The 57,671-nt window shown below is 31.6% G+C and carries 56 protein-coding genes and 1 pseudogene (1 of these 57 running past the window's edge); 20 read left to right on the top strand and 37 right to left on the bottom strand.

Annotated elements, in window-relative coordinates:
* The 6 genes from CHRY9293_RS07210 to CHRY9293_RS07185 all read right to left on the bottom strand — a co-directional run.
* Positions 1–75, bottom strand: the 5' portion of a protein-coding gene (locus tag CHRY9293_RS07210) for a hypothetical protein (RefSeq protein ID WP_162032390.1). It extends 300 nt beyond the left edge of the window; only the first 75 of its 375 coding nucleotides appear in the window; it begins with the start codon at positions 73–75; the stop codon falls past the left edge of the window.
* 5 nt (positions 76–80) lie between these two features.
* The gene (locus CHRY9293_RS07205; RefSeq protein WP_162032389.1) at positions 81–3,443 is read right to left on the bottom strand and encodes a DUF6443 domain-containing protein; all 3,363 of its coding nucleotides are present in this window, start codon (positions 3,441–3,443) and stop codon (positions 81–83) included.
* A gap of 2 nt (positions 3,444–3,445) precedes the next feature.
* Positions 3,446–6,892, bottom strand: coding sequence for a hypothetical protein (locus tag CHRY9293_RS07200; RefSeq protein ID WP_162032388.1), 3,447 nt, complete (start codon positions 6,890–6,892; stop codon positions 3,446–3,448).
* Positions 6,893–6,901: 9 nt separating this feature from the next.
* Complete coding sequence (locus CHRY9293_RS07195) at positions 6,902–8,440, bottom strand: T9SS type A sorting domain-containing protein (protein WP_162032387.1); 1,539 nt, start codon at positions 8,438–8,440, stop codon at positions 6,902–6,904.
* Positions 8,441–8,641: 201 nt separating this feature from the next.
* Positions 8,642–9,199 carry a DUF2652 domain-containing protein gene (locus CHRY9293_RS07190; RefSeq protein ID WP_162032386.1) on the bottom strand — a complete coding sequence of 186 codons (558 nt, stop codon included), beginning with the start codon at positions 9,197–9,199 and terminating at the stop codon, positions 8,642–8,644.
* Positions 9,200–9,343: 144 nt separating this feature from the next.
* Positions 9,344–10,090, bottom strand: coding sequence for a metallophosphoesterase (locus CHRY9293_RS07185; RefSeq protein WP_162032385.1), 747 nt, complete (start codon positions 10,088–10,090; stop codon positions 9,344–9,346).
* A gap of 93 nt (positions 10,091–10,183) precedes the next feature.
* On the opposite strand from CHRY9293_RS07185, the gene CHRY9293_RS07180 reads away from it, so the two are divergent.
* The 3 genes from CHRY9293_RS07180 (at position 10,184) to CHRY9293_RS07170 (ending at position 13,077) form a co-directional block, all read left to right on the top strand.
* On the top strand, positions 10,184–10,966 hold the full coding sequence (locus CHRY9293_RS07180; RefSeq protein ID WP_162032384.1) for a methyltransferase domain-containing protein: 783 nt from the start codon (positions 10,184–10,186) through the stop codon (positions 10,964–10,966).
* A gap of 688 nt (positions 10,967–11,654) precedes the next feature.
* The gene (locus CHRY9293_RS07175) at positions 11,655–12,392 is read left to right on the top strand and encodes a sensor histidine kinase (RefSeq protein WP_162032383.1); all 738 of its coding nucleotides are present in this window, start codon (positions 11,655–11,657) and stop codon (positions 12,390–12,392) included.
* A 4-nt stretch (positions 12,393–12,396) separates the two neighbouring features.
* Positions 12,397–13,077: a response regulator transcription factor gene (locus CHRY9293_RS07170; protein ID WP_162032382.1), complete on the top strand. Its 681-nt coding sequence runs from the start codon at positions 12,397–12,399 to the stop codon at positions 13,075–13,077.
* A gap of 4 nt (positions 13,078–13,081) precedes the next feature.
* Here the strand turns inward: CHRY9293_RS07170 and CHRY9293_RS07165 are convergent, their stop codons facing one another.
* The 13 genes from CHRY9293_RS07165 to CHRY9293_RS07110 form a co-directional block, all read right to left on the bottom strand.
* Positions 13,082–13,648: a hypothetical protein gene (locus CHRY9293_RS07165; protein ID WP_162032381.1), complete on the bottom strand. Its 567-nt coding sequence runs from the start codon at positions 13,646–13,648 to the stop codon at positions 13,082–13,084.
* Positions 13,649–13,754: 106 nt separating this feature from the next.
* Positions 13,755–14,021 carry a RebB family R body protein gene (locus CHRY9293_RS07160; protein WP_122546744.1) on the bottom strand — a complete coding sequence of 89 codons (267 nt, stop codon included), beginning with the start codon at positions 14,019–14,021 and terminating at the stop codon, positions 13,755–13,757.
* A gap of 88 nt (positions 14,022–14,109) precedes the next feature.
* Positions 14,110–14,376: a RebB family R body protein gene (locus CHRY9293_RS07155; protein WP_122546743.1), complete on the bottom strand. Its 267-nt coding sequence runs from the start codon at positions 14,374–14,376 to the stop codon at positions 14,110–14,112.
* Between the two features lie 96 nt (positions 14,377–14,472).
* Positions 14,473–14,739, bottom strand: coding sequence for a RebB family R body protein (locus tag CHRY9293_RS07150; protein ID WP_122546742.1), 267 nt, complete (start codon positions 14,737–14,739; stop codon positions 14,473–14,475).
* An 85-nt stretch (positions 14,740–14,824) separates the two neighbouring features.
* Entirely contained in the window at positions 14,825–15,091 is a 267-nt protein-coding gene (locus tag CHRY9293_RS07145) for a RebB family R body protein (protein ID WP_122546741.1), read from the bottom strand.
* 323 nt (positions 15,092–15,414) lie between these two features.
* Positions 15,415–15,660, bottom strand: a complete 246-nt coding sequence (locus CHRY9293_RS07140; protein ID WP_122546740.1) for a hypothetical protein — start codon at positions 15,658–15,660, stop codon at positions 15,415–15,417.
* 23 nt (positions 15,661–15,683) lie between these two features.
* Positions 15,684–16,106: a hypothetical protein gene (locus CHRY9293_RS07135; RefSeq protein WP_162032380.1), complete on the bottom strand. Its 423-nt coding sequence runs from the start codon at positions 16,104–16,106 to the stop codon at positions 15,684–15,686.
* A gap of 10 nt (positions 16,107–16,116) precedes the next feature.
* Positions 16,117–16,932: a hypothetical protein gene (locus CHRY9293_RS07130; RefSeq protein WP_162032379.1), complete on the bottom strand. Its 816-nt coding sequence runs from the start codon at positions 16,930–16,932 to the stop codon at positions 16,117–16,119.
* Positions 16,910–17,701 carry a hypothetical protein gene (locus tag CHRY9293_RS07125; RefSeq protein WP_162032378.1) on the bottom strand — a complete coding sequence of 264 codons (792 nt, stop codon included), beginning with the start codon at positions 17,699–17,701 and terminating at the stop codon, positions 16,910–16,912. Before CHRY9293_RS07125 ends, CHRY9293_RS07130 begins: the two co-directional genes overlap by 23 nt.
* 17 nt (positions 17,702–17,718) lie before the next feature.
* A complete protein-coding gene (locus CHRY9293_RS07120) occupies positions 17,719–17,934 on the bottom strand; it encodes a RebB family R body protein (protein ID WP_122546736.1) in 216 nt (71 codons plus the stop codon).
* A gap of 486 nt (positions 17,935–18,420) precedes the next feature.
* Positions 18,421–19,125, bottom strand: a complete 705-nt coding sequence (locus CHRY9293_RS07115) for an aldo/keto reductase (protein ID WP_262887692.1) — start codon at positions 19,123–19,125, stop codon at positions 18,421–18,423.
* 2 nt (positions 19,126–19,127) lie between these two features.
* The gene (locus CHRY9293_RS18870) at positions 19,128–19,403 is read right to left on the bottom strand and encodes an aldo/keto reductase (protein ID WP_262887691.1); all 276 of its coding nucleotides are present in this window, start codon (positions 19,401–19,403) and stop codon (positions 19,128–19,130) included.
* A gap of 200 nt (positions 19,404–19,603) precedes the next feature.
* Entirely contained in the window at positions 19,604–20,497 is an 894-nt protein-coding gene (locus tag CHRY9293_RS07110) for a GLPGLI family protein (protein WP_162032377.1), read from the bottom strand.
* Between the two features lie 367 nt (positions 20,498–20,864).
* Here CHRY9293_RS07110 and CHRY9293_RS07105 point away from each other — a divergent pair, with 367 nt between their 5' ends.
* The 15 genes from CHRY9293_RS07105 (at position 20,865) to CHRY9293_RS07035 (ending at position 41,819) form a co-directional block, all read left to right on the top strand.
* Positions 20,865–22,226 (top strand): sigma-54-dependent transcriptional regulator, encoded by a 1,362-nt coding sequence (locus CHRY9293_RS07105; protein WP_162032376.1) that lies wholly within the window; start codon positions 20,865–20,867, stop codon positions 22,224–22,226.
* Positions 22,223–23,365: an FIST signal transduction protein gene (locus CHRY9293_RS07100; RefSeq protein WP_162032375.1), complete on the top strand. Its 1,143-nt coding sequence runs from the start codon at positions 22,223–22,225 to the stop codon at positions 23,363–23,365. The genes CHRY9293_RS07105 and CHRY9293_RS07100 overlap by 4 nt, the downstream gene beginning before the upstream one ends.
* Before the next feature lies 1 nt (position 23,366).
* Positions 23,367–26,888 carry a PAS domain S-box protein gene (locus CHRY9293_RS07095; protein ID WP_162032374.1) on the top strand — a complete coding sequence of 1,174 codons (3,522 nt, stop codon included), beginning with the start codon at positions 23,367–23,369 and terminating at the stop codon, positions 26,886–26,888.
* Positions 26,889–27,012: 124 nt separating this feature from the next.
* Entirely contained in the window at positions 27,013–27,450 is a 438-nt protein-coding gene (locus CHRY9293_RS07090) for a response regulator (RefSeq protein WP_162032373.1), read from the top strand.
* A gap of 6 nt (positions 27,451–27,456) precedes the next feature.
* Positions 27,457–28,188, top strand: a complete 732-nt coding sequence (locus CHRY9293_RS07085) for a polysaccharide biosynthesis/export family protein (RefSeq protein WP_162032372.1) — start codon at positions 27,457–27,459, stop codon at positions 28,186–28,188.
* Between the two features lie 11 nt (positions 28,189–28,199).
* The gene (locus tag CHRY9293_RS07080; RefSeq protein WP_162032371.1) at positions 28,200–30,341 is read left to right on the top strand and encodes a GumC family protein; all 2,142 of its coding nucleotides are present in this window, start codon (positions 28,200–28,202) and stop codon (positions 30,339–30,341) included.
* Positions 30,338–31,564 carry a lipopolysaccharide biosynthesis protein gene (locus CHRY9293_RS07075; protein WP_162032370.1) on the top strand — a complete coding sequence of 409 codons (1,227 nt, stop codon included), beginning with the start codon at positions 30,338–30,340 and terminating at the stop codon, positions 31,562–31,564. Before CHRY9293_RS07080 ends, CHRY9293_RS07075 begins: the two co-directional genes overlap by 4 nt.
* On the top strand, positions 31,555–32,670 hold the full coding sequence (locus CHRY9293_RS07070; RefSeq protein ID WP_162032369.1) for a glycosyltransferase family 4 protein: 1,116 nt from the start codon (positions 31,555–31,557) through the stop codon (positions 32,668–32,670). The genes CHRY9293_RS07075 and CHRY9293_RS07070 overlap by 10 nt, the downstream gene beginning before the upstream one ends.
* Before the next feature lies 1 nt (position 32,671).
* Entirely contained in the window at positions 32,672–33,961 is a 1,290-nt protein-coding gene (locus CHRY9293_RS07065) for an O-antigen ligase family protein (RefSeq protein ID WP_162032368.1), read from the top strand.
* Between the two features lie 134 nt (positions 33,962–34,095).
* Entirely contained in the window at positions 34,096–36,399 is a 2,304-nt protein-coding gene (locus CHRY9293_RS07060; RefSeq protein ID WP_162032367.1) for a nucleoside/nucleotide kinase family protein, read from the top strand.
* Positions 36,396–37,136 (top strand): acyltransferase, encoded by a 741-nt coding sequence (locus CHRY9293_RS07055; RefSeq protein ID WP_162032366.1) that lies wholly within the window; start codon positions 36,396–36,398, stop codon positions 37,134–37,136. Before CHRY9293_RS07060 ends, CHRY9293_RS07055 begins: the two co-directional genes overlap by 4 nt.
* Positions 37,084–38,316, top strand: coding sequence for a glycosyltransferase family 4 protein (locus CHRY9293_RS07050; protein ID WP_162032365.1), 1,233 nt, complete (start codon positions 37,084–37,086; stop codon positions 38,314–38,316). The genes CHRY9293_RS07055 and CHRY9293_RS07050 overlap by 53 nt, the downstream gene beginning before the upstream one ends.
* Before the next feature lies 1 nt (position 38,317).
* Complete coding sequence (locus CHRY9293_RS07045; protein WP_162032364.1) at positions 38,318–39,394, top strand: glycosyltransferase family 4 protein; 1,077 nt, start codon at positions 38,318–38,320, stop codon at positions 39,392–39,394.
* A 118-nt stretch (positions 39,395–39,512) separates the two neighbouring features.
* Complete coding sequence (locus CHRY9293_RS07040) at positions 39,513–40,736, top strand: DUF1972 domain-containing protein (RefSeq protein ID WP_162032363.1); 1,224 nt, start codon at positions 39,513–39,515, stop codon at positions 40,734–40,736.
* Positions 40,737–40,748: 12 nt separating this feature from the next.
* A complete protein-coding gene (locus tag CHRY9293_RS07035) occupies positions 40,749–41,819 on the top strand; it encodes a glycosyltransferase family 4 protein (protein ID WP_162032362.1) in 1,071 nt (356 codons plus the stop codon).
* A gap of 216 nt (positions 41,820–42,035) precedes the next feature.
* Here CHRY9293_RS07035 and CHRY9293_RS07030 read toward each other — a convergent pair whose 3' ends face one another.
* The 5 genes from CHRY9293_RS07030 to CHRY9293_RS07010 all read right to left on the bottom strand — a co-directional run bounded on the left by CHRY9293_RS07030 (position 42,036) and on the right by CHRY9293_RS07010 (position 47,013).
* Positions 42,036–43,085, bottom strand: a complete 1,050-nt coding sequence (locus CHRY9293_RS07030) for an SH3 domain-containing protein (protein WP_162032361.1) — start codon at positions 43,083–43,085, stop codon at positions 42,036–42,038.
* 109 nt (positions 43,086–43,194) lie between these two features.
* Positions 43,195–44,121, bottom strand: a complete 927-nt coding sequence (locus CHRY9293_RS07025; protein WP_162032360.1) for a hypothetical protein — start codon at positions 44,119–44,121, stop codon at positions 43,195–43,197.
* Between the two features lie 165 nt (positions 44,122–44,286).
* Positions 44,287–45,369, bottom strand: a complete 1,083-nt coding sequence (locus CHRY9293_RS07020) for an SH3 domain-containing protein (protein WP_162032359.1) — start codon at positions 45,367–45,369, stop codon at positions 44,287–44,289.
* Positions 45,370–45,388: 19 nt separating this feature from the next.
* On the bottom strand, positions 45,389–46,378 hold the full coding sequence (locus tag CHRY9293_RS07015) for a hypothetical protein (RefSeq protein ID WP_162032358.1): 990 nt from the start codon (positions 46,376–46,378) through the stop codon (positions 45,389–45,391).
* A gap of 320 nt (positions 46,379–46,698) precedes the next feature.
* On the bottom strand, positions 46,699–47,013 hold the full coding sequence (locus CHRY9293_RS07010) for a hypothetical protein (RefSeq protein WP_162032357.1): 315 nt from the start codon (positions 47,011–47,013) through the stop codon (positions 46,699–46,701).
* A gap of 315 nt (positions 47,014–47,328) precedes the next feature.
* On the opposite strand from CHRY9293_RS07010, the gene CHRY9293_RS07005 reads away from it, so the two are divergent.
* Together CHRY9293_RS07005 and CHRY9293_RS07000 are read left to right on the top strand one after the other, a co-directional pair.
* On the top strand, positions 47,329–48,255 hold the full coding sequence (locus CHRY9293_RS07005; protein WP_162032356.1) for an IS1595 family transposase: 927 nt from the start codon (positions 47,329–47,331) through the stop codon (positions 48,253–48,255).
* Positions 48,256–48,436: 181 nt separating this feature from the next.
* Entirely contained in the window at positions 48,437–48,655 is a 219-nt protein-coding gene (locus tag CHRY9293_RS07000) for a hypothetical protein (RefSeq protein WP_228455489.1), read from the top strand.
* 310 nt (positions 48,656–48,965) lie between these two features.
* Here the strand turns inward: CHRY9293_RS07000 and CHRY9293_RS06995 are convergent, their stop codons facing one another.
* The 13 genes and pseudogenes from CHRY9293_RS06995 to CHRY9293_RS18680 all read right to left on the bottom strand — a co-directional run.
* Positions 48,966–50,618 carry a hypothetical protein gene (locus tag CHRY9293_RS06995; protein WP_162032354.1) on the bottom strand — a complete coding sequence of 551 codons (1,653 nt, stop codon included), beginning with the start codon at positions 50,616–50,618 and terminating at the stop codon, positions 48,966–48,968.
* Between the two features lie 11 nt (positions 50,619–50,629).
* Positions 50,630–51,160, bottom strand: coding sequence for a DUF4280 domain-containing protein (locus CHRY9293_RS06990; protein WP_228455488.1), 531 nt, complete (start codon positions 51,158–51,160; stop codon positions 50,630–50,632).
* Positions 51,161–51,162: 2 nt separating this feature from the next.
* Entirely contained in the window at positions 51,163–52,236 is a 1,074-nt protein-coding gene (locus CHRY9293_RS06985; RefSeq protein WP_162032353.1) for a hypothetical protein, read from the bottom strand.
* A gap of 254 nt (positions 52,237–52,490) precedes the next feature.
* Positions 52,491–52,679 carry a hypothetical protein gene (locus CHRY9293_RS06980; protein WP_162032352.1) on the bottom strand — a complete coding sequence of 63 codons (189 nt, stop codon included), beginning with the start codon at positions 52,677–52,679 and terminating at the stop codon, positions 52,491–52,493.
* A 72-nt stretch (positions 52,680–52,751) separates the two neighbouring features.
* The gene (locus CHRY9293_RS06975) at positions 52,752–53,012 is read right to left on the bottom strand and encodes a CPCC family cysteine-rich protein (protein WP_162032351.1); all 261 of its coding nucleotides are present in this window, start codon (positions 53,010–53,012) and stop codon (positions 52,752–52,754) included.
* Complete coding sequence (locus tag CHRY9293_RS06970) at positions 53,002–53,328, bottom strand: hypothetical protein (protein WP_162032350.1); 327 nt, start codon at positions 53,326–53,328, stop codon at positions 53,002–53,004. Before CHRY9293_RS06970 ends, CHRY9293_RS06975 begins: the two co-directional genes overlap by 11 nt.
* Before the next feature lie 348 nt (positions 53,329–53,676).
* Positions 53,677–53,979: a hypothetical protein gene (locus tag CHRY9293_RS06965; RefSeq protein ID WP_162032349.1), complete on the bottom strand. Its 303-nt coding sequence runs from the start codon at positions 53,977–53,979 to the stop codon at positions 53,677–53,679.
* Between the two features lie 147 nt (positions 53,980–54,126).
* Positions 54,127–55,005: an IS982 family transposase gene (locus CHRY9293_RS06960; RefSeq protein WP_162032348.1), complete on the bottom strand. Its 879-nt coding sequence runs from the start codon at positions 55,003–55,005 to the stop codon at positions 54,127–54,129.
* 167 nt (positions 55,006–55,172) lie between these two features.
* Positions 55,173–55,718, bottom strand: a complete 546-nt coding sequence (locus CHRY9293_RS06955) for an STM3941 family protein (RefSeq protein ID WP_162032347.1) — start codon at positions 55,716–55,718, stop codon at positions 55,173–55,175.
* Positions 55,711–56,088, bottom strand: coding sequence for an RHS repeat domain-containing protein (locus CHRY9293_RS06950; protein ID WP_162032346.1), 378 nt, complete (start codon positions 56,086–56,088; stop codon positions 55,711–55,713). The genes CHRY9293_RS06955 and CHRY9293_RS06950 overlap by 8 nt, the downstream gene beginning before the upstream one ends.
* Positions 56,089–56,168: 80 nt before the next feature.
* A complete protein-coding gene (locus CHRY9293_RS06945; RefSeq protein ID WP_162032345.1) occupies positions 56,169–56,582 on the bottom strand; it encodes an RHS repeat domain-containing protein in 414 nt (137 codons plus the stop codon).
* A gap of 441 nt (positions 56,583–57,023) precedes the next feature.
* A pseudogene (locus CHRY9293_RS06940) lies at positions 57,024–57,341 on the bottom strand (transposase); the annotation flags it as partial.
* Between the two features lie 130 nt (positions 57,342–57,471).
* Positions 57,472–57,671, bottom strand: a 200-nt coding sequence (locus CHRY9293_RS18680) for a hypothetical protein (RefSeq protein ID WP_228455487.1), incomplete at its 5' end; no start/stop codon positions are given.

Below are 57,671 nucleotides of genomic sequence, written 5' to 3'. Positions count from 1 at the left end.
TACTTCTTCAATAGATGTACTAATTAATGAGTTTTCACTCATAAAAATCTCTACGGCATTCTTTGTTATATCCATAATTATTATTGTCTTATTCCAAAATCTCTTAAAAGTTCTCCTTTTTTAGGTGCTCTGCCTGGTTGTCTCACTCCTCGCCCTGTAGGGTTATGAGGATTAGGTTTATAATCATGAATATGATCATCTTGTTCATTTTTAGGATAATTAGGTCCATGTCCTTTATTATATTCCTTTTGTACATTTCCATCTGGACCATATTTTTTTGATGTAGTCTTAGGGTCATTAATTTCAACCGTATTAGGTTCCCCTTTATCAGGTATTCTATTTTTTCTTCTCTTTCCTTCTTCAGGTACTTGAACATTATTAACATCAGTAGTATCTTCCTCAGCTTCATCTTGGCCTTGTGCAAAATGCGCAGGAAGTGCTTTCGGAGATAAATCGATTGTCATTTGCTCAACTCTATAGCCTGATATAGCCTGATATATTTCAGGAGTTTTCGGTAAAATGATTGCTGCTATTCCTGTCAAAGCAAGACCTGCAAAATTAAACCGTCCAAGCATCATGGCACCAGCTGCATAAGTGGAAGATGATGAAAAATCAAGTCCTTTTGGCTGTATGTTTATAGGTCTGTGAATAGTAATAGTTACTCCTTCTATTTTACCTCCATCGTAGATTTTTTTCAAATCAGGTTTAGGACAACCTTCACATGGCTCACCTGTCATTCCTGTTGGATCATTAAAAGATATGGGATTGTTCCAAACATAACTGTAAGCTTCATGAGTGTATTGACTTCTAGGATCAACCACACCCCATCTTCCGATATCCGGCATATACATTCTTGCGCCGTAGTCGTACATTCCTGTCTCCTGCAACTCCTTTCCGTTGTACTTATACTGATAGCTCGAATTTCCACTCAGTATATTATACCCTTGGTGCTTTAATCCAAAGGGATAATAGTTATTTTCTTCAAGAACTTCTACGCTCGCTCCATTGTTAAAATAGCTTAAACGCACATTTCCCAAATGGTCTGTATAATTGTAAATATACTTATTTTTTATAAAATCGAAGTATCCTTCGGCTGTAGGAACAAACTTTAATGAGGAAGATGAAGCCAATACATTAGAAGTTCCACTATTATCATATTGAAACCCATCTAGATATTGTGTTTCTTTTGTAGTCCCTCCAAGAATATAATTTTTTGCAACCTTCACTCCATCTGCTCGATATATATAACGAGTAATAGCAGCATTTGTATTCCCGGAATTCTCTTTAATTTCTGCCGGAAGATTCAAGAAATTATAGCTGATACTATTAATTCCTTTATCAGGATGACTGATCATATTTCCATTATTGTCATAACCTATAGGATTTCCTGTTCCGGAATATCCATAAGAGTTTTGAGTGGCGTCAGCTACCTTAGTCAATCTATTTCCTAAGTAGGTATAAGTAAGATTATCAATCTGCATCGCTAAGCCATTCGGATTTTTAGCATTTCGATACAAATGAGTAATATTTCCATTTAAATCATACTCTGCAGTTTCTCCAAAATGATCTTCCTGCGGAATTGTACTATTAGGTTCAGAATAGTGCCCGAATGAAAGTCTGTTTAAAGAATCATAACTGTAAGAATATCTTTTCAGTATATTATCATTCGAAGTCTTCCAATCAATCTCTGTGATATTTCCATTATATTGAGAATGAGAAAAAGAAGTATTGATTGGATTATGATATTTGATCTCATATCCAAACAACTTTCCATTCAAATTAGAAGGATCATTGATCTTAGTCATCCATCCTCTGATGTTATATTTATAATCTATGGTTTGAATCGGGCTGGTTGGGCTTACTCCTCCTACTTTCTTAATTTGTAATTGAGAAAGTTCATTATAACTATTCTGAGCTAAGATTTCCTCAGGATTATCATTTACTTGATGAAAATGTTGTAAAAGTCTATTTTGACTGTCATACACAAACCTTTCTTTTATGGTGACTTCAATATCTCCTCGCTTTCTTAAATGATAGGTGTTTTTTCTTAAGGGTACTCCTCCAAAATCAAGCTCGGTTTCAATTCGTGTATATCCTCCCAATTGATCAATCTTATTCGTTGAGATCAAAATCCCTTTTGAATCATAATAATGATAGGTTCTCTCCCAAAGATCATTTTCAATATATTTAACATATGATGCAACTAAAAAGCCATTCGTAGAAGTAATATCATTACCTACTCCTATTTGAGATAAGGTATGTTGACCCAAGATAATTGGAGGAATAGCAGGAGCTTCAATCGGATAAGTATCATAATAGTTCACTGATAATACAGTTTCAAGATAAGGAAAATGATTATTGGTATATTGAATCGACATTCCATTCTTGGTAAATCCTGGAGGATTTCGGTTTTCAACAATCACATTGTTAGCAATCATATTCTGCATATCTGTTCGAGAAGTTCCTCCTACGATTCCAGTGATAATCACTCTTCCAAATAAATCATATTTATTGAAAAACCATTTATTTTGTGCTCTCATGAGTTCATCCTGAGTAAAGACAAGGCGGTCTGCTTTATCATACACCATATGTTCCCAACCTTTACCGGGAAGTTTCTTCTCAACCAATCTGCTTCTTCCATCATAACGGTATTCATAAGCCAAAGCGTGTTGATCTGCTAAATCCCAGGTCTTCTTTTTGGAAAGAAGTGGTGGAATTACCCATGCCAATTGATTATATTCATTATAAACATAATAAGTATCTGCATTTTCAGTAGTACTTAATACTTTTCTTACCAAAAGCAATTGCCCTATACCATTTTTAAATTCAATGGTTTTATTCCCATCTTCATCAGTAACCGTATTCTTGTAAAGTTGGTTAGCTCCATAAGTTCCTTTATATTCTATGGAGGATTTTGTAGCATTATTCTCCCAAGTGGTAGTGGTGGTATATTTTATGACTTCATCCGCTATATTAGCACTATAATCAAACTTTACAGGCTTATTGGTCCAATCGTTTCCTACCTGAATTTGTTGTTGTAATCTATCTAATGGAGATTTTTCCAATACTTTTTCGGAATAGATCTTTTCAGCTCCATAAATAGAAGAGGCATTTCCTAAGGGATTGGAAACTATCGCTCCGTTTCCGGTTGATGACTGAGGGACTGGCAAATAGTCTTTGGATTGTCTTCCAAATGCATCATATTCAATATGGGTGACCACATCCTTACCCGATGGAGAAGCTTTAACATTAACTACCTGTTTAGGTCTTCCTAATCCATCAAAATACTGAACCGTTTCTGAAGCTTTCACATTGGGTTGGGTTGGGTCTGAAAGATACGTTTTTGAAGACACATAGTTTTCAGTAGGACTTAATTGGGCAGGGAGTAATCCTGCCACCAAAAAAGCACTGACAGATATAATTGTTTTTAATTTTCTGTTCATTATTAGTTCTTGTAATTGTATTTATATTCTTTCAACACTTTACCATTCACATCAACTACTTTTTCAAGTCTATTAGCCGAATCATAGATATAGTTTTCTCTGACTCCTGATGTTGGGGTAATACTTGTCACTCCGATCAGAGGATTATATGTATAAGTGGTAATTTTTTTGCCTACTAATAATGATTGTGTTCTGAAATTATTTAATGCATTAAGAAGGAAACTTTCTTTCATAGGATCAGAAACATTTTCATTAGAAACTGCAATGATAGAAGATATCGCACCAGTAGACACAAGTTGGTCATAATTCATCCCTTCTATTTTTGCAATGGGAAAGGTCTTATTGTAGCCAAAAATAATACTTACCGGATTTCCATCTTTTGCTGTATATTGAATAATATTCCCTGTATCATCATATCTATCATAAGTTATTGCATCTAAAAATAAATTACTATTTAACTTATCATAAGACTTTATAGATAGTGGTAACACTAAATTTCCTGTTTGAGATGTTGGTAAAGACAGCGGATAAACTGTTTCAGTTTTATCAAGGTTTATAGTTGCATTTCCATTTGTTTGTGTATAAGTAGTTTCCAAGGGAATCCCAATCATGTTTCTATTCATCATTAATTGATTTCCTTTTTCATGTGCATACTTATAACCAGATTCATTAATCACTAAATCCGGGGTAATTGTTTTTTTGTTGGTAAGCTGATGATGAAAAAAATTATTATAAAAATATTCTGTTTCTGTTTTCATCGCTACCCCCTCTAAATATTCTGTTATTTTTTGTGACTTTAGATAATCAAAATGGGAAATATTTTTATACTGTACTACATCAAGATTATCCAACCTATCATCTATAATTACCACATCACCAACATTTTTACCAAAACAAATACCTTTATGTGTTTGGGTGATATTTTGAGCACCAAAGGAATGACAGTTTTTGTACCAATCCGTAGTAGAATATGTATGTGAGTGTTTTGTAATACAATAGGTAACATCCAATGTTGAATTTAAATCTTCCGCTTTACATCTTTGAACAACATCATGTACTACTGGATCCTCATAATTTTTTCTAATTGCTAAACCATCAATCTGAATTTTACGCTTTTTATCTTCTTCATAATTCATCTCTACTGTTTTTATCAGATTATTATTACTATCCAAATATTTTGTAAGAATCTCTCGGCCATTATTCCATCCAAAATTCGTCCAAGGCGCAGACTTTATGTCTCCTCCATAAATCATCTTCCCAAAATAATCGGTATCAATAGAATAATTATGGACAATCGTAGATTTACCCTCAACTATTTCCTGAACTGTTTTATAAAATACATTGGGATGTAGAGCATTCAGCTGATTAATATTTGATGAAGTTAAAACATTATATATAAACCTTTCTAATCCATATGCAATTGGTCCTGTTGTGGTTGACCCTGCGGGAGGATTCCGAACACAAGTTTTTGTTTTATATAATCCTTGTGTAAAAATAGGTTCCCTAGTGACTACTGCATTGGAAAATTGATCATTAAGATCTTTATAAATAAACTTTCTCGTAGTAGCAATACCATTTTCAGAATTGTCTATAATTTTATTTATTCTCAAACCAGCAATATCTACTTGAACGTTTCCATATATTGGTTCAGCAACCGTATAACTAGTTGCTACGGACGATCTAGTACATTCAAAAGCTGTCGAAATTGTCAGTTTCAACATTTCATCCTTAGAAATTTTAGCATAAAAAACATTTCCATTAACAGGTAACATAAAAGTGGTTCCTACCACAACTTCAACTCCATTTGGGGATTTGGTATAAAAAGGTATTAGCGTTCCATTTGGCCGCTTAAGTGTCACCAAAGCTCTATGTTTACCTTGAACATTTAGATTAGGGTCACATTTGGTTGAATTAAAAGATGCCGATCCACCTAATTTTATTTCTTCATCACGAATAGAGTTAATAGTTTCTGATTTTGTCTGCTGAGGACTTCCAAAATCAATATCTACACTTTGAGCTCCAATCGAAAATCCTTTCGATTCACCAGGAAAAATAATTTTATTTTTCACCGAAGTGTGGTTTTCATAAAAAAACATGGAATTTCCTTTCGTAGGGTATGTGATTTTCGCTAACATTCCCACCTGAGATTTTAAAGGAGATACTTCCTGAGAAGCACCTGTATAGACGAAAGATTCGGAAGGAAGTTTGGGAATGAGACTACTATTGTTTAAGGCACCATTATAATAGCCTCCACTATCTCTCGCGAATGAGAGCCTTACAGGAAGTTCTTCAGGGTTTATATATTCAAAAGAATGTACTGCTTTAGAAATTTTATCATTAACACTACTTAAAAATAATCTTTTGTTAGCAGTTAATATATAATCAAAATTAATTTCATTTAACAGTATTGTATTTATCTTTTTTACAACTTTAGTAAGTTTTTGATAATCTTCTGATCCTATATATGAAGTATATTCAAAAATAATTTCTCCAAAAGTGGGATTATTACTGTAAATCTTTTTGATCTGCCTTCCATTTACAGACTGTAAATGGCCGATCAAACCTCCCATTATTGGTGGAATATAAAAGTCTATATTTCCGCATTCAGATTTCTGTGGTGGTCCTGAAGTATACTTCATTACTTGAGAATTACTTAATATAGTCGAATACCCAGCATTTTGGTTTTCAATAATAATTTCTTCACCCGTTGATGGATTTAGAATTTTAGTAAGATACCAGGCTGTCGTACTCATTGATGGAATAGAGTGTCCTTCTCCTGCAGTACGATTCGTTGTTATTTCTTTATCTGCAAAATAATATTTAATACCATCTTCCATGGTTATTGTAAATGAATCTCCTCCACTTTGCCCTTCAATAATAATATCTCTTTGAGAATATATGATAGGCATCCCTCTTCTATCAAAAACAAAACGAAAATTATTACCATTAAAATTGGCCATATACATATCTTGTTCGGAATCTACCAAATCATTAGAAGCATCTTGCAAATATTGCATAACAATAGGATGACGAACTCCTAAACTATCAATATTGGCAGGGAAAGATATATTTGTATTATCTTCATCTGGCAAATCTCTAATTGTTCTGGTAATAATACCCCCCGTTATTAGGCTCCATCCAAGTCCCGTAGAACCATTCATATCATCAATCTTTATCCCATTTGAAGCATAGCTAAGAGAAAGAGGAAGACTTAAACTTTTAGTTTTATATTCCGTTAAAGGAATATTGATATTGGCAGTACCTGTAAAAAGACTTACCGGAATATTTCCATAGCTTCCCAATTTATAGGCTTCGGCGGATGGTGGAAGTATATTTGACAAGACTGATGGGTCAGTCCCAGTAATTTGCGGGCCAGAGGGTCCTCCTCCCTGTCCAAAAATAAAAATTGTAGTCGAAAATAAAATAAAACTAATAATTTTTTTACTCATATGTGTATGTTATTTCTTAATCAATTTCGCGTTCGCCGCTTTATCCGTATCTGTTTTAATGGTAATCAAATAAGCTCCCTGAATGAGAGGTTGAGTATTGATCTTAGTCACCTTATTCTTTGTCTTTTGACTTTGCAATTGCCTTCCACCCATATCATATAAGATAATGTCTGCTTCTTTGAAATCAAAACCTATCTCTACGTAAGCATAGTCTGATACAGGATTCGGATAAATCTTAATATCTTGCTTTTCTATTAATTGATCGATTTGTTTATCTCCTAACTTGATAATTTTCCAGTTTTCCTTTCCTAATTCCTCACCACTTGTTCCTGCTAATACAATAGAACCATCTTTGTTAAGTGTAATATCAGAGAGTTTTTCCTCCTTTTTCTTTGAATCTCCCTTTACATATTTTCTCCATTGTTCATTACCATTTGGGTCAAGGTATAGCATCCAAAATGTACCATCATTAGCTTCAATTTTACCCTCTGCCTGAGTATAGCCTCCTAATAATATTCCTTTTGAAGATTTATTATCTGATGCATGAAGTACACTCATCCCTCTTAGCACATCTCTGTTTTTAAAATTGTAAGATTTTTGCCAGATTTCATCGCCTCTTTCATCCAGTGAGATCAGCCACACATCTGTTCCTTCTTCAAGCCCTACACTTTTATTGCCTGACTTTTCAGATCGAGACTCACCACCAATGAGATAGCCTGATGAAGTTAAAGCCAATGTTCTAAGATGGTCATCATCTCTCCCTCCAAAATTCTTTTCCCATTCTACTTTATTTTCTTTATTCAATTTGACAATCCAATAATCTCCTTCGCCATAATTATCAGTTTTCTTTGATCCACTGGCCTTACTTCTAGAATATATCCCTAATAAAGCTCCACCGTCCCGCGTTGGAATGATCTTTTCAACTTCATCAATTCCGTTACCCCCTAAAATAAGTTGGGATAATTCTTTCCCGTTTTTATCCAATCTTACAATAAGAACATCTTTTGATCCATATCCTTTATCAGAGTTTTGGATATTCCCAGCCACAAAAAATCCTAAATCGGTAGTTTGAATAACAGCTCTCGCTTCTTCCTCAGCAGCTGAACCTACTGTTTTTTGCCAAAGTTCATCTCCAAATTCATTAATTCTAATGACCCAAATATCCGAACCTCCTTTAGAGTCTTCTTTTTTATCCAATCCTTTGGTGGAATAAGAAGTTCCGGCAAGAAGAAACCCTCCATCTTGAGTAGCAACAGTAGCCGATAAAAAGTCGTGTTGATTTCCTGAGAAATATTTTTCCCAAGCTTGTTCACCTTGCTGACTAAGCTTGACCAGATGAAAATCGTAGCCATTGTTTTGAGTCTGGCCTACATTTTGTTGATTGTGAATAGAACTACCTGTAATTAGATATTGTCTGTCAAGAGTAGTGGTAATATGGCTTAAAAAATCCTGAGTGGAAGACTTAATATCTTTTTGCCAGATAATCTCTTGTGAATACAATGTAAAAATAGCGCACAGGGTAAGCGCTCCCGTGTAGAGTTTTTTCATTCAAGTGTGTTTTAATTTTAAAATTCGTGCAAAAGTACTAAAAATCAACAAACTAGGATTTAAGTATAATAAATACCATTATCCTTATTTTTAGCAAAGATATTATAGGCCAACGTCAAAAATCGACGTATTATAAATCAAAAGTAAAAATTTTAAAAAAAAATTAAGCCCTGATATAGAAAAAGATACTTGAATAAAAATTTAAATGGGCTGATTGGCCTTTTCAAAATACTGAATTCCTCCCACTTCTGAAAGATAAAGCTCGTCTGCATTGACTTTGAAATCGACATTTCTATCCAAAAATGAATGGCTAAACAAGGCATACGACGGTTGCTCTGCATAATTATTTTTAAGAAATTGATGAGCTTCTACAATGGTTGTTCCATACAATTTTTTAAAATTTCCGATATGATATTGTGAAAACTTCCCATAATGTATAATAAATTTCAAGGAAAGGTTAATCGTAATGCTTAATTCTCTACTCAGTTCTCCTATCCTTTTATTAAAAGATTCTCTCATCTTTTGGAGGATTTTGTTCATTTTAATATAAGATGGATTTTTATCATATTTATAGAATAAAATAGCATCACCTTCAATTTCTGAAATACTAAAATATTGATTGTTAGACTCCATCAATGTAGAGAGTAATTGTGTGATAACATATTCTCCTATATATAATTTAGTATTGAATACAAATTCGGTAAATCCATTGAAGTCCGGAATAAGTATGATACCCTCTTGTATATTTGTATTCTTCATAATAAAGTAATTTAGTCCTTCTCCTTAATAGACGAAACGAATTCTAATTTACTTTTAGGATTATCCCTATATTCCAAAAAAGTTTTATACAGTACTATTATTATTAAAATAGGTCATTTTCTCGTTGAAATGATTTTTCTCAATTTATACCTCAATAATTAACTCTTTTTCAAAACCATTATATTTTTCATCCATATAGCCATAAGGATTACAAATGATTTCCGTTTCCTCTATTTTGTACCTGCAAGGAGTATGAATATGACCATGAATCCAATATAAGGGTTGATATGTTAGAATTAAATCTTCAAGATTTGAAGCATATGCAGATGTCAAAGGATCATTCTTGTAGTGTTCAGGTAGCGATTGAATACTTGGAGCATGATGAGTAATGACGATATTTTTCATTTCTTTTGAGTCTTCAAGACTTTCCTGTAGCCAAAGTTTTGAAAGCTGATGTATTGTAAAAGTATCTATTGTTCTCAATTTAGAATAGGAAGGATCACGTCTAATCTTTTTATAGTCATTCATTTGCGATTGACAAATCATTCCATATTTCATAGGGTTACCAAACATAGAAAAATCTGTCCATAATGTAGTTCCATGAAAACGAATATTTCCAATATCAATGTAATCGTTTTCAAGAACCGCAATATTTGAGTTTTGAACCGCATCTTTTATTTTATGTAAAGTTTTAGGATATGAGCCTTTATAATATTCATGATTTCCCAAAACGTAAACAATTGGTTTATTTGGAATTACAGATTTAATCCACTCTACTCCTTTAGTTCCTAAATTAATATCTCCTGCAAGAATAATAAGGTCTGCATTATTAAATGATAAATCAACATATCCAAATTCTTGATGCAAATCACTAATCACTTGTATTTTCATTATGTAGTGGATTTAATTATTCCCGTTTTTCCTTTAATAATAGTACAATAATACCAAAATTAATGTCTAACTTTAATCATCAAACAACAAATTATGACTTGGAATCCTGATATCTATAATCAATTTAAAAATATACGTTTTAAGCCTTTTTATGATCTTTCTGACCTCATTGTTCACGAAACTTCAATGAAGGCTATTGATTTAGGCTGTGGTACCGGAGAACAAACCTATCTTCTTGCCCAAAAATTTCCTGACGCGGAATTTATCGGTATCGATTCTTCTCCTGAAATGCTGGAAAAATCTAAAACATGGGAACATAAAAACCTTCGTTTTCAACTCGGTACCACCGAAGAAGTATTGAAAGGCAAAAAACATTGGGACCTTATTTTCAGCAATGCGGCTTTACAATGGTCGGATGACCATGAAAGCTTATTTCCTAAACTCATTTCAAAACTTTCTCCTAATGGCCAATTAGCAGTACAAATGCCTTACCAACCTGGGAATATTTTGAATGTTATTTTATCATCTATGGCGGAAGAAGAACCATTTAAAACCCAGTTAAAGGGCTGGAATCGTCCTTCTTCTGTTCTTAGTCTTGATGAATATGCCCAAATTTTATTTGACAATGGATTGACTGATCTGCATATTTCTCAAAAGGTATATCCTATCATTGCCGAGAATCACGAAACATTATTTAATTTCATTTCTGGTTCAGCACTCATTCCTTATTTGGAAAGGCTTAATAAAAAACAGAAAGAAGTATTTATTACTGCATTCAAAGAATGTATTGTTGAATTTTTTCCAAAACTCCCGGCCATATATGCATTTAAAAGAATTCTTCTCTATGGAAGAAAAACCACAAATTCATCTCAATAGTAGTAAATATTTATACATACAGACATCTAAATCCGAAGAAAAATATTCTTCGGATTTTTTATGCAATACATTAAGATTATCAATTCCATAAAATTATAATAATATTATTAAAAAAGGCTCTATCCCTTCTGCTTAAAGTCTTGAAATCAATAGGTTTTATCAAACAACTGCCTTCCATTTGTAGGGAAAGGAAAATGGATATTCTTTAAAATATTTCTTCAATAATATTTCAAAACTTAGTGACTAATTTATTTTTTGTAAATTTCGGAATAAAAATTATTATCATTAACAAAAATATAAAATGAATATGATTAAAATCTACTATGCTACCAAACTATGGAAAATCCAACACCACCTTCATCAACATCTATATTTTGTTATAAAGCGGTATGAGATCATTCTATAACATAGCCTTTATACACCCTATACAATCCCTTTCACTTACTTTTTACCTTTTCACCATACTCATTATAATGATCTGTAGCCCTACAGCTGTTTATTTTTTAAATATTACACAAAAAATAAAAATTGCTCCACCTCCATTCTTATTTTCATTTTTTTCTATTGAAATTATAATTTCGAAAAAATATAACCTATTAACCCACAATAACTCAGAATGTATCATGCTACTTACCCTCATGAGTAGCTTATTCTTTTTGATTTTTTATATTGTTTTTATTAATCTAAAATGTCACGTTGGGAAAATCAGGATGTAGTAGTATGTATATGGATAGGTATTGGAATATTAGTATTTATTACATCATTGATTATTAATCACTTGAATAGCTTAAAAACGAATAAACAAAAAGTAATGCAGCTCGTGCGTAATACACAATCAGAATGTTGGGAAAATACAATTTATTTGCAGGAAAAAGATCGAGAACGCTTGGCTGAAGAGCTTCATGATAATATTATTTCCCGTCTCAATCTTATCCGATTGAATACCAATCAAAAAAATGTAAATGAAATTAACATGGACCTAAAAAAATCCATGCAGCTTATTCGTGAACTTTCTCACAATCTAACTCCTCCTGATCTTGGAGAAGTTGAATTGATGGACCTTATTGCTGATTATCTGGATCAAGTCAATAAAACCATTAATGTGGTTTATCATCATCATGTAGAGCATGAAGCTGTTATCAACAGCCATATTAAATTAAATGTATTTAGAATTTTACAGGAACTCATCAATAATATACTAAAGCATGCCAAAGCCAAAAAAGTGGAAGTTTTACTCAGGATTTCATTCCACTATCTCATACTAATAGTGGAAGATAATGGTTGCGGATTTACTGCGGGTAAAAATTATGGTGGAATTGGTATTCGAAGTATTCAGTCCAGAGCTAAACAAATTAAAGCAATTTATAAATTAAAAACAAAGCCACAAAAAGGTACCAAATGTATTGTCTGTGTAGCTGTTAAATAAAAAAATGGAAAATATAAAAATTAAAATCGGAATTGTAGATGATGATTTACTATTTGTTCAACTTCTAAAAAACTATATTGAGCAGAATGATCGTTATGAAGTGGTAAAAACCTCAAAAAGTGGTAATGCTTTCCTTAATGAAACGGAATCAGAAAATATTGACATTCTTATATTAGACCTAAGAATGAGTGACGGAGATGGGCTTGAGGTAATGGCTGCATTATCTCAAAAAACCGCCGAAACTAAAATTATTGTGTTATCAAGTTTTTACCGGCGGTCTTTTATGGGGCAAATGTTAAAAATGGGAGCCCATGCTTTTTTACCTAAAGAAATTGATCTAGATGAAATGTCTAATGCGATTAATGCCGTATATACCAATGGGCATTATTTTTCTCAAGAGCAAGTCACTGTTTTACGAGGTCAATTATCCAATAAGCTTCCTCAATTTCATTCGTATTCTAAAGATGATCTTACAGAAAGAGAACTGGATGTACTCAAATTAATTTGTCAACAGCTCAGTACAAAAGAAATTGCTGAAAGCCTTTTTATATCCTCTAAAACGGTAGAGACTCATAAAACCAATCTTATGATCAAAGCTTGTGTAAAAAATATGGCAGGACTGGTAATTTATGCTGTACAAAACAACATCGTGAATGTCAATGAAATTGTTTTATTTGATAAATAAATTTTTATCTGTTGCGATAGCCACGTATATTATTTCGCATTACAGCCTGAAAAGTTAAGTTTCCAAATACTTCATTGAGCCATGCAAAATTACCATTTCCTTGACCGACGAAGCGAGTACGCACTCTATCCCCATCTCTAAAAACCGTTATTGTCACAGTGCCCGGATTAAGAAAATGTCCGGGCATTGCTACATTTTGTATTACGGCGGTGCTATCAAAATTTAATGTTTGTACCGGCCCGAGTCCTCCTGCTGTTGCTCTTCCATCATTAATTCGATCACCGAAATAGCCATTATTTCCTCCTATAATAGAATAAGGAACAGTTCGATAAATAGGTCCATACGCCATATAATTATAGAATCCCTCTACGCTTGCTCCCTCTGAAATGAGTCCAACATCGGTCGTATATTCATAGTAATGATAACGATTGAAAATATTGAAACCTCTAGCTGCCCAAGTTTGACGTATCCATTGCATTACAGGGCTTCCTCTTCGTCCACTTGTATAATAATTTTCATAAATACGACGGGCGTACGGATTGTTCTGTAGTCTCAAGAAATATTCATACATGATTATTTTTTTTAATTTAATTGTTATACTTTGACTTCATCATTAAAAAAATCAGGGAGGATCTTAAAGAACACTCCCCGACATATAAAACTCTAAAAACACACTATTAAGAAGCGCTCAACATTTTTGCAATAGAAATTGCATCAGCTACTGTGTCTATGCTATAAATTTGCATAACACCTTGTGTTGTAGCTGCCTGTCCTAAAATGTTTTGCTGATTTTGAGCATTTACTGCGTTTTCAAACATCAAACCTGTTGAATGAGCTGCTGATTGATAAACATTCCCTAAAGCCATTGCAGGAGCTTCACCTACAACTTTTACATTAGATTGCGTAACTGCATCTGTGATTTGTGGATTAACTGTTTGTGACATGATTTTAATTTTTTGTGAGATCTATTATCTCGGTTAATAAATTTTTTAAAAGACGATTAAAAATTGGTGTTTGGAAAAATGCTGACTATTAAGAAGCGTTTAGCATCGTAGCAATGGATATAGCATCAGCTATGGTATCTAAGCTATAGATCTGCATAATTCCTTGTGTAGTAGCTGCTTGTCCTAAAATGTTTTGTTGATTTTGAGCATTTACTGCATTTTCAAACATAATTCCTGTTGAATGTGCTGCTGCTTGATACACATTTCCCAAAGCCATTGCAGGAGCCTCTCCTACTACTTTTACATTTGATTGAGTAACTGCGTCTGTAATTTGTTCATTGACTGTTTGTGCCATAATTTAATTTTTAAAAAAGTTGATTGTGATTATTTAAGAGCAATCGGGTTTTCCGATTCCCTATATTTTTGATTGAATTGATAAAATAATTTACTATTAAGAAGCGCTGAGCATGGTAGCAATAGAGATAGCGTCTGCTATTGTATCAAAACTGTAGATCTGCATCACCCCTTGTGTAGTAGCTGTCTGACCTAAAATATTTTGTTGATTTTGATTATTTACTGCATTTTCAAACATAATTCCTGTTGAATGTGCCGCTGATTGATAAACATTTCCCAAAGCTACTGCAGGAGCTTCTCCTACTACCTTTACATTGGCTTGGGTCACTGCATCTGTAATCTGTTCGTTTACTGTTAGTGCCATAATTTAATTTTTTTAAGTTACACAACAATCGGATTTTCCGACTGTTCGGATGAATGTTTTTTCTTCCTAGTTAGAAAGTTGTCTACTAAGAAGCACTTAGCATTTTAGCAATAGAAATTGCATCAGCTACTGTATCTATGCTGTAAATTTGCATGATACCTTGTGTAGTCGCTGCTTGTCCTAAGATATTTTGTTGATTTTGAGCATTTACTGCATTTTCAAACATAATACCTGTTGAATGTGCTGCTGACTGATACACATTACCTAATGCTACTGCAGGAGCTTCTCCTACGACTTTTACATTCGCTTGCGTTACTGCGTCTGTGATTTGTGGGTTAACTGTTTGTGCCATAATTGTTTTTTTTATGATTAATCTCTGGTTAATAAATTAGATTGTCTTTGTATTGTTTTAAAAAAGGATGCGGTTATTCTACTTCTCCTCACTGCCTATCGATAATGATTCTCTGCTATGTAAAATACTATTTTATTAGTCCTAACTATTTTAAAATATGCATTTAATAAAAAACCAAATAATGTTGAATATATTGACTAAAACTATTGGTATTATCGTGAAGTTTAGACTTTTAAAAAGAGAAGAAAACCGCATCCATCCATAACCTATCTACTTATGGTTTTCGTCGTTTTGTACGATCTATAAATACAAACTCATGAAAATTAAATATCAAAACGACTTTTCCTAATTCCTACTGCCCCCTTAATTCTTACTTTTTTTGCTACCAGTTTTTTAGCACTCATTACAGAGTTTCCTATTGCCAACTGATAATCTCTTTGTTGATTTAAAATAGATTGCTCAAACATTAACCCTACTGAATGGGAATTGGTTTGCATAGCAATTGCTGCTGGTACAGTTGAAGACATGGCTACAACTCCAGTATTGATTACTTCATTAGTATTTTCCATGAAACTTAGTTTTTAATTATATATTATTTACGAATACTTGCAATTCTGGCTTGTAACTTATTGAGTCTTTCTGCTACTTTTAATTCCTTTGCCTTGATCTTTTCTTTCGAAATTTCCTGAAGATTTTTTAATTGATCTTCATAATTTAACACAGCCGTGTTGAGAACATTGGCAGAAGGTGCCGATATAGTAGCTTGTTGTTGTTTAACAGCTTCCTCCAGTTTTTCAAGCAAAGGCGCTAAAGACTTCAATGTTTCTTTGGTCGCTTTATCTTTAATGTATTGAATAATCTCATCCTCTCTTGTCAAGATGGTCGAATACATTGCATCATTGTCTATACTCTCTATATTGGTATCATTTGGTATAGGAGTAGGTGTATTATCTGGTGTATCGATATCCATAATGGGACCTGATTTATTGGTTAAGTTGTACGCCAATACGCTCATAATTGGCTAATTAAAGTAGGTAGCTTATAAAAGCTCCGGCGGTTGTCCAGTCTCTATTCAAGTCTAGTATCACATTACTTCCTATAATCTCGGTAGAAAGATTACCTGCAATTACATTCGCTGAAAGCAATTCTTTTAATTTATCGGTAGGAAGTTGTAAAATATAATCTTCAATGAACATAGGCATCGTAGTGCTGTTAACAGCTGCATTTTCATTAACAATAATATCTAAGATCTCTTGACTATAATGAGCAATCAACTTAGCTCCTTGGAATTCCAACTCTCGTTTTAATTCTGTAATTTCATTACTTGTGACAAGATCGGATATCGCATTTACATCCACATCATGCGTACTATATAATGCCTCACCTGTATTTGATGGAGTAATAGTGACATCCGTTTTTAATACATAATTTGCTTTATCCAAATTGACCGTCAATAATTTTGAATCGGCTTCTGGTTCTGCTATATCACTTAATGTATTAAGGGGCATCATTCTTACATTACAAAAAAAGTTTTTGGGATCATCAAGCTTCATCATAACCACTGTGATTCCTGTAGCTTTATCTTTAGGTTCTACTACAAATGACTGATAAGAACTGTATTTTTTATTTTTGCTCGTACAACTTACCAACCTTATTATAGGGCAGATATTAACATCTGAAGTTTGCAGATCAAATACAATACGATTTACATTATTCTCCGGTTTTTTCATACTATAATACGTAGTATCATTATCCCTTGTTAGAAAAAAGCCTTCATTGAGTTCCTGTAAAGAAGGTAGGTTTAAAATTTTTGCTGGTTTAGTCTCGTTTGAATAGTTCATGTTTTATTTTTTTTAGTTGGTCAAATAATTTTCCTATTATACTTTTATTGATGCTTTCTGTTTTGGTTGTTTTGTCCACAGAGACATTTACATCCTCAGATGATAGATTTTCGCTCACTAATGGTTGTGGTATGGTATTGGTCTCTTTTACCTTTTCCACATCATGGATAGGTACAATCTCTTCTACTATTTTTTCTACCTTGTCTGACTTGTCCACTTTTTCTACCTTTTCTGGTTTATCTTCCGGCTCAGGTTCAGGAGTTTTCTCTTTCAGTGTCAGCTTGAGGAATTTTTTTTTTTCCGGGTCATCATCATTAGAAGCCCCAGCAGAATCAACATCTGATTTCTTTTCCTGAGTCTCCGTGACAGTTGATGGAGATGTTATTTTTGTCTTAACCTCTGCATAATCACCTATAATCTTAAATAAATCCCGCATGACTTCATTTCCTTTTGCTACATCCATCACCTGAGCACTATCACCTTTGGAGGCACTTACTCCTCCCGTAGCAGAAGGATCGTGAAAATAAGTTCCATACGTTAGAATATTATTAGCTAATCTACTCACAGCAATCAGACCGATTTGTTCAAAGCCCTTTAAAAAAGATTGTAAATCTTGAACCATCATCCCCGCTGCTTGATCAGTCATTATTTTTGCAGCTCCGGTCATTGGTGAAGCTTTAGGAGGAGCCAATACTTCACTATTGACAAATACTACTGCCTCTTCTGTGGGGGTTGTTGCCTGAACTTCTGTACTTGTATTCGTATCCATATTGTTAAGGCTTTAGATTATCCCTTTAAAATTTTAATTGCATCTGCTACAATTACTGGGTTAAGCTGATTCATATTCTGTTGATTGGTAACTGAATTCTGTATTGAAATTCCGCTTGCATGAGTGGCCATCTGGTATAGCATGCTCATGGCTTGTGCAGGTGATTCACCAAGTACGGTAACATTCGTCTGGGTAACTGCATCTGTAGTCTGGCTATTTACTTTATCTGACATATTCTTTATTTAAATGGTTGTTAAAATTCAGTTTTCTACTTTTACTATTTCTTAAAAATTGTTCTTTCTTGACCCTTTCTTTTTGTATATTGTGACCTGGATCCATTTTCATTCTTATTTCCTTTGTTATCTGTGACAAATTTCTGAAAGTTTATTAAATCATTATTCAGGGAATTACCTTGTTTTTAAAAAATAAGGTTTTTCACCATTATGGGAAATAATATATTCAACCGCTCAAATCCTTTGATTTATCTGGAATATCATTCCACTTTTATTCATAAAAAAACCTCCTAAAATGGATTTAGGAGGAAATCTTGATTATATGAAGATGATCAGATTATCAATATGGGTATCTATAGAATATTTTTTAATCTCAAAATTCTTCTATAAAAAATATTCCATTGAAATGATTAACAATATTGAATACTTTCAATGTGTAAGTATGGTATGAGATCGTCTTAGAAACAGTCATTATAAAACTATCGTTTACTTTCCTACTCTTTGTTGAAGATGTTCCGGATATCTTGCCCCCAAGATATTTATTTGAGAAGCTGCCATTTCAATACGGTGAAGATCTTCAGCAGTTAGCTCAATAGAAGTCGCTTTGATATTTTCATATAACCTAGGAATTTTTGTTGTTCCCGGAATGGGTACAATCCAAGGTTTTTGAGCCAATAACCAGGCCAACGCAATTTGCGCCGGTGTGGATTCTTTTTCTTCCGCCATTGATTGAAGCAACTCTACAAGCCTTTGGTTTGCTTTTCTATTCTCTTCTGAGAAACGAGGTACGATATTTCTAAAATCTGTAGTATCAAACTGCGTATTTTCATTAATAGTCCCCGTTAAAAAACCCCTTCCTAAAGGACTGAATGGGACAAAACCAATACCTAATTCTTCCAATAAAGGAAATATTTCCTGTTCCGGTTCCCGCCACCACAATGAATATTCACTTTGTAAAGCTGTCACAGGCTGAATAGCATGTGCTCTACGGATGGATTCCGCTCCAGCTTCAGACATGCCAAAATGTTTTACCTTCCCTTGCTCAATTAGTTGCTTTACAGTTCCGGCCACTTCTTCAATAGGAATATCAGGGTCAACTCTATGCTGATATAATACATCTATAACTTCTGTTCTTAACCTTTTTAAAGAGTTTTCAACAAATGAAATAATATTTTCCGGGCGGCTATCCATTCCTAATCAGCTTTTCCTTCTTTAAATCCAAATTTGGTTGCAATTACGACCTCTTTTCTAAAGGGTTGTAAGGCTTCACCCAATAGTTCTTCATTCATATAAGGTCCATAAGCTTCAGCGGTATCAAAGAATGTCACACCCGCTTCAAAAGCTGCATGTAATAATTTCACAGCCGCATTTTTATCGGTTGCAGGACCATAGCCAAAACTCAATCCCATACATCCTAATCCCAATTCCGAAACTTCTAATCCACTTTTCCCTAAGATTCTCGTTTTCATATTCTATTTTATTTTTTTATCTATGAGTATAAATTTCACAAATAAAAGTAAAGTATCTCTTATATAAGTTACGGTATTTACTACCAAAATTACTGATGGAAGATTCAATATTTTAGAATAGATAATTTTATAAGAATAAAACCATATAAGCAGAAGTAGCCACTGTTATAATTATAAAGCTTAAGGTACTTCAGTTGTTGTTAATGCAAAATTTTATTTTGTACTTTACATTTTCTTGAATCTTTTTCTATACAATTATTTTCTTTAGATAAACGAGAATAAATCTCTTTCTTCTCATTTTCTATTTCCGATTTGCTAAATCCTTCTGCCATTACAAACTTTGTTCCGTCATCAGTTATAATAACTCCTTGCTTCATTTTCCTTACTGGATCTTTTACATAAGAATCATACTGATTGATATATTTATCTTCACTAATATTAATATATTTTGAAAAATTAAATTTTACTTCCTCTTTAATTTTGGTAACTCCAATTAGATTAAATTCAAATTCATTTTCGGTGTCATAGACTTTCGTAATTAATCCAGGAAGCTCTCCAAACTTATAAGGTCCAATATGAAAAGGGATCTCACTTGTAAAATAGGCTTTCCAATTTCTCCCTCCCCATAAAATATCAGCAGATTTGCAATTATATTCTAACACGGTTAAGTTTTCAGCACCCAATTTCCATTTACCCTCTATTTCTTGTTTATATTCATAAAATTCTCCATCAATAGTAGAATATATACTATATACATTATTATTCTTAACTATAATATCTTTAATAAAAGAGCTTTTAAAATCATTAAGATTCACGGTTATATTGGAAACATTCATTAATGAATTTATTTTTTTATTAATAGAATCATTCTTAATATAATTACTACTATAAAAAAATGATTCATTACTTTTAATATCATAATCAAGAATGTAAAAATCTGTTTTCTTTATTTCTTTTTGAGAAGAGTCAGGAGTAAACTTGAGTTGATAATAGAATCTGAACTTTTGAGCATAGAAAAAACTTCCACTTAAGATGCTTATTAAAAATATGATATTCTTAAATAAAACATTCGATATAACTACTTTTGTCTTCATTGATTCATAAAATAAGATGATATTTATAAAAGATCGTATTACAATTAGCAAAGATCCCACAAAATGAATTATTATACAAATATGCCTCTAAATTCAGAGAAAATTGTGATTCTTTTCGAGTACTAACCTCATCTATTAAATACTAATAATTAATATACTAAATATAAAAACCTTATATCTACACCCCTCAACATTACAAATTGATTTTATATATAGATTCATAGGAAAGACTTTTATTTCAATAGATAAAATTAAAATTAAACCCATTCCTTATAAATTTTAAAAATAACCTATTTATTATTTTAATTCATGTGATAATGAATTAAAAAATTCATTATTTTAGTAAAAAAATTAACATAAATATACAATGATTTGTAAAATTTTCATAGTAGATGATGATCCCTTCTTCGGTGAAATGCTTAAATATCATCTTAAGCTTAATCCTGACTATGAAATTCACCTTTTTGATACAGCAAAGGAATGCCTATCCAACCTGTTCAAAAATCCGGATATTATCTGTATAGACTTTGGATTACCAGACATTCCGGGTGATGAGCTTTTCAAACAAATTAAAAACTTTTATCCTAATCTTCCCATTATTGTCATTAGTGGTCAGGAAAGTATTGATGTAGCCATCAATTTCTTGAAACAAGGAGCCAAAGATTATATTGTAAAAAATGAGCATACAAAAGACCTTTTATGGAATTCCATCATAAGAGTAAGAGAAAATATTTCATTAAAACAAGAAGTTGAAGACCTAAAAGAAGAACTAGAGAAAAAATATACTTTTGAAAAAACAATTATAGGACAAAGTGAATCTATAAAAAGTATATTCTCAAAGATCAATAAAGCCTTACATTCTAATATTAATGTCTCTATTACAGGAGAAACAGGGACTGGGAAAGAAGTGGTAGCGAAAGCTATCCATTATAATTCAGCAAGAAAAAGCAAACCTTTTGTCGCCGTAAATATGGCTGCTATTCCTAAAGACCTCATAGAAAGTGAATTTTTCGGGCATGAAAAAGGGGCTTTTACCGGAGCCACAGACAAATCTATTGGAAAGTTTGAACAGGCCAATGGAGGCACTATTTTTTTGGATGAAATTGCCGAGCTCGATCTTAATCTTCAAAGCAAACTCCTCCGAGCCTTACAAGAAAGAGAAATTATAAGAGTCGGTGGAAATCAAAAAATAAAATTAGATGTAAGAGTGATTATCGCCACTCATAAGAATCTTGCCAATGAAGTTAAAAAAGGAAATTTTCGGGAAGATCTTTACTATCGAATCGTGGGTCTTCCTATTGAATTACCTCCTTTGAGAGACAGAGAACAAGATACCTTAATTCTTGCAAAACACTTCATAGATCTCTTTTCAAAGGAAAACAAAATTAAACCTTTAAACCTGTCTTCAGAGGCCAAAAATAAACTCCTGAAATATTCATTTCCGGGAAATGTAAGGGAACTTAAGTCGGTTATCGATCTAGCTTGTGTAATGGCCGATGGGAATGAAATAACAGTAGAAGATATTAATTTTTATAGCATTAAAAATGAGTCGGACGTTCTTTTAAGTGAACAAAAAACGCTCAAACAATATACCACAGAAATAATTCTGCATTTTTTGAAAAAAAACAATAATGATGTCATTAAAACAGCTAAAGTTTTAGACATAGGAAAATCAACCATCTATAATCTAATCAATAATCCTGAAACTAAAAAACTAAACGATCAATGAAAGTTGCCAAATTACTTTTTATAAACGGAGAATGGGAATCTGAACGAAATGATGAAAATCTTGATTATCAGACCGCCCAACTTGTATTAGGATATGGTGCAAGAAATATCCTTGAGAATCCCAATTTTTTTTCATTGATTAAAGAAAAATTTCCCAATGCAAACATTGCCCTATCATCATCTTCCGGAGAAATTTTTTGTAATGATGTTTATGATGACTCGGTAACAGTTACAATCATTAGTTTTTCAAAATCATATGTAAAAACCTCACAAATTGATATTGAAAATTTTCCCAATAGCTACGAAGCCGGAAAAAAACTTATAGAGAGCCTTCCGATGGACAACCTCAAATGGGTATTTGTTTTATCCGATGGAAGCAGCGTCAATGGCAGCCAACTCGTTCAAGGATTAAATGCAAGTCGTCCGGATCATGTTTTGGTTTCCGGAGGGTTAGCAGGCGATGGAGACAAATTTGAAAAAACAGTTGTAGGACTAAACCAATCTCCCGCGCCTAATAAAATTGTGGCAATTGGTTTTTATGGAGAAAATCTAGAACTATCTCATTCCTCATTTGGTGGTTGGGAAAGTTTCGGACTGGAGAGAACAGTTACCCAATCTCATGATAATGTTCTTTACGAAATTGATAATAAAAATGCTTTAGATCTTTATAAAAAATATCTTGGAAAGTATGCTGAAGAGCTTCCTAGCTCAGCTTTATTATTTCCTTTATCTCTAAAGTTATCTGAAGACTCTGCTCCCATTGTAAGGACGATTCTATCAATTAACGAAAGTGATAATATGATGATTTTTGCAGGAGATCTTCCCGAAGGAAGCAAAGTAAGGTTTATGAGAGCCAATCTGGATAGAATTATTGACGCAGCCAATGATGCTGCTAATGAATGTCTCCATATTAGTATCAATAAACCCAAATTAGGGATCATCATAAGTTGTGTGGGAAGAAAATTAGTACTGGGCGATCGTGTTCCGGAAGAGGTGGAAATGGTAAGAAATGTATTTGAGGACAATACAGTCCTAACTGGGTTCTATTCCTATGGGGAAATTTCTCCCCTAAAACCGTTTGAAGATTGTGCATTACATAACCAAACGATTACAATTACCACTGTTAATGAAATTGAATAAAATGGAACCCAAATTTCATAACTTATTAAATCGACAAATCAATAAATACCTTACGGAAGACTGTAAAGATCATCCGCAATTTAAAAATTTTATTAATGCTGTGAATGAATCTTACAAATCTTTTGAGAGAGATAAGGAACTGACAGATCATGCCTTTAATCAAAGTGAAGAAGAATATCAAGATCTTTATAAAAATCTTAAAAATGAAAATCTCTTAAAACAAGAATCCATTTCCCATCTTTATGAATCCATAAAAATCTTAGATTTTAATTTTGAAACCAAAGATTCGGAGGATCTTACAGAATTATCTTCTTATTTATCTGAACAACTTAAAAAAAGAATATTTTTTGAAGAACAGCTCAACAAACAACTGGAATTTCAAAATCTTATGATGGATATTTCTTCGGAATACATTAATATTTCTATTGAAAAAGTCCCTGAAAGTATTAATAAATCTCTGAAAGCAATGACAGAGTTTGTGAAAGCAGATAGAGCATACATTTTTGAGTATAATTTTGAAAATCATACCTGTTCCAACATTTATGAATATTGCAATGAAGGAATTACTCCACAGAAAGATAGTCTTCAAGATATACCACTCAACACCATTAATGATTGGGTAGAAGCCAATAAAAGAGGTGAAACGATCTATTATCCAGATATCCAAAAATTGCCTAAAGGGAATCTCAAAGCGCTTTTACAAGAGCAAAATATTAAAAGTTTACTTGTACTCCCTACTATGCTACAAAATGAATGCATAGGGTTTGTAGGATTTGATTTTGTTAAAGATTACCATCAGGTTTCTGATACAGAGAAAAATCTTTTGACCATATTCACTCAGATTATTGTGAATGTCAGAGAACGAATTGTTCTTGAAAGAAATCTTTCCCGTACCGTAGAAATTCTAAAAAAATTGCTGGCCAATTTACAATTTGGAATATTAATGGAAGATGAAAACAGACAGATTGCTTTTACCAATGATCTTTTTTGCTCCATGTTTAACATTCCTATTTCAGCGGATGAAATGGTAGGATTAGATTGCACTCATTCTGCAGAACAATCTAAAAGTATATTTAAAAATGAAGATCAATTTCCACAAAGAATCAATGAAATACTGTACGAAAAGAAAATTGTCACCAATGAACTTCTTGAAACTAAAGATGGTAGATTTTTGGAAAGAGATTATATTCCTATTTTTCTTCATGACCGTTATAAAGGACATCTTTGGAAATACAATGATATAACAGAAAGAATTATTACCCAAAACCTTCTCAAACAAAGTGAAGAGCGTAACAGAATGATCATGGACTCTGCCATGAATTCTATTATAATTACTGACAGCGAAGGAAAAATAATGTTCTGGAATAAAAGTTCTGAATCTACTTTTGGTTGGAAAAAAGAAGAAATTGAAGGAGAAAATATTGCCGGAAAAATTATTCCAATAGCAGATGATGATATTTATAAATCCATGCTTAATAAGCAACTAGAGCTAAAAACAACTAAAAAAAATGGAGAAGAACTTACTGTAGAAATCTCTGTGATTGCGGTGAAGCAAAACAAACAAAAACACTACTGTTACTTCATTAAAGACATCTCTGAAAGGAAAAGAGCAGAAGATCACCTCAAGAGGCAAGAAGAAAAATACCGTAACATCATTGCCAATATGAATCTTGGCTTAATAGAAGTAGATAATGATGAGATCATTCGTTATGCCAATCAAAGTTTTTGTGATGTTTCCGGATTTGAGTTGGAAGAATTAATCGGTAAAAATCCTTCTACCCTATTCCTCTATGGTGAGAACAACATTCAATTCTTGGAAGAGCAGATTGCCATGAGAAAAAAAGGAATTTCCAGTGTATATCAACTCCCGGTTAAAAATAAAAGAGGTGAAATTCGCTGGTGGGCTGTCAGTGGAGCTCCGAGCTACGATGATCATGGAAATCAATTAGGCTCTATCGGTATTCACCTTGATATTACAGATCAAAAACAACTTGAAGAAGATTTAAAGAAAGAAAAAGCCAAAGCTTTAGAAGCATCCAAGGCTAAAGAAGTTTTTCTTGCTAACATGAGCCATGAAATCAGAACTCCTTTGAACGCCATTATTGGTTTTTTAAGGGAGTTAAAAAGAGGTGACATTCACCCAACTCAAAAACCTTTTATAGAAAACAGTTTTAACGCTTCACAACATTTACTAGCAATCATTAATAACATCCTTGATATCTCAAAAATAGAATCTGGAGAAATGACCCTTGAAAATGAAAGCTTTTCATTAAAAGAGAGTATACAAAACGTTATTACCATCCTTCAGCCTAAAGCAAAACAAAAAAAATTAAAACTACATCCTGTTTTCTCCTCTTCCCTATCCCCTGTTTTGAAGGGAGATTCTCTAAAAATAGAACAAATTTTATATAACATTATTGGAAATTCTTTGAAATTTACCGACGTTGGAGAGATAAAAATCGAATGTAAAGTATTACAAAACTACGTAGACCATCAAGATATTAGTATTAGTATTATAGATACTGGTATTGGAATGGACGAGGATTTTGTCAATAATATTTTTAAGAAATTTAACCAAGAAGACAGCTCCATTTCAAGAAAATATGGCGGTACAGGTTTAGGCATGGCCATTACAAAAGAATTGATATTCTTGATGGATGGGAAAATAGAAGTCTCCAGTAAAAAAAATGTAGGAACCCAAACTACCATAACCCTTACCCTTTATAAAGGAAATAAAGAACTACAAGAAAAAGTAACCCAACAGCAACAGAATATTTCCATTGAAGGACTCAATATTCTCTTGGTTGAAGATAATGAATTGAATCAACTGGTAGCTGAACATACTCTGAAACATTTTAAATGCAATATTACAAAAGCTGAAAATGGAAGAATTGCTTTACAAATTCTAAGTAAGGAGAACTTTGATATTATTTTGATGGATATTCAAATGCCTGAACTGGATGGTATTGAAGCAACCAAAATATTACGTCAAGAATTTGGATTAAAAACACCCATCATTGCCCTTACGGCAAATGCATTTAAAACTGAAATAGAAAATTGTATCAATGTAGGAATGAATGATTATATCACCAAACCCTTTATTGAAGAGAATCTTGTGAGTATAATTTATAAACACACTAGATTAAAAAAAGCACCCCATCCAGATACATTACCTATGGAAGAAATACTATATGACTTGAAAAATATTCAGACTTTAAGCAGAGGAGATGAAAGCTTTACAAAAAAAATGCTGACCATATTTATTATGCAGACTGAACAGACTATTCCTTTGATTGAAAATGCTTTCACGGAAAAAAAACCTACTGAGATAGCCAAGCTAATTCATAAAATAAAACCCAGTGTCGAAGGAGTAGGTATACATTCTATAAAAGAAGAAATGAAACTATTGGAAATAAAAGCAAAAGAGCAAGATATAGAAATAAATGAGCTATATACTTTATTTGAAAAAATAAAAAATACACTCAATATGGCCATTATTCAGCTAAAACAAAAATTTGCTTAGCAGTTGCCATCCAGAAAAAAGAAAAAATTCCAAAATTTGGAAATACATACAACTATAAGTAATTGATTTACAATAAATTAAAATAAGGCACAAAAATGGTCCTATTGTTTTCAAATATAAAACAATGGAAACAAATCAGAATTTAAAACTTTTTATTGTAGATGATGATAGATTTTGTGCAAATGTTTATGAAAAATATTTGAAAAACCACAATTACGAGAATATTACTTATTTCAGTAATGGTGAAGAATGTCTGGATGAATTGTATAATAAACCGGATATTATATTTTTAGATTATAATATGGAAGACCTGAATGGATTTGAAGTTTTAAAGAAAATTAAGCGCTATAATCCCAACATATATGTGATTATGGTATCCGGGCAGGAAAGTATTGATACTGCAGTAAATGCACTTAAATATGGAGCATTCGACTATCTTGTAAAAAACAACAATGTCTGTAAAAAAATGAAAGAAACCATAGAGAAAATAGTAATGATAAAAGAAGAAATATCTCAAAATAAATTAAGAGGTGTTCGCAGATTCTTTTCTGTTTTATTTTAAATTTTTATGATTAAAAACATAGCCATAGCATTCCTTTTCACATTCTTACTCATATCTTGTAAGACCTATAATGTGTTGGAAGAAGCACAACCATCTCAAATTATAGAAGATTTTAAATATGATCCTGCATACGAATATCAGATCCGTAAAGATGATAAAATAACTCTTTCCGTCTGGGGGCAGGATGATTTAAGTGTAGGCTCTGTATATGGGATTTATAATTCGAACGAAGTGTATGGAAAATGGCTACTTGTTGATATCAAAGGAAATATTGAAATTCCAAAATTAGGAACAACCTATGTGCAAGGCAAAACTATTGCCACACTTAAGGAAGAAATCAAAACAAAACTCCAAAAATGGCTTGTTAATCCCATTGTTGACATTAAGGTTTTAAACAAAGAAATCGTAGTATTGGGAGAAGTAAGAAATCCTGCTACAATACAAGTTGACAAAGATCATAATACATTATTGGAACTTATATCCAAAGCCGGAGGTTTTGAAATGTATGCCAATTTAAAATCTGTTAAGATCCTAAGGCAGGAAGGTGAAAATGTACGCGTAACCAATATCGATCTTACAATTATGAAAGATATTCCTAATCAGAATATCATGCTACATCCAGGAGATTATATTATTGTACCTTCTAAAAAAAGTAAAGATTTTGATAAAAGAATTTCCACTATAATCCCATTCGCAACTGTTGCTTCTGCAGCAGCTATATTAATGGGACAGTTATAAAAATGATCATTATGAGTAATGAAAATGTACGATTCCTGAAACCCTTATTAAGAGGATGGCCTATTATAATTCTCGTAATGGTTATTTCAGTTTTGGCAGCAAAAAAATACCTCAACTATGTTACCCCTATGTACGAAAGTACTGCAAAACTAAGACTTGCCGATACTCAAGAAGGTGTACCCAGTGCCAATCTTTTTAAAGATTTTGATGTATTTGCTTCAGCTAATAAAATCAGTACGGAAATTGAAGTTCTGAAATCGACATCACTCATAGAAAAAACGCTCAAAAAATTACCCTTTTCTACAGAAATATTTCGCAAAGGAAAAGTGCGCTCTGTAGAGCTTTTTAACGATTCTCCTATCCGTGTGGAAGGTACATTTAGTAATAAAAAGAATTATGACAAAAAATTTCTTTTACAAATTACCTCCAATCAAAGCTATATACTAACACCTCCCGACTCTACTCAAGAGCTAAAAGGTACCTTCGGAATTCCTCTGCCTATTGACAGTGGAAAAATACTTATTACACGCAATAGTAACTATTTATATTCCAAGCCCAATGCAAAAATTATTGACCAATACGAAGTTGAATTTCTCAGTAGAGAAAAACTTTTGGAAAAGGTCAATAAGAACTTAGACATCGTTTCTGTAGACAAGGATGTCCCCGTAATACGAATCAATTTCAAAAGTAATGTGCCCGAAAAAGCCTCCCTATTAGTAAATACTCTGGCGGAAACTTATATTCAGGATTATATTGAAAATAAATACCGTGCCGCCAATACTACAGTAGACTTTCTGAGGGAAGAAATAGGACAAGCTAATGATAAACTGTCAGAAGCAGAAAACCGTATTGAAAATTATAGAAACAAAGAAAATATTATCAATATTCCTCAAGAAACCGAAACAGATTTAAGAAAAATTGCTCAGTTGAAAATTCAGAAAAGTAATCTGAAAATGAATCTCGATGCCATTAAAAATCTTAACGGATATATCACAGAAGGAAAAAATAATTATTTAGATTTAGCCACAAATTTTGAAGCATTCAATGATCTTCTTTCTACCGAAATGGTGAAAAATATGAAGCAACTGCAAGCTGAAAAAAAAGAACTTTTACTCACTTACACTCCGGAACACGAAAAAGTAAAAGTAATAGACGCTAAAATTAAAGACCTCACTGATTATCAAACTGAAAGCATTAAAAATACACAGAAAAATTTACAAATAAAATACAATGATATCGCTCAGGATATCTCTATTGCAGAACAAGCATTTATAGGACTACCTGAAAAAGAAAAGCTTCTCAATATAATGAATAGAGAGTTCAATCTCTATGAAAAAAACTATAACTTCCTCAATGAAAAAAGAATAGAGGCTGAGATTGCCAAATCTGCAAAAATATCTTTTCACAAAATCATCACACGCGGCGAGCTTCCACAACATCCTGTTTCTCCGATGCGTTCAATCATCATCATTGTAGCTGCAATTATGAGTATGATTGGTTCTATTATATTGATATATGCTGTACATTTTGCCAAAGCAAAAGTGAATGATGTTTATACTATCGAAAAAAATAGTTCTATTCCTATTGCATTTACTACTCCTTTTATTAGAAAAAAAAGCAAAATAATACATTATTTTTTGGAACATGTTCTGGAAATGGAGCTCAAAGAAATTGTGAAAAAAAAGAACATCATCTGTATCACATCTTATAACAAGGCAGAAGATCATACCTTTCATGCCAAAAACATAATTAAAGCACTGCAAGTACAATCCAGAAAAGTTTTGGTAATAGATGTTGCCAATACATTACAAGACACGGAACATCAAATCAACTTTTCGGAAGAGGAATATCTCCATCTTACTTCAAAAGACATTCAGAATCTTATTCGCAGTAAAATGGAAGATGCTGATATTTGTATTATAAATAACCCGCCTATCAAGCAAGGAAAGCTTCCTTTATTTTTTCTCAAGCTTGCAGATCAGAACCTTTTTCTTTTGGACAGCCGAAAGACTGCCGCAAAAAATATAATGAATGTCGAACTTTTAAAAGATGAATATAAACTAACTAATATGTGGTTTGTATTAAATAAAGAAGGCTATAATCCTAACTTAATTACTACCCTTAAAACTCTTATAAATAAAAACAAATCGTGAAAAAAATAAATACCATACTCAGCAAGCCTTCTTCTTGGGTTTTGGCAGATCAATTGATATTCAGTGGATCAAATTTCTTGCTTACCTTTTTGCTGGCAAGGAAACTAAGTATTTCAGATTTTGGTTTATTCTCTTCCATTCTTTTAGTAACTTATCTTCTTGTAGGGATCTGTAATGCGATTATCGTACAGCCATTCCAAATTTTGGCAGCAAAAGGACTGAATGAAAAATCTCTTGGGTTTGTTTTTCAGGCAGCCTTGTTTCTACTTTCTATTCTTACTTTGCTCTTATTTATCGTCCATTTATTACCTATTTCCGCCATAGCGTTTTTTACAAAAAACTTACCCGCAATTATCATTTTTACAATAGGATACGTTTTTCAAGATTTTCTAAGAAAAATATTACTCATAATAGACCGAATAAAGCTTGTAATTATCATAGACAGCCTATTTCTTATTATCTTTCCTATTATCTATTTTGAGAAAAATATGGACTTATTTAAAAGCCTATATTTCATTGGTCTCGTCAATGTATTGGCTGCTATTCCCGGTATTGTCTTTTTTATCCGAAATTCTCATTTCACTTTAAAAAATGGTTCGCTTATTCGCTATCATTTCAAGGAAGGAAAATGGTTACTAAGTGCCTCTATTATACAATGGTTTTCCAGTAATTTTTTTACACTTGTTGCCGGTATTTATTTAGGCATTAACGCTTTAGGCGCATTAAGACTGGTGCAGTCTTTTTTTGGAGTAATTAATATTCTTCTGCAAACTGTGGAAAATTATTATCTACCCAAAACAGCCCAACTCCACTATCAAAATAAAACAACAGAAAAAAAAGCCCTCCTGAAAAATATGTCAAAAGGAATGTGGGGCTTAGGTATACTCATCACTTCTTTTTTCTTCTTATCAGACCCTCTTATTGTCTTAATAGGTGGAGACAAATATCAACAATATGGCTATGTAATAAAATTAATTTCTGTATTGTATATTTTCATACTTTGCAGTTATCCTACCCGAATTTCGATCAGAGTACTAGAACAGAATAAAGCTTTTTTTATTGGTTACTGCATTTCTTTTGCATTTTCATTAATCAGTTTTCACTTTTTATTAAAATATGGCGAGTTATATGGTGCTGTTTTCGGTCTTGTAATTAATCAAATCGTCATGCTCGTTTATTGGAAAATTCTTCTTAACAAAAAACAAATCTCGGTATGGGCGTAATACATCTAATATTAGGAAAAGCAAATCCCGAAAAAATGAATGGCGTGAATAAAGTAGTCTATAATCTGGCTACCAAACAGGCCAATAATAAAGAGCAAGTAGAAGTATGGGGAATTTCAGAGAACACAGAAGTAAACTATCCTGAAAGAACCTTCAAAACAAAAATTTTCAAGAAAAATAATAATCCTTTTTCAATTCCCGGAAATCTTAAAAAAGAAATTCTAAAAAGCGATGCAAGTACTATTTTTCACCTTCACGGAGGATGGATTCCTGTATTCTATTCGTTAAGCAGATTTCTGAAGAAATATGACCGAAAATTTGTAATTACACCTCATGGTGCTTACAATACCTATGCTATGAACAAAAGCAAATGGATAAAAAAAATCTACTTTGCATTTTGTGAAAAAAGTGTCATTAGAAATGCTTCAAAAATTCATTGTATTGGAGAAAGTGAAATAGATGGACTTCACACCATCTATCCTACCAATAAAGCCGTTTTAATTACATATGGCTACGAAAAATCAAAAGAAGATTTTCATATTAATCTTTCCAAAGATATTATCATATTCGGTTTCATTGGGAGACTTGATATTCATACCAAAGGTCTTGATATTCTCATCGAAAGCTTCTCTTCTTTTTCCAAAAAATATTCAAACTCTAAGCTCTGGATTATTGGAGACAGCAACGAAAAAAATGCGCTTCTTCTAAAAATAAAAAACCATCAACTTACGGATAAGGTTGAACTTTTAGGAAGTAAATTTGGAGAAGAAAAAAATACTCTCTTAAAAAAAATGGATGTCTTTGTACATCCTTCGAGAAACGAAGGGCTCCCTGTATCTGTCATAGAGGCAGCCAATTTTGGAAAACCGTGTATTGTAACCAAAAATACCAATATCGGACATTGTATTGAAAAATATAATGCGGGTATTACTATACCAAATCCTGACTCTACTCTTCTAACCAATGCATTGACAGATATGTATTTCATTTGGAAAAATCAAAATGAATATAAAAATATCTGTGAAAATGCCATAAAAATGGTAGAGGAAGCTTTTGATTGGAATCATATTCTTCAAGAAATGAATACACGACTTTACAATGATTAAAATGGAAACATTATCTATTCGGCATCAACAATTCTTGAAAAAGCTTAATCAACAACTGTTTATTATTCTGTTGCTCATGGTAGCCTGTTTTTTCACATGGAGTGAAAATGTTGCGATTACCAGAGGTATAAAAATCGTGGGAAGAATGGGTGTAATGATTTCGTCTATTCTTATTTATCAAAAAATCATCAATTATGGTGGAGTAAACTCTTTAGCATATAAAAATATCTTTTCTCCCATTTTATATATGTCTTATCTTACATTGGGCTTTATATCATTCTCTTGGAGTACAAACCCTGGATTTAGCGCTTTGCAATGGTTTATGACCTTTCAAAGCTTTGTTTTTGCTTATTTTTTTGTTAAAAGCTTAAAAATATTAGATGTCTATTTTGAAGGGCATAACATTCGGCTTTATCATCTTTTAGGAAATTCGGTGTTTGTTTTACAATTAATTTTTGTCATTGGGATGTGGATTGCTCCTGATGTTTTTTTCCGACTGACAGATGGAGGCGAAGAAGCAAGGCTTGGAGGAACATTAATGAATCCTAATGAGCTAGGAATGCTGGCAGGCGTAGGTTGTGCATGTCTTATTTTTGACCTATACCGTTTTAAAAACAAAATCTGGACAATTATTAAAATCCTCATCATAATGTATGCACTTTACATGACCGGATCAAGATCTTCGCTTATTGGTGTTTTGCTCATCATATTTTTCCATATCAATCAAACTAAGCAGAAAACCTTAAAATTCGCTATTATTGCCCTTGTAGCAGCAGTAGCTCCTTTCGCCGTATATACTGTTATATTAAAAGGGGGAGATCAATCACGTTTGGAAGAAGTAATGAGTCTCACAGGAAGACTTCCCTTTTGGCAAGCTCTTATCTCTGAAGGATTACCAAGAGAGCCTCTTTTAGGTTTTGGATTTATGAGAATTGATTATAAAGAATTCTTCCAAAGTGCCCACACCTATCCAGGAAAAATGACCCATAATACCTTCATGCAGGTGCTTATGAATCTGGGATTCATCGGATTCACCATTGTTCTTTTCCAGGTATTTTTTACCGTAAAATCAATATTATCAGAACACAAAGAAATGAAACTTATGCTTATCGGAATTTTGATCCCTATTGTCATTAATTCATTTACGGAATTTGGAATTTTTGGAGAAAGTAATTACGGAATTTTATTTTATCAAATTATTATTTTTTCAGTAGCCTTACGAAACAATAACCATCTTACACGCTTACAGAAAATCGTTCTAAAGAAAAAAAGACCAGAACTTTTGACTTAAAGAAATTCCAAATTTTATTTTTTTTCCATTTTTTGGAAAATTAAAACAAATCAACAAAACACAAAATACTGAAAATCAATAAATTAAATACTTGGCAAATTATTTATATCCTATTTAAATATAAAATTTACACCATGAAAAATTTATTTAGAAACACAGGGTATAGATTGTTTACAAAACAAGAGATGGGAAGTAAAAAAATTTCTTTTTCGTATATCCCTAATCCGGATGGAAGTGTACGATGGTTTTGGAATTCAAATTCAAAAAAGCCATTGTTCCTTAAGTTTTATAACATCTCTACATTCAAAGCAAAACTATTTTCCTTATTTGTAAAACTTGTATTTGTATTGAATTTACAAAAGCTAATTTTTAAAAAAGAAGACATATACTACATTGCGGAAGATAGATACATATTTGATATTGAAGGTGATTGGGCTATATTCACGGGAACTGTGGGGCCTAATAATAAGGCAATTTTATTTTTTAACGATTATTTTTACAAAATCGCAGATACTGAAAATGCAAGGATATTAATCCATAAAGAACTTAAAAATATTAAATACTCTGGAAATAGCACATTTTATTCGATTCCCGCTGCTAGATTATGTAATGATTATGTTTTACAACTTTCGGATATTTCAAAAAATGGAAAGAGAAAAAATGAATTCAGTATAGTTCATGCACGCGCTCTTCAAGGGATTAAAGATAGATTTCAAAAAAGAAGACCTATTGTAGGATGGGAATATTTTCAAACTTTAAAAGAAGATTTTAAAACAATTGATGATACTAGAATTCCTCCCAATATAATACGAAAGTTAAATACAATACTTAATGATATTAATGAAACTGAAATTGTAGACCTTTCTTTTTCTCATGGAGACTTTACCCCTTGGAATTGCTATGTAAAAGGAGATGTATTAGGTATTTATGATTGGGAATTAGCTTCTGCTGAAAGGCCAAAAGGATTTGATTTTTTCCACTTTATTATTCAGAAGGGTGTTCTAATAAATAGAAATTCTTGGAAGAGGATTTTCAAAGAAATTATTGAAAAAAATAAAATGCTATTCAAATTTGAGGAAAATGAGCTCAAAAAACATTTGAAATTTTATTTATTGACCCATATTTTGAATTATCTGAAAATCTATTCTCAGCAAGAAGAGTGGCATATACAAGTTCATTGGCTTCTAAAAACTTGGTCTGAAGCATTGAATTTATTTTTAACAAAAAGTAATACCGAAAGAGAGCTTTTAATAATGGATATTTTCGACAATTTGTATCATCAAAAATATGCAACATTAAAGTTTCACAATGAGGAACCTGAAAAACTACAACTTAATTCTGATATTGACATGCTTATTTCTTCCCATAATGCAGAAAAAATGATTAAATTTTTAAAAGAAAGTAGTCTTGTAAAAAAAGTAACAATAGCTAAAAAGTCATTCATGTATGTGGTAAGAGTTATTACTCAAAATCAACAAATTCTTAATCTTGATTTAATACAAAATTTAAAATGGAAAAATCTGGAATTTTTAACAGCGAAAGAAATTATTCGTCATGCCGAAATAAATAAATTTGGTATAAAAACAGCCTCCCAAAAAGATACGGCAAAATATTTACATTTTTTTTACACCCTAAATGGTTCTAAAATTCCAGAAAAATATCAAGAGGTTGTACAGCAGCATATTTCCGAAAACATTACCAAAAGTGAAACCCTTACCATTTTAAAGCAAAAAAGTAATAATAAAAGATTATCCCTTTTTAAGAATACACTTTTATATATTAGAGATTTTTTTTATGAAAAAGGCTTTACCATTACTTTCAGTGGCGTGGATGGAGCCGGAAAATCTACTGTAATCAATGAAGTTTCTGAACTTATTGAAAAACGCTACCGAAGACCTGTAAAGGTTTTAAGACACAGGCCCTCTCTTCTTCCGATACTTAGTGTATGGACAAAAGGAAAAGAAAAGGCACATGAGGATGCTATAAACTCTCTACCAAGACAGGGTAAAAATAAAAGCTATATTTCATCATTTTTAAGATTTAGTTATTATTATACAGATTATATTATAGGCCAATTTATTATTTATTTTAAATATATATTAAGAGGTAAAATAGTGTTATATGATCGATATTATTTCGATTTTATCGCAGACAGTCGAAGAAGTAATATTCAAATTCCATCCTATGTTGCTGAAACAGGTTATCATCTGCTTTTGAAACCAAAATTTAATTTTTTCCTCTATGCCGATCCGGAAAGAATTCTCAGCAGAAAAAGAGAACTTTCTTATGATTCTATCTGTGATTTGACAACAGAATACAGCAAACTCTTTTCAAAACTTGATAAACAAGACCAACATGTAAAATATCTTTCTATTGAAAATAATGACCTTAATACTACCCTTGATATCATTATGAACACTATAATTGAAACCCAATGAAAACAATAGTTGAAAAAATAATACAATTTAGAAATCCTAATTTTACTATAGACACCTCGCTCAATTCCGGAGCTCTACTGCATCTGATTTGGGACCAATTCTGGAGTATCATCAGAGGATTAAAAGTAATCTTCTTTTTAAAGAATCCAAAAGGGATGCTTTTAGGCAAAAGAGTGAGTTTTTTCAATACAACAAAAATAAAATGGGGAAAATTTCTGAGATTAGGTAATGATGTATATGTTTCTGCATTAGCAAAACAAGGAATTGAATTCGGAGATAATGTTTCGATAGGAGCTTTTAGCAGAATTATAGTATCCACTTCGTTTAATAATATCGGGGAAAAGATAAAAATTGGAAACAATGTAGGAATTGGTGAATTCGCTTATCTGGGTGGTTCAGGAGGATTAGAAATCGGAGATGAATGTATTGTAGGACAATATCTAAGTTGCCACCCGGAAAATCATAATCATGATGATCTACATGTTCCTATTAGACATCAAGGAGTAAGCAGAAAAGGAATTAAAATAGGTAAAAACTGTTGGATTGGTAGTAAGGTTACTATTTTGGATGGAGTAGAAATAGGTAATGGCTGCATTTTGGCCGCAGGAAGTGTCATAACAAAATCTTTTCCTGATAACAGTATTATTGGAGGAGTTCCTGCAAAACTATTAAAAACAAGAATCAATGAATACACATCAGACTATACTGGCGACTTGCTACGCAGTAAATCCATATAAAGGCTCAGAAGATGCTATGGGATGGAATTTCGTGTATCAAATTGCCAGATTCCGAAAAGTTATTGCCATTACCAGAGTAAATAACAAAGAACATATCGAAAGGTATATGAAAGAAAATCCGGATCCGACTTATAAAAATATCCGCTTTCTATATTTTGATCTACCATATTGGATGCGTTTTTGGAAAAAAGGAAGTCGCGGAGCTATGTTGTATTATTATCTTTGGCAGAAAGGGGTCGTTCCTTTTGTAAAAAAACAAAAACTAGAATTCGATATTGTTCACAATGTTAACTTCCATAATGACTGGACACCCAGCTTTTTATGGAAGCTCAAGAAACCAATGGTTTGGGGACCTGTAGGACATCATCCTCTCATTCCCCAGCAATATTTGAAAGATTATTCTAAAAAATATTTCATCAAGGACCGTCTCACATGGATGGTAAAAAGTGTTTTTTGGAACTATTCAATATCATTGAAGAATACCATTAAACATTCGGATCACATTTGGTGTATGAACACTGGTGTTCCAGAAAAAATGAAACTCGATAAAAATAAATATTCTATATATCCATCAGTAGCTTCAGAAGATTTTTACGGAAAAGAAGAAATATTATCTAAGCCTAATTTTACGGTAATAAGTGTAGGAAGATTTGTTCCTTTAAAAGGCTTTGACTTGACGATACGATCATTTGCTGGATTTATCCATCAACTTTCCGAAGAAGATCAAGCTCAATGTCAATTAATACTGGTGGGAACCGGTCCCCAAAAAGAGTTTTACCAAAAACTTATTACTGAAAATAAGGTGAATGATTTTGTTGAAATTGTAGAATGGATCGATCGTAAAGATCTAATGAAAATATACGAAAAAGCATCCGTATTTCTTTTTCCTTCTCACGAAGGTGCAGGAATGGTAGTTCCCGAAGCTCTTTCATTTGGGTTGCCCGTTGTATGTCTTCAGAATGAAGGGCCGGGAGAATTTGTTACTCCATTATGTGGTATGACAATTCCTCAGCAAGATTATAATCACACAAAAGAAGAACTCAGCAATGCATTATTCAGATTATTTTCAGAAAAAGTCCTTCAGAAACACATGAGTTTGGAAGCCAGAAAACACTATAATGAAAGATTTTCTTGGGAAAAAAGAGGAGAATATCTCAATAACATCTATAATCAACTTTGAAATGAAAAGAATTGTAGCTATCCATTTATTAAATGATTACAGTGGGAGTCCAAAAGTGTTGATGCAACTTTTGAAAACTTGGACCAAAAACGATATGAATGTTCATCTTTACACTTCGGGTGGAAGAAAAGGCTTCCTATCCGATATTCCAAATGTTAAAAATCATTTTTTCTGGTATCAGTTTTCTCCTAATTCTTTGATTAGAATATTCAATTTTTTTCTGAGTCAGTTTCTTTTGATGGTAAAACTTTTGCTTTTTCTCAGAAAAGAGGACATTGTTTATATCAACACAGTTCTTCCTTTCGGTGCTGCTATTGCCGGTAAACTGATAGGCTGCAAAACTATTTATCACATTCACGAAACATCTGTAAAACCTGCAATATTTAAAAAATTTCTTTTCGGAATAGCAAAATTCACAGCAAAAAAAATTGTATTTGTTTCCAATTATCTTCTAAAACAAGAATCTCTGATTGATAATCAAGTCCTTCTTTATAATGTATTGGAAAGTGATTTTACAGAGAAAGCAGATCAATATCAGCAATTTGAAAAAGAAATTCCCATTATTTTAATGATCTGTTCTTTAAAAGTATATAAAGGTGTCGATGAGTTTTTACAATTAGCAGAACGTCATAACAAATACATTTTCAAACTTGTCGTAAATGCTTCGGAAAAAGAAATTGAGGAATATTTTAAGGAGAAAAAAATTCCAGATAACCTCCAAATTTATCCCACACAAACCGATACCCATCCTTTCTATCGTGAGGCTAGTATTATTATTAATTTATCTCATCCCGATCTTTGGATAGAAACCTTTGGACTTACTATTTTGGAAGGAATGCGCTATCGTCTTCCTGCAATTGTACCTCCAGTAGGAGGAACTACAGAATTGGTGAAAGATGGGAAAAACGGTTTTTTAATTGATTCCAAAAATATAGATGAACTCTCTGAAAAAATTCATTATCTACTAAGTAATTCTGAACTTTATCAATCATTCTCTGATGCATCCTATGAAACCAGTCAATTATTTTCAGAAACCTATTTTGAAAAAGAATCTATGAAAATAATTTCCAGTTTATAATGTATTTTCCATATTTTGGAATTTGGCACCGCTCAACAACCAATACAAATAACTGATAATCAAGACATTAATTCTTCTGGAATAGTACTGGTAATAATGTTATCAAATACATTTAACCATGGAAAAGACAAAAGTAGCAATTATTGGAACTGTAGGACTACCTGCTAAATATGGAGGTTTTGAAACATTAACCGCCCATCTTGTAGAAGAGCTTTCCGATACATACGATTTCACCGTATATTGCTCATCAAAAAAATATAGTCCGGAAGAAAGAGTTGATACTTGGAAAGGCGCTAAACTAAAATACCTTCCTTTGGACGCCAATGGAGTTCAAAGCATTCCTTACGACACTTGGTCTATTTTCCACGCATTATTTCGTAGCGATGTTCTATTGATCTTAGGCGTAGCCGGTGCTTGGTTATTACCCTTCGTAAGATTATTTACCAACAAAAAAATAATTATTTCAATCGACGGTATCGAATGGAAAAGAGATAAATGGTCTTTACCTGCAAAACTATATTTGTGGTGGGCTGAAAAGCTAGCTGTGAAATTTTCTCATATTGATATTTCAGATAATGAGTCCATTCAGGATTATACCTCTTTACGTTATAACACCATAAGCAGGGTAATAGAATATGGTGCTGATCATACAAAAGTGAACCTAGTACCAACTCCTGAAAACATAGAAAAATATCCATTCTTATCGGAAGAGTATGCTGTGAAAGTTTGCAGAATAGAGCCTGAAAATCATGTTCATACTATTCTAAATGTTTTCAGTGAACTTCCTGATCGCAAACTTGTATTGGTAGGTAACTGGAAAAACAGTGAATATGGTATGAATTTAAAACAACAATATGCAGGTTTTAAAAACATTCACCTTCTAGATCCTATCTATGAACAACAAACTATCGATCTAATTCGTGGCAATGCATCTCTCTATATTCACGGACATTCTGCCGGAGGAACCAATCCTTCTTTAGTTGAAGCCATGTTTTTAGGATTGCCTATCATTAGTAATGGTGTATCTTATAATAGAACAACCACCGAGCATCAGGCTTTTTATTTTTCCAATGCCATAGAACTGAAAAATATTTTAGAGGAAGTTAAAAATGAGGAAATTGAAAATTGTGCTTTTCAAATGAAGAAAATAGCTGAAAGAAGATATACGTGGAAAAAGATCGCTAAAAAATATAGTAATCTAATAGAAGAATCTTTTACTATCAAAAAGAAGACTCATGTTTATCCTACAATTTCCAAGTTAGATAAAAATATTTTGGAGAAATATAATGTAGGACACTTAAAAAATGTTCAGTTATTTAACGAATCACCTAAAACTACTTAAAAACTAAATGTTATGAAAAATTTTATAGAACTATCAATATTGGGAATTCTTGCATTTACCTTATCTCTATGCCTAATTCCATTAATGAGAATGGCTGCTCAGAAAATAAAACTGGTGGATACTCCTAACTCAAGAAAAGTTCATCAATCTGCGATTCCTTTAATCGGTGGGTTAGCAATCGGAATCATTGTCCTTATACTTATGTTTGTATCTGGTGAAAAAAGCTGGAAAGAAATAGTTCCTATTATTATTACTTCATACATCATGTTATTGGTAGGAACTTTAGATGATAAAAAAGATCTCAAAGCTCTTTATAAATTAGTAATCCAACTATCTGTAAGCACTATAATAGCAAGCTGTGGAATAAGAATCGTCTCTTTATATGGTCTTTTTGGGATATATGAAATCAATATTTATATGCAATATATACTCACTGTACTAATCATCACCACTACCGTTAATGCTTTTAATCTAATTGATGGAATTGATGGATTAGCAGGAGGTGTTGCAGGAATTGGATTTGGCCTTTTTTTCATAATATCAGTTATACAAGGAAACTTTAGTCTTGCCAGAATCGGAATTCTTTTTGTTGGAAGCATTGTGGCTTTTCTTAGATATAACTTCTCTCAGAAGAACAAAATATTTTTAGGAAATTCAGGATCATTGTTCCTTGGTTATTTATTAATCTGCCTTGGGATATATATTACAAGGTTCGATACTAATACAACCTCTTTTCCTTATGGTATATTTTTCATCTTATTTGTATTTACAATTCCGGTAATTGATTCTGTAAGAGTATATCTTGATCGAGTTTTAAGAGGAAAATCACCTTTTAAAGCTGATAAGACCCATATCCATCATCACCTTCTGCAATTAGGTTTATCTCATAGAAGAATTACCCTGAACTTTGTTTTGATTAATATTTTCACTTTTATTATTCAATATCTTTTCTTTGAAAATTATTCAATATATGCCTTTCTAATATCACTTTTTGTCTTTATTTCTATATTTAAAATTATCAAAGTAATGAATCTTTTCGTGACCTGGAAAAAGAATATAAGAGAATTAGAAAATGTAAATTGATATTGATAATAAGTTTTTTACAATTAATAACTTAACTATGGTTTCATCCAATTAAAAATTGTCTTTCCTTTTTAAATAATTTTTTCATCATGTTTTATATTTTTGTTTTGTGATTAAACAATAGAGAATGCTAACTACTCATTCTCTATTGTTGTTTATACGGTTTTCATTAGAATATATTATCACTATGCTTCATCAGGTAGAAATAAAAAAGGTTTATTTTTTTATTCTACTTTTATGTACATAGCCCTTTTCCCCTTCTATGGTTTTCACAAAATACCAATCTCCTTCATCATCCAATACTTCAATATGCTCCCCTGATTTTATTTTTTGTAAAACTTCGGAGGATCTATTTTTTTCTTTTCTAAGATTGGTATAGCCGTCAGGGTCTTGGATGGTATATTGACTTTTTTTGTCTTTAATAATATAATTTTTAAAAAAGGGTTTATATTTTGTATTATAAAGTAAAAGCTCTTTTTCATCAAGTTTACTAATCACAATATCATCTATATAATGATATAAATTATAATAAATATTAGTTTTATTTTGCCAGCCATTATCAAACGATGGCGAAAAATTAGCTTCAATTTTATTTGTTTCTTTATTTATTTGTTTTTTTAAATCTTCAATAGTAAACTTATCTACTTCTTCTTTATTAATAAGTAAGGCGTTTTCCTTCAGTTCAATTTCAACAATATTAGTATCAAAATATCTTTTATTAGTTAAAAGAGCAGAAGGCAAATTCTGATTAATAAAGTTAACAATCTCATCTTGTTTGTATTTATATTCTCCTTTGAGAAAATAATAAGGTTTATATAAAAATACTTGAAACAAGTCTAATTCATAATCTTCTAAATAATAGCCTAAATTTTTATCATTAAAAATTAAAGATAGAAGATGATAAGATCTTATATCATCAACTTGCTGTATTCTAACCAATAATAATTTTATAAAGAATACTTGTTCATACTGATCTTGATCAAATTTCCTACTCATTAAATACTGAAAGAATTGTTTACGAAAAGTATGATCTTCGAATAAGCTCACATCAATTTGTTCTATATATTGCCCCTCATACTTATACTTATTAAATTCTAAATCCTTTATAAATGAAGTTGATATATTTATTCCATCTTTTAATTTGTCATTGGTATGCATCATTAATCTTGAGTTTTTTTTGTCTTCAGTAATTGTATCTTTTTTATCTTTACAACTTACTAACAGAGGTAAAAAGAGTATTAAAAGAAATCTAATATATTTTTTCATGCTATTTTTTATAATTAATCTCCTAGGAGTATATCATAGATCATTTAGATACATAACACCTTTCTAATAAAGCAATAGAGAATGTAATAAAACAATTGCAAATTTTTGTTTACTTCATTAGAATCCATTTAGCATTTGTCCCTTCTCCACCAACACCTTTTATATAAAATTTGTTGTTTTCCTTTTTAATATAAAATTTGGGGTCTATAGAAATACAAGTCATATCATTATCGAAATAATATATTTCTAACATATTGCCATTAATACTAGCAAAATACTTCCCTTCACATAGATTGGCTTCATGATATGTTGATAATGATACATTTATATTATTTTTTTTGATTTCAATATCATATGAAATAGAAGCCATTCCCGTGGTCGTAGCTTCTGTTTCAACGGAAACTGAATATGCCCCATTAAAGCTTTCATCCATCTTACTTATATTTTTAAATACCATTTTTTGAACCAAGCTTGTTTCAAAATATAATAAGTTCTCTGGGATTTTATTAGTTTCTACTTCATCCATTAATTTCCACTTATTATTTTCATATAAATAAAATAAAGTTTTTGCATTTGGTGCTAACGTAAATTCTCCATCTTCTCCACCATTATATAAAATATATTTTTGAGGAAGATAAGAGGTTATAATATAATAATCTTTTGTATTAATATATTTTTTGATATTATCGGATGTGCTAGCTGCTTCTTCAGTATTGAGATATTTTGAAAAATAACCACTCTTATTACCTACATTCCAAAAATATTGAGTGACATTTGTTTTACCAATATAATCCACAGTTAAAAGCCCATATCTAGGGTCTGAAAAAGAATAAGTTGGATAAGGATTAGGTGTATCTGAGATCCTAAGCCCCTGCATTTGATATTTTTCATCTAAAAAATTAAAGGGAGCTTCATTTGTATTTGTTATTTCAGCTTCCCGTTTTTCCGTAACTTTATTATATAATATAGTGTTATTTTTTTCTTGACCATTACAACTTTGTAATGAAATAACTAATAATAGAAGTAGATTTTTCATTTATTAAATTTCACAAATATAAATGGTGATTTACTACCACTTCTTGCAGCATTAAGTAATCCTTCAGACTCTGCAATATCTCTAGAAATTCCATAATATTTATTATCTTTTCTAAATAAAACTAAATCCGGTTTTTTATTTATACTAATTTTCTCAGGAGCTATTTTATTTCTTTATTCTACTTTTATGTACATAGCCCTTTTCCCCTTCTATGGTTTTCACCAAATACCAATCTCCTTCATCATCCAATACTTCAATATGCTCCCCTGATTTTATTTTTTGTAAAACTTCGGAGGATCTATTTTTTTCTTTTCTAAGATTGGTATAGCCATCAGGGTCATCAATTTTATAATCTATTTGATTCTCAGGATTAAAAACTTGATATGCTTCAGTTGCATTTTTAATTAATGAATAATTATAAAAATCAATTTTATTGAATCTATTGATAAGATCTTTATCTGTGTCATAACAATAAGATAATAAACCAAATCCTTCATTATTATTCCAATCTTCATTTTTTTTCGATTCTTTTAGCTTAATATTGATTAAAAAAGCTAAACATTCATCAGTTACTTTTTGAGTTACTAAGTTTTTATTTGTTACAATAAAAGTAATTAAGCTTGAAATTAAGTCCGTATTTGATTTTTGTAGTTGTAGTAATAAATCTTTTCTTATTAATTGTTCTTTTCCCCTGTCATTATAGAAAAGGAGACACCAATTAAAATACTTAGGTTGATCATCTAAAGATTTAATATTTTTTAAGGCAGTACTCGTAAGAAATTTATTTTCTTCATAATTAAACAAAACCACTAAATCAATGGCCAAATCTTTATCTTGATTTATCACCCGACCTATAGATATGGGATCATCTAAAAATAAGATTTTATTTAAATTTATAGTACGCTCGATATAGGGATACTTTTCTTTATTAACAACTGCTTTTTGTCTTATTGAATCTAAATCAGGTAGCAAATTTTGTCCTATCTTAATATAACTACCTTGTTTTGATATTTGATAGTCTATAAATTCTTCATTCAGTAATATTTCATCATACCCCTTATTAGATAAACTATCAACATTAATTCCAAAAAAGCGTAAAATTCTATCCTTGAAATCTTTTTCAGACTTTACTTTATAACGATCGTTTTCAAGGGCACTTTTTAATATAGAAATTTCTGTTTCCTCCATTGGATTTATTTTTTCATCTTTTTGGGTATTTTGTCCATTACACGATATTGTAACTGCCATAATTACAATATAAATATATTTATTGAGCATCATTTTTTTTATTCTTTCTATTTGTATTTATATCTTTTAAATCAGATACCGTTCCATAATATGCAAATACATCATTCAAATTCTTTGGTTCCACTTCTTCTATATAAAATTGAACAGTTTTGCCTTTAGAAATCATTGATGAAAATACTTCAGTTATTTTTGGCATATCTACATTATATACTCGTAAACAACCATGTGTAACCATTAAAGCTCCATTATCTGTCAATCCTGTCTTTCCGTCTCCCATTGTATGCCCACAATGCAGCAAAATGCCAGATCTTGAACTTGCCTTTAACGCATCTCCAGCAGCTGGACTTAATCTTATAACTCCATGATTGCCAAAAGATACTCCTGTATTAGGTGTTTTTAATTCTAATTTAGCATTCCATAATCCATTAGGTACATTCCCATACCCTCCATTTGTATACCTATCCTCCCCACCTGTGCCTAATCCTAATACATAGCATTGATGCAAAAGACCTGTATTATCAAAAAACACTAATAGCCCCTCCTTTTTTCTATTAGAAGGAACAATGATGTCTACATAAGCATTTTTACTATCTGCTTTATAAGCTTTGTCATATGTTTCTATAACTTTAGTCTTTTCTCTTTTCTTTTGAGAGCCACATTCGTTTAATACTAAGGCGACTACTGCTTTTTTAAAATAATCTTCTGCAACTTTTAAATTTTTTATTCCAACATTAATTTTTCTTCTTACATCTATCACCTTCTTTTCATCATTTATCATTAAAGGGGAATTACTCAACCCTTTACCTTTCCAGTCCGCCAAAGCACTTAACACAGCATATTTTGGTTCTGTAGGCATATCATAATAAGTAAGAAAATCTAAAAGATCAACGTCTTTCAATGTGCTTTGTTTCTTATTTTCTTCAAATCTGAACTCTGCAAAATGTTTTTTCCTACTCTCCGTTTTTAATATTTCATTATAAATTTGGTAACTACATACAACTCTACACATAACTAAAGCACTAAAGGAGGAGAAAGAACCTCTTTCCCTAATGGAAATGAGAGGGAATTATTTCTACTTTTACCCTCTCACTTTTTATTAATGATTGATTAACCAATCCCAAAGGCTGAAGAATATGGACTTCTTCAGGATAAATAGTATTAAGCTATCATAGACAACTTTAATTACAATTTTATATGACGTTTTTATCCAACGTGAGGGAATTTTTATTTTGATTTTAATTAGCATAAACTAATGTTTGTCTTTAGTAAAAATTACCTCCTCTAGTGCATAGTAAAGAAATCTTATCAAAGATAAGAAGTGTGGGAAAATTAATCAACTTTAATTCTGTAATCAACAGCTCTTTCACCCTGATCAATTTGAGAAAGTTTGTTATTTATAAAATAGAAAAATCTATGATCCGATCTCCAACCATGTAAATCATTATAAGTTCTCTTCTCAACTTTGTAAATACTTACATTTTGATCAGATTTAACTAATTGTTCATCTTGAACTTTTGATTTAAAGTCGGATTCCGACATACCGATTTGAACATTATCAAGTAAGTTGTTAAAATAATTTTGAGGATTTGACCCACAAGAAAGTAATAATATTACAATTAATAAACTAGAAATTTTAGTTTTCATGAAAAGTGATTTTAGCCCTGAATCAAACTCAAAATCAGGTTTTAATTATAGTAAAGAAGGTGTGAGTTTGTAGCCGCCTATTTGACAATAGAGGTTCTGGTAAACCTTGAAACACAAATAAGGGATAAACCCACACCCGTATAGGATGCAGTGAGCCTTATTTATCCTGTGTTTCAAATGAATGTACCAGATTCCTATTGTGCAGAATAAAAAGCTAACAGCTTCTAATCGTTAAAATTGAACCGTAAAAGTAATAAGTATAACCCTAATAACCAAAATTAACCAGTTTAAATATTCACTAACTTTGTAACACAGATGATAAACACCAACATTAAATCAGTTTTAGAACTATTGCAAACATTTTCGACAGAGCAAATTTGCATTGATTACTTAGAGCAAATGAGATGGGGAGGAATTGTTGAAAGTCCATTTGATTCACTATCGAAAGTCTATAAATGTACTAATAATAAATATCGATGTAAAAAAACAGGGAAGTATTTTAATGTTAAAACGGGATCCATGTTCGAGAATACAAAGGTTGGTTTGAGAAAATGGTTCTTAGCAATATGGTTAGTCACATCGCACAAGAAAGGTATTAGTTCTATACAGCTATCAAAAGATCTTAATGTAACTCAGAAAACTGCATGGTTTATGTTACAAAGGATTAGATCATGTTTTGGTATTGAAAACAACAACGAGTTAGATGGTATTGTAGAGTGTGATGAGACATTTATTGGTGGTAAAAATAAGAATAGACATAAAGATAAAAAGGTAAAGAATTCTCAAGGGAGAAGCTTTAAAGATAAAACTCCCGTGATGGGTATGTTACAAAGAGGTGGTAAAATGAATGCATTTGTTGTACCAGACACTAAAAGGAATAGTATTCAACCATTAATTTGTCGATATGTTAACCCTGAAACTACTAAATTAATTAGTGACGAATGGTTGGGGTATAATGGATTAAATAAATACTATGACCATAAAATTATTGATCATTCTAAGAAAGAATATGTAAGTTTGCAAGATAATGCCATACATACAAATAATATTGAAGGAAGTTGGAAGATCCTTAAAAACTCAGTATCAGGTATGTATAATCATGTATCAAGAAAACATCTTCAGAAATATGTAGACGAATTTGTTTATAGATATAACTTAAGAAAGACTTCTGATAATGATAAGTTTAAACATTTATTAGTTAATAGTAATGTTAGAACTAAGTATAAAGATTTAGCTATGTAATTTTAAAGTGTGGGAGAAGGATAATATTAATGAGCTGATCTAAGGATTAGTGGAATCACTCTCACTAACCGAACGATTCTATCTCCCTGAGGGTATCAGAGGATCACGTTCACAGACATCAAAAATACTATTTTGAGTCTCCCACATCTTAAAATTATAGAATAAATATGTAATAAACAACATGAATCCAAAAATATTAAAACAAAAGAATGTGAAGAGTATTGTTATCAAAGATGTTGAATACTTTGATGTTCTAGATATTAAAGAAAATCACCCCGATTTAAAGGTGGATGTTAAAGAAATCATTATTATTGATGGTATTCCACTTATAAGAGCGGAATATATAGAAATATTAACAGAGTTTGATAATAATATTAAAAGTATGTTTGGTAAAAAATAAAAGAACGATAGTTCACGAGACTATCGTTCCTACCAAAAAATTACTTTTTACGGCAACTCTTGGGTTTACTTCTATAAAAGAACGTTCTACCATCTTGCGTTGGTCTACGAACTTTTACGAACTTGGTTTTTGGTTTTCTCGCCATATTTTACAAGTTTCATAACGACAACTCTCACCGTGCCATTTTCGGTATGTATTTTACTTACCTAAATGTCCGTTACGTTACGGTGATTAAAAACCTAAAAGTAAAAATAAGAAAAGGTTAGATAAATTCCAACCTTAAATTTAATTAATGTAAACAGGTATGTAGTTACCAAAAATTGAAAAGTTTTACTTGATCAGGTCTCTGCTTACAAAATTCTTCAATTTGACCTCTTTTGTCTAATAATTTTCCTCTATTACCAAAAGTACCACTTCTAATATTCTTAGGAATATATTTTACTTTCCCTTCTAACATTTCGTCCTTTCTAAAGTGAGTCTCAGCAGCTATTTGAGATAAAAAATGAGCTTTTTTAGCACATGTATTAATATTAAAGTCTAATTTATATTTATTAATCCATTTCACACATTCCATCCTAAAGTCCTTCTCCTTTTCTCCGAATATATTTTTTATTTCATCCCATGTAAAATCACTCTTACATCTGGAACAACCTTTGTTTTCTTCTATATCATCTAATTGTGGTTCTTTAATAACAGCTGTACTTCTTCCTTTTAATACCTCTGTAGGTATAGCATCCAAAGTCACAGGCATTACAGCAGATTTCACAGAAGTCTCTTTGTAAATTACTTCTATAAAATAATCCTGTCGGCTACTATCTGTACCTCCATCTTTAGCTTTATCAAACAGCTTCCTAGTAAGATGTACCCAGGTAAAATTTGTATCACCCACTAAAACCAAATCTTTTTCAAAAATTAAATCGTGAGTCCACAGCAAATTATCTTCTTCCCAGATCTTGATCTTTACTTTCTTATCCTTCATATCCTTGGCAAGGATTTTCAAGAATACCAAAGTTCCTACTCTAGAAGAATGAAGTTTGTTGCCATTTTCATCTACGAATTCAGCACTTAGAAGTTTACCCTCTACATCTTCACGATTTTTACCTCCTGGGGTGATAGCAAACTTGGGAGAGTCCATTTCTGGCTTGGGTTTAGCAGGAACAATTTCAGGTTTTATTACTGGTGGTATTGGCATCTTAGGCATTTCCCTTTTCCTAGTAGGTACCGGATTATAAGTAGGATTAATTACATTTACATTAGCACTTGCTTTCTGTATATGTGATTCTACAGCATCAGCTGTTACATAATATTCATGAGTTGCCCCTTCATCTTTCTCGCCTAATGCCGTTCGAGCATTAGCTATCTGTACTGCCAAAGTATATTCAGGTAATCGGAAAGATACCTGAGCAATACCATCTTCATTAACTGTATCAAATACAGGGATAAGATTGATTCTATTCAGACCATTGATCATAGGATTATGACCTTCACCATTAGCATCATCTTCCCATAACGTAAAAGAAATAGGCATATTAAACATTTCTATGCAATAGGCACGGGCTATAATCGTATCTTTATAGCTTATCTTTTTTCCTTTAGGAATCTTTTGATAATTAACATCTAAAAGTTCTACTTTTGAAATTCTTTGTTCTTTCGCCCTTTGAGGATGGATAATTAATTCTCCATAGTCTTCTCCTTGTCGAACTACTATTTTTATCCCTTTGTATTTAAGACTTTTTTGTCCAAAAGTATAAGGAACCCTATCTCCTTCTTTATTATTGTTAGCTTTCCTCCAACCCATTTTGGTTTGTATCATAACATCCCATTCTTTTTTATGAGTTTTTATTAATTCTCCAAAGGGTTTATGGGAAAGACCTAATCCAGTATGAGTAAGGGAAACAATGGAATACATTTCCTTCTTCCCTATTATAGGATGTGCATTTCCTAGTATTGTTAACTTGTTCATTATGGATGTGTTTATTCACAAACTTCTACTTCATCATCTTGTTCTTCTTGAAATTCTTTATAATCTAACAAAGGATTGATATAGTATTGTTCTTTAGGATCTGCATTTTTAATATTTTGTACATTCATCAAAGCCGTTTGTCCAGCGTCTTTTATTGTAATTTTACCTCCCGTTGTGCAAAGCAATTCGGAAATTTCGGTTACACAACCTTTACCCATTACTTTTACTTTTTCATAGGTCTTTTGCCATTTATCTACTGGAGCAAAAGTACAAGGCAAATAACCTCCGGAACTGGGTTTCAATTTGCATTGCCCAAAACTAGGCCCTGAGGGTATAAATTCTAAATCATCTTCTGTAACGGCTAAATAATCGGATGATCCTTCTTCATCATTCCAATAATGCTTCTGATGAGAAGTGACGTTAAACTGAGGAAATTGGTTTCCCTGGCTGCATTGGACTTTCCCTTTTTGAACCACAAAATGTTTACCATGGTGGCAGGAGGAATCTTCGGACATCATCTCTGTATTTTTCGGTGCACGCAAATTTAATTATTATCTCCTATTTTTTCTAATAAAAATGTTTCTTTTACTTTATTTTCAAAAGTAAAATGTTGGAAATATGCTTCTATTCTTTGTAAGGAAAATTCTTTTCTATTGAAAATATACTCTGCAAATTGTTCACAGTCAATGGAATTTTCATTCAACGGAATATTCTCGTCATATTCACAACCCGTATATAAGTCTTCTAAACTTCGATGATCACAACAAACACCTTTCTGGTGAATTTTTATAAGATGATCATCAATCCCTTCTTTAGGACAAAGGATATTTTCGAATTCAAAACGTATGGCATCTGCATCGAAAATCCATGGACTAAAGTCATGATAAAGTAGAGAATTTGTCCACTCTCCTAGTTTTGCCCTATAAAATGAGCCAAAAAGAAAGGTAATTAATAACGACTTACCCAATTTTAATACAATTTCTTCAGGATTTTGAATTAAACTCTTCATTTTTTCAACATAATGGAAAGCATGATCATCTGTAAAGTAGTGTTTTATATTTTCTAATTCAGAAAGTATTTGTTCAGGTTTCTTTATAAGTTCTATATTCATAATCTTACCTTCCGAATTTATAATAAATCTTATCGGGTAAATGCTTTTTATACACATTTTGGACAATGTAGAAGCTTTAGTCTCTGAATTTCCCCCATCTTTTCTAAAGTCAAATGCTGTAAATTGAAAATAATAATTATGATCTTTTATATATTCTAACTCTAAACGAATCTTTTGCTCATAAATCGCTGTAACTTTATCATTTGAATAAGTCGTCTGTGAAATCTGATAGGTACCCTCCCATAAATCATAGGCAAACGAAAACTTTCCATTATATGGAAAATCATAATAACTCTCATTATTTTCCCTGATATTCTGATTAATTTCTATAATCTGTTCTTTTGTGGGAATAAAAACTCGGGGTCCTTCAATCATATCCCCTTCATAACGCTCCATAAGAGGACAATTTTCGTTATGAAAGTCCCTCAAATATCTAGGGTTTTCAAGATGAAGTTCGTCACTGATTTCTGAAAAACGTCTCCCTAATTCAACATTGTAAATTATCATATTGTATTTTTTCGGCCTGAATCTACAAAATTTCAAAGGAACTCAAGTCCATTTTTAATTTTATAACTCCTTATTCAAAAATGTATGCTAAATTAGACTTCGTGTTACAGCTGGAAAGGACAAAGATTACAAAAATATTTACTAAAAATTTTGTTTTAGGGGTGTTTAATTGCATAAGCTATTATATTTAGGTGGTGCATTAATACACCAGGTCTATAGTATTACCCAGTTAAATTTACATTATTAATCACAGGTCATTGAAACTTACCCCTGACAGGGCTTCCAGTAAAAGGATCGTTCACCCATTTTAAAACTCCATCAACAGGATTTCTTTGGTAATAATTATTTACTTTTATTACGTTTGGATGTTTAAAAACAAAATCTCCCCCAAAGTACATTTCTACAGGATCATAGAGATTTACTTCAGCAACGTGAATATTCATATCTCCTAATTTATTGGCTAGTCTAAATAGGAATACTCTAAATTAATATCTCCAACTTATTTTATTCTAATATCACTTTTTTTCATCTTGTAGAGGAGGTCGAACAAATTCTCTAAAATGCTTTTCTATTACTCCGAATTTTTCAAAATTAATTTTTGCTTCTCTTAAACTTACAGTATTTGCTCCACCATTATAGTCGATATCGTGAAGTTGAACACCATCATCTTCCCAATAACAAACTGGACATATTTGAAATGTATTATCAGCTTTATATTTAAGAGTATAATATCCGCAACAAGGGCACGGAAATTTCCCATATTTGTTACTGTCCATATAATTGTAATTGTTTTAAATAATAATTCATACCTCCTTTAGGACGGAAAAAGGTTTCAATATAGCCTTTAGGATGTATTGTTAGGAACTCACCTGTAGCTTTATTATATTTAAATGTCCATCCTTGCTTTGATACAAAGCCTACAACTTTTCCTCCAATATTACTGTCAGCTAATTTTACAGCTCTTTTATAATAAGCAACGTTGGAAATAGAACCCCAACTTGACCAATCTTTTGTATGTTTTGAAAAATGTTTAGTAAGCTTTTTAACCCACAGGCACCACTTGCTGAATTTCCCAGTGTCATTTAATTCCACTCATCATTCAAATAATAATAATAAGATTTCTGACCATTACTAATATTATCCCAAGTCAAAAATTCCTTATCAAATATAGTATAATCCTAAATATAGGTTTGCCAATTTTTAGCATTTTAGGACAAGTAGTGACATAAATAATTTTATGCTTTTAAATAAATGTAACTCTTATTTTTTGTCTCAACAAAGGTTACAACTCCAAAATATCCTTGCTCAAATTTGTCTCCTTCCTAATATTATTATGTTTTACAAAACTACACATTCTTTATTTATACTTAATAAAATCATAACCATCAAATAACAATTTTATCATATCCGAAAGAAATAAAAATTATTATTTTTCTGGGATTACTTTTCAATAAATTTAACTTCTATATTTACCTCTTGTCCATTTTTTAAATGTCCTGGATAATACATATCTCCCCCTAATACATTTAAACCAGATACTGAAATATCATTTATTTTAGTGGAATCAATTTTAATTTTAGTGGAACCTGTAGAATCTGTTATATATTCTCCAACTTTATGAAAGGTTTTCTTTAAATACCCAAATTCCTCGCTTCTTATCTCTATCGTATCAAATGTATTAACCCTGGCTTGCCTGGTTTTACTATCGATTGAAGTTATTTTTACCCTAATTTGATTATCCAAATCATTTTTTTAGTACAACCCCAGATTAACAAAAACATTATAGGAAAAAAACTCACTGTTTTGGCTTTAAGGATGTTCAATTGCATATCTTGTTATATTTATATGATTAATTAATTAATTAATTAATTAATTAACCCGTTGTGCATTTTAAATAATGCTGATTTTAATATTATTAATATTTCTATCAAAAATCACTTTATTAATGTATTGTATCACCGTTAAAGAATTGATTTTTGATATTATTCTGGTTTTAAACCCTGAAAATGTTTTTGCATAGTTTCTTCTGATCATAAACTGGTCACAAAGTTGAGAGAATAAAGTTTCAATTCTTTTTCGTTTCTTTTTAAATAGATAAAATTGAGGTTTATAATGTTTTTGATTTTTCCGTTTGGGAGTATCAAGTCTAATATCAGCTGTTTCAAATAAATTAAGCTGTATGCTTTCAGATAAATAACCTTTGTCTCCAATCAAAACACAATCAGACATTTGATGCTGAATATCTTTCAGATAATGAATATCATGTACAGAAGCTGCACTAAGATCTACACTTTGAAACACTCCGTTTACAGAACATACTGCATGTAATTTATATCCATAAAAAGACATTTTTTGCGAAGCACAAAATCCTCTATCCGGAAAACTGAATTTTTCTTCTTTACAGACTTTAGAGCGAGTACTTCGGGATATTTTGCATACTTCTAAAGGCATACTATCGACGATGAAATAGTTTTCAAATTCATTAAATATTTCAGATAATTGGAGTCTTATCATATTGGTAAAGTTCATTAATCTTCTTCTGCGACGATTATAAACTGTTCTCTCAATTTTGCCTGCAAAGAATTTTGGTAAAATTCTAAATAGATGATTTTCACTGTCAATTCCCATATATTCTGCGGTTAAGCTTAAAGTAATTAATTCTAAATCACTCAATTTTGGAGTTCGACGCTGATGTTTTAAAAGATTATCCTCTGATATTTTTCGTAAAACTTCCAATATTCTTTCGTAATTTGCTCTCAAGTTGTTCATTGTAAATGTTTTGTGGTAAAAACAATTTACTGATTACCAATCAAATGAACAACTTTATTCCTTTTTATCTAAATGCACAAAGGGTTAATTTAAAATTATTTATATCGCTATTTCAGGACAAGACCTCTGCCACCCGATAAAATCGTGCTGTAGCGGGGAGACTAAAATTAAATAGATTGGCTTTTGTATTTTTTCCAAGACTCAAATATAATTTCACTCAAGTCTTCAAAACTATGTTGAAGCCCTACAGATGTCAGAGTTATAGGAGTGTTATAAGTTTTCATATTTTGTTTTAATGAGAGTTTTTTGATTACGCTTGCTCTTTCTATGTACTCATTAGGATTAATAACTTCAATTAGTAAAAACTTTGTTGACATCACTTTTTCTATTCTAATATTGGTAATATCAACCCATTTTATCAAACCTATAGAACTAAAGTTTGTATTATCTAGTATTCCTTCTTTATTTATAACTAATCCAAGTTTATTATCAAATAACTTTATAAATAATAATATGGAAGCAATTCCAAATACTACAGTACCTAAAACACCAATTAAAAAGATTACTTTTTCACTACGTGTTATAAAGCTCACAAAATAAGAGGGATTTATACTAAATAACGAACTAATAATAACAAACCCTATTGCCAATAATAAAAGAAACATTAATTTCTTTTTACTTAATTTGATTTCTATATTTTGTATTTTATTCATATACTTTTTCTACTCCGGCTTCACCTAATTCTGAGCCACCCCAACGTCCAATTACACCTACGATAATTCCACCTACGAGGGCACCGGGACCTGCGCCTACACCACCGAACCAGACGCCAATTACAGTATTTTTAATCCAGTCTGAAACATATTCAGGTCCTTTTTCAAATAATCCATTAGGATCTCTAAAATACACCGGGTTATTAAATGCATAACGATAAGGAGTCCATCCTGGAATTACTTCTGTTAAAGGATCCATAACCCCAAAATGTCCAATATCCGGCATATAATGACGCCAATCCATTGATACCATTCTCGTTTCCTGCAACTCTTTTCCATTATACTTATATTGATAACTCAGATTCCCCATTTAGGATATTATATCCTTGATGCTTTAATCCAAAAGGATAATAATTGTTTTCTTCAAGAACTTCTACTCCTGATCCATTGTTAAAGAAGATTACTTCCACCCATCATAAAAGTTCCTATTGTGAAAGCTAAATTTCTTTCAAATTTTTCTGTAACAAGAGCAACTTTACTACCTCTAATTCCCGCAGCTAATCTATCTTCTGAAGCATGATATGCATTCATATTATTAATAGCCATAAATGAAAGTGAACTGGGCTTTGTACTAGTCATAACAATTTCTTGTATTGGTGCAGGATTATTATCTCCACCTCTTGCGTTAGGATCTAATTTTGGTTCTCCCTCTTGGCCATTTATTCCTGTTGGATCATTGAATCTTAAAGGATTTCCGTAAACATAAGAATATGGACTGTATTTAAACTGTAATTCACTTAATGGATCCAAAACTCCCCACCTTCCAATATCTGGCATATAAAACCTTGCCCCATAATCATACATTCCTTAGTCTACTGTATTTATGGAGATTTGCCTACTTAATTTTTCCTCGTTCGGTGGTTTATTTTTTGAACGCTTTTCTGTCACTTTTCAAAAATACAGATTTATTCATTTGAAAAAATTTCGAATGGATCAGGTTTTCGAGTACCGTTTGATGAAAATATTCCAGACTTATTAAATATCTAAATCCAACTTTGTATTGAGTTTCCCGTAAATATTATTGTTTAAGCCAGAAATTAATTTCAGCCGTTTCTACTTTGCTTTAAAGTCTGAGCACCCACAATGCTCAATCGTTTCAATGATATTGAAAAACTTGATCCTGAAAATAAAAAGCGTTTGCTTTCTGTTGTGGATGGGTTTATTCAGGTACTCAAATTTAAAAATATTGCAGCGTTTCTAAGAAAAGATTAAAAATGTCACAAAACGAAGTGGGCCAACTCGTAGGTTATGGTCGGGACGACTCATCGCGGAAAGCCACATGCAATGAATGTTTTCTTTAAGTGCCTGTTCCATTTTGCGGCTTGAATAGATATTACTCAAATAAGCATAAATTAAAACTTTCAAAAGCATTTTCGGATGAAAACAAGAGGTTTCGCCAGGTTTATAGGTTTTGATCAAGCTTTTAATATCCAAGCCATCAATAATGTTTGAAACAGCTCTCACAGGATGCCGTTCATCTATCAACTCCGATAAATTGGGAGGAAAAAGCAAGTTTTCTTTGGGATTGTAATCTTTAAAGATTACTTTTGAATTACTTAACACATAGCAAATTAATCAATTTGTAACTATTAGAGGCTGTCTCAAAAGGTAAACTAACGCTTTGAGAATTCCTTAAATGACAAAAGTTGTCAGAGAGGAGTCCGAGAGAGGGGGACCTTTTGAGACAGCCTCTTTATTTTACCAAATTTATTATTCCTTTTTGATTTCGTGCTCCATTTATCTTAATTCTAATAGTATCTTGCAAGTACGGTTGTTTTAAATATCCCCAAACTACATCACAACTATCTAATTTTTTTTTGTCATCCGAAAAAATATCTAATGAAATAGAATCATTCTTATTTCTCTCATAACTTAAATTATAAGGATAATGTG

Source organism: Chryseobacterium potabilaquae (genome assembly GCF_902728265.1).
Lineage (GTDB): Bacteria > Bacteroidota > Bacteroidia > Flavobacteriales > Weeksellaceae > Chryseobacterium > Chryseobacterium potabilaquae.
Note: the sequence above shows the minus strand (reverse complement) of the source record. Positions and strands in the feature narration are given on the sequence as shown.

Bases quoted from the DNA above. Each gene is read 5' to 3' on its own strand.
- CHRY9293_RS07205 (WP_162032389.1), bottom strand. From the start codon at position 3,443: ATGAACAGAAAATTAAAAACAATTATATCTGTCAGTGCTTTTTTGGTG.
- CHRY9293_RS07200 (WP_162032388.1), bottom strand. From the start codon at position 6,892: ATGAGTAAAAAAATTATTAGTTTTATTTTATTTTCGACTACAATTTTT.
- CHRY9293_RS07195 (WP_162032387.1), bottom strand. From the start codon at position 8,440: ATGAAAAAACTCTACACGGGAGCGCTTACCCTGTGCGCTATTTTTACA.
- CHRY9293_RS07190 (WP_162032386.1), bottom strand. From the start codon at position 9,199: ATGAAGAATACAAATATACAAGAGGGTATCATACTTATTCCGGACTTC.
- CHRY9293_RS07185 (WP_162032385.1), bottom strand. From the start codon at position 10,090: ATGAAAATACAAGTGATTAGTGATTTGCATCAAGAATTTGGATATGTT.
- CHRY9293_RS07180 (WP_162032384.1), top strand. From the start codon at position 10,184: ATGACTTGGAATCCTGATATCTATAATCAATTTAAAAATATACGTTTT.
- CHRY9293_RS07175 (WP_162032383.1), top strand. From the start codon at position 11,655: ATGTCACGTTGGGAAAATCAGGATGTAGTAGTATGTATATGGATAGGT.
- CHRY9293_RS07170 (WP_162032382.1), top strand. From the start codon at position 12,397: ATGGAAAATATAAAAATTAAAATCGGAATTGTAGATGATGATTTACTA.
- CHRY9293_RS07165 (WP_162032381.1), bottom strand. From the start codon at position 13,648: ATGTATGAATATTTCTTGAGACTACAGAACAATCCGTACGCCCGTCGT.
- CHRY9293_RS07160 (WP_122546744.1), bottom strand. From the start codon at position 14,021: ATGTCACAAACAGTTAATCCACAAATCACAGATGCAGTTACGCAATCT.
- CHRY9293_RS07155 (WP_122546743.1), bottom strand. From the start codon at position 14,376: ATGGCACAAACAGTCAATGAACAAATTACAGACGCAGTTACTCAATCA.
- CHRY9293_RS07150 (WP_122546742.1), bottom strand. From the start codon at position 14,739: ATGGCACTAACAGTAAACGAACAGATTACAGATGCAGTGACCCAAGCC.
- CHRY9293_RS07145 (WP_122546741.1), bottom strand. From the start codon at position 15,091: ATGGCACAAACAGTTAACCCACAAATCACAGACGCAGTAACGCAAGCG.
- CHRY9293_RS07140 (WP_122546740.1), bottom strand. From the start codon at position 15,660: ATGGAAAATACTAATGAAGTAATCAATACTGGAGTTGTAGCCATGTCT.
- CHRY9293_RS07135 (WP_162032380.1), bottom strand. From the start codon at position 16,106: ATGAGCGTATTGGCGTACAACTTAACCAATAAATCAGGTCCCATTATG.
- CHRY9293_RS07130 (WP_162032379.1), bottom strand. From the start codon at position 16,932: ATGAACTATTCAAACGAGACTAAACCAGCAAAAATTTTAAACCTACCT.
- CHRY9293_RS07125 (WP_162032378.1), bottom strand. From the start codon at position 17,701: ATGGATACGAATACAAGTACAGAAGTTCAGGCAACAACCCCCACAGAA.
- CHRY9293_RS07120 (WP_122546736.1), bottom strand. From the start codon at position 17,934: ATGTCAGATAAAGTAAATAGCCAGACTACAGATGCAGTTACCCAGACG.
- CHRY9293_RS07115 (WP_262887692.1), bottom strand. From the start codon at position 19,125: ATGGATAGCCGCCCGGAAAATATTATTTCATTTGTTGAAAACTCTTTA.
- CHRY9293_RS18870 (WP_262887691.1), bottom strand. From the start codon at position 19,403: ATGAAAACGAGAATCTTAGGGAAAAGTGGATTAGAAGTTTCGGAATTG.
- CHRY9293_RS07110 (WP_162032377.1), bottom strand. From the start codon at position 20,497: ATGAAGACAAAAGTAGTTATATCGAATGTTTTATTTAAGAATATCATA.
- CHRY9293_RS07105 (WP_162032376.1), top strand. From the start codon at position 20,865: ATGATTTGTAAAATTTTCATAGTAGATGATGATCCCTTCTTCGGTGAA.
- CHRY9293_RS07100 (WP_162032375.1), top strand. From the start codon at position 22,223: ATGAAAGTTGCCAAATTACTTTTTATAAACGGAGAATGGGAATCTGAA.
- CHRY9293_RS07095 (WP_162032374.1), top strand. From the start codon at position 23,367: ATGGAACCCAAATTTCATAACTTATTAAATCGACAAATCAATAAATAC.
- CHRY9293_RS07090 (WP_162032373.1), top strand. From the start codon at position 27,013: ATGGAAACAAATCAGAATTTAAAACTTTTTATTGTAGATGATGATAGA.
- CHRY9293_RS07085 (WP_162032372.1), top strand. From the start codon at position 27,457: ATGATTAAAAACATAGCCATAGCATTCCTTTTCACATTCTTACTCATA.
- CHRY9293_RS07080 (WP_162032371.1), top strand. From the start codon at position 28,200: ATGAGTAATGAAAATGTACGATTCCTGAAACCCTTATTAAGAGGATGG.
- CHRY9293_RS07070 (WP_162032369.1), top strand. From the start codon at position 31,555: ATGGGCGTAATACATCTAATATTAGGAAAAGCAAATCCCGAAAAAATG.
- CHRY9293_RS07065 (WP_162032368.1), top strand. From the start codon at position 32,672: ATGGAAACATTATCTATTCGGCATCAACAATTCTTGAAAAAGCTTAAT.
- CHRY9293_RS07060 (WP_162032367.1), top strand. From the start codon at position 34,096: ATGAAAAATTTATTTAGAAACACAGGGTATAGATTGTTTACAAAACAA.
- CHRY9293_RS07055 (WP_162032366.1), top strand. From the start codon at position 36,396: ATGAAAACAATAGTTGAAAAAATAATACAATTTAGAAATCCTAATTTT.
- CHRY9293_RS07050 (WP_162032365.1), top strand. From the start codon at position 37,084: ATGAATACACATCAGACTATACTGGCGACTTGCTACGCAGTAAATCCA.
- CHRY9293_RS07045 (WP_162032364.1), top strand. From the start codon at position 38,318: ATGAAAAGAATTGTAGCTATCCATTTATTAAATGATTACAGTGGGAGT.
- CHRY9293_RS07040 (WP_162032363.1), top strand. From the start codon at position 39,513: ATGGAAAAGACAAAAGTAGCAATTATTGGAACTGTAGGACTACCTGCT.
- CHRY9293_RS07035 (WP_162032362.1), top strand. From the start codon at position 40,749: ATGAAAAATTTTATAGAACTATCAATATTGGGAATTCTTGCATTTACC.
- CHRY9293_RS07030 (WP_162032361.1), bottom strand. From the start codon at position 43,085: ATGAAAAAATATATTAGATTTCTTTTAATACTCTTTTTACCTCTGTTA.
- CHRY9293_RS07025 (WP_162032360.1), bottom strand. From the start codon at position 44,121: ATGAAAAATCTACTTCTATTATTAGTTATTTCATTACAAAGTTGTAAT.
- CHRY9293_RS07020 (WP_162032359.1), bottom strand. From the start codon at position 45,369: ATGGCAGTTACAATATCGTGTAATGGACAAAATACCCAAAAAGATGAA.
- CHRY9293_RS07015 (WP_162032358.1), bottom strand. From the start codon at position 46,378: ATGTGTAGAGTTGTATGTAGTTACCAAATTTATAATGAAATATTAAAA.
- CHRY9293_RS07010 (WP_162032357.1), bottom strand. From the start codon at position 47,013: ATGAAAACTAAAATTTCTAGTTTATTAATTGTAATATTATTACTTTCT.
- CHRY9293_RS07005 (WP_162032356.1), top strand. From the start codon at position 47,329: ATGATAAACACCAACATTAAATCAGTTTTAGAACTATTGCAAACATTT.
- CHRY9293_RS07000 (WP_228455489.1), top strand. From the start codon at position 48,437: ATGAATCCAAAAATATTAAAACAAAAGAATGTGAAGAGTATTGTTATC.
- CHRY9293_RS06995 (WP_162032354.1), bottom strand. From the start codon at position 50,618: ATGAACAAGTTAACAATACTAGGAAATGCACATCCTATAATAGGGAAG.
- CHRY9293_RS06985 (WP_162032353.1), bottom strand. From the start codon at position 52,236: ATGATAATTTACAATGTTGAATTAGGGAGACGTTTTTCAGAAATCAGT.
- CHRY9293_RS06980 (WP_162032352.1), bottom strand. From the start codon at position 52,679: ATGAATATTCACGTTGCTGAAGTAAATCTCTATGATCCTGTAGAAATG.
- CHRY9293_RS06975 (WP_162032351.1), bottom strand. From the start codon at position 53,012: ATGGACAGTAACAAATATGGGAAATTTCCGTGCCCTTGTTGCGGATAT.
- CHRY9293_RS06960 (WP_162032348.1), bottom strand. From the start codon at position 55,005: ATGAACAACTTGAGAGCAAATTACGAAAGAATATTGGAAGTTTTACGA.
- CHRY9293_RS06955 (WP_162032347.1), bottom strand. From the start codon at position 55,718: ATGAATAAAATACAAAATATAGAAATCAAATTAAGTAAAAAGAAATTA.
- CHRY9293_RS06950 (WP_162032346.1), bottom strand. From the start codon at position 56,088: ATGGGGAATCTGAGTTATCAATATAAGTATAATGGAAAAGAGTTGCAG.
- CHRY9293_RS06945 (WP_162032345.1), bottom strand. From the start codon at position 56,582: ATGTATGATTATGGGGCAAGGTTTTATATGCCAGATATTGGAAGGTGG.